At 59.4% G+C, this 56820-nt stretch carries 54 protein-coding genes and 1 pseudogene (2 of these 55 cut by a window edge); 34 read left to right on the top strand and 21 right to left on the bottom strand.

From position 1 onward, the window contains the following. The 27 genes from tssE to BLU71_RS21345 all read left to right on the top strand — a co-directional run. Positions 1-373: the 3' portion of a type VI secretion system baseplate subunit TssE gene (gene tssE, locus BLU71_RS21480; RefSeq protein ID WP_007920274.1), read on the top strand. The gene continues 35 nt to the left of window position 1, outside the view; only the last 373 of its 408 coding nucleotides appear in the window; the start codon falls outside the window, past its left edge; it ends in the stop codon at positions 371-373. Between the two features lie 11 nt (positions 374-384). After that, positions 385-909 (top strand): PAAR domain-containing protein, encoded by a 525-nt coding sequence (locus tag BLU71_RS21475; RefSeq protein ID WP_083353839.1) that lies wholly within the window; start codon positions 385-387, stop codon positions 907-909. A 12-nt stretch (positions 910-921) separates the two neighbouring features. Further along, a complete protein-coding gene (locus BLU71_RS21470; RefSeq protein WP_064365135.1) occupies positions 922-1851 on the top strand; it encodes a DUF6402 family protein in 930 nt (309 codons plus the stop codon). 52 nt (positions 1852-1903) lie between these two features. Then, positions 1904-2317: a hypothetical protein gene (locus BLU71_RS27380; protein ID WP_064365134.1), complete on the top strand. Its 414-nt coding sequence runs from the start codon at positions 1904-1906 to the stop codon at positions 2315-2317. Positions 2318-2324: 7 nt separating this feature from the next. Then, the gene (locus BLU71_RS21460; protein WP_042608089.1) at positions 2325-2747 is read left to right on the top strand and encodes a hypothetical protein; all 423 of its coding nucleotides are present in this window, start codon (positions 2325-2327) and stop codon (positions 2745-2747) included. A 69-nt stretch (positions 2748-2816) separates the two neighbouring features. Then, positions 2817-4604, top strand: coding sequence for a type VI secretion system baseplate subunit TssF (tssF, locus tag BLU71_RS21455; protein ID WP_083353838.1), 1788 nt, complete (start codon positions 2817-2819; stop codon positions 4602-4604). Then, on the top strand, positions 4568-5575 hold the full coding sequence (gene tssG / locus BLU71_RS21450; RefSeq protein WP_056790879.1) for a type VI secretion system baseplate subunit TssG: 1008 nt from the start codon (positions 4568-4570) through the stop codon (positions 5573-5575). The genes tssF and tssG overlap by 37 nt, the downstream gene beginning before the upstream one ends. 11 nt (positions 5576-5586) lie before the next feature. Next, positions 5587-8244 (top strand): type VI secretion system ATPase TssH, encoded by a 2658-nt coding sequence (gene tssH / locus BLU71_RS21445; RefSeq protein ID WP_083353837.1) that lies wholly within the window; start codon positions 5587-5589, stop codon positions 8242-8244. A gap of 10 nt (positions 8245-8254) precedes the next feature. After that, positions 8255-9775, top strand: coding sequence for a sigma-54 interaction domain-containing protein (locus BLU71_RS21440; RefSeq protein ID WP_083353836.1), 1521 nt, complete (start codon positions 8255-8257; stop codon positions 9773-9775). A gap of 294 nt (positions 9776-10069) precedes the next feature. Further along, positions 10070-10210: a hypothetical protein gene (locus tag BLU71_RS21430; RefSeq protein ID WP_003229566.1), complete on the top strand. Its 141-nt coding sequence runs from the start codon at positions 10070-10072 to the stop codon at positions 10208-10210. Between the two features lie 18 nt (positions 10211-10228). Beyond that, positions 10229-11425, top strand: coding sequence for a type VI secretion system-associated FHA domain protein TagH (gene tagH, locus BLU71_RS21425; RefSeq protein ID WP_042608095.1), 1197 nt, complete (start codon positions 10229-10231; stop codon positions 11423-11425). A 5-nt stretch (positions 11426-11430) separates the two neighbouring features. Next, positions 11431-11931 carry a type VI secretion system lipoprotein TssJ gene (gene tssJ / locus BLU71_RS21420; protein ID WP_016772509.1) on the top strand — a complete coding sequence of 167 codons (501 nt, stop codon included), beginning with the start codon at positions 11431-11433 and terminating at the stop codon, positions 11929-11931. A 2-nt stretch (positions 11932-11933) separates the two neighbouring features. Further along, positions 11934-13265 carry a type VI secretion system baseplate subunit TssK gene (tssK, locus tag BLU71_RS21415; protein ID WP_016772510.1) on the top strand — a complete coding sequence of 444 codons (1332 nt, stop codon included), beginning with the start codon at positions 11934-11936 and terminating at the stop codon, positions 13263-13265. A 5-nt stretch (positions 13266-13270) separates the two neighbouring features. Then, a complete protein-coding gene (gene icmH / locus BLU71_RS21410) occupies positions 13271-14146 on the top strand; it encodes a type IVB secretion system protein IcmH/DotU (protein WP_064365130.1) in 876 nt (291 codons plus the stop codon). A gap of 14 nt (positions 14147-14160) precedes the next feature. Beyond that, positions 14161-17700, top strand: coding sequence for a type VI secretion system membrane subunit TssM (gene tssM, locus BLU71_RS21405; protein ID WP_083353834.1), 3540 nt, complete (start codon positions 14161-14163; stop codon positions 17698-17700). After that, the gene (locus BLU71_RS21400) at positions 17700-18428 is read left to right on the top strand and encodes a PP2C family protein-serine/threonine phosphatase (RefSeq protein ID WP_042608097.1); all 729 of its coding nucleotides are present in this window, start codon (positions 17700-17702) and stop codon (positions 18426-18428) included. The genes tssM and BLU71_RS21400 overlap by 1 nt, the downstream gene beginning before the upstream one ends. Then, complete coding sequence (locus BLU71_RS21395; protein WP_064365128.1) at positions 18425-19426, top strand: serine/threonine-protein kinase; 1002 nt, start codon at positions 18425-18427, stop codon at positions 19424-19426. Before BLU71_RS21400 ends, BLU71_RS21395 begins: the two co-directional genes overlap by 4 nt. A 28-nt stretch (positions 19427-19454) precedes the next feature. Further along, the gene (locus tag BLU71_RS21390; RefSeq protein WP_083353833.1) at positions 19455-21497 is read left to right on the top strand and encodes a type VI secretion system tip protein VgrG; all 2043 of its coding nucleotides are present in this window, start codon (positions 19455-19457) and stop codon (positions 21495-21497) included. A gap of 51 nt (positions 21498-21548) precedes the next feature. Next, complete coding sequence (locus tag BLU71_RS21385) at positions 21549-24197, top strand: pesticin C-terminus-like muramidase (RefSeq protein WP_083353832.1); 2649 nt, start codon at positions 21549-21551, stop codon at positions 24195-24197. Further along, complete coding sequence (locus BLU71_RS21380) at positions 24179-24769, top strand: lysozyme inhibitor LprI family protein (protein ID WP_083353831.1); 591 nt, start codon at positions 24179-24181, stop codon at positions 24767-24769. The genes BLU71_RS21385 and BLU71_RS21380 overlap by 19 nt, the downstream gene beginning before the upstream one ends. Positions 24770-24891: 122 nt before the next feature. Next, positions 24892-26259: a lysozyme inhibitor LprI family protein gene (locus BLU71_RS21375; RefSeq protein WP_083354359.1), complete on the top strand. Its 1368-nt coding sequence runs from the start codon at positions 24892-24894 to the stop codon at positions 26257-26259. A gap of 137 nt (positions 26260-26396) precedes the next feature. Next, positions 26397-26885, top strand: a complete 489-nt coding sequence (locus tag BLU71_RS21370) for a cell division protein (protein ID WP_083353830.1) — start codon at positions 26397-26399, stop codon at positions 26883-26885. Next, positions 26878-27630 carry a hypothetical protein gene (locus BLU71_RS21365; protein ID WP_231982429.1) on the top strand — a complete coding sequence of 251 codons (753 nt, stop codon included), beginning with the start codon at positions 26878-26880 and terminating at the stop codon, positions 27628-27630. Before BLU71_RS21370 ends, BLU71_RS21365 begins: the two co-directional genes overlap by 8 nt. Positions 27631-27718: 88 nt before the next feature. Next, entirely contained in the window at positions 27719-28174 is a 456-nt protein-coding gene (locus BLU71_RS21360; protein WP_173867420.1) for a hypothetical protein, read from the top strand. Between the two features lie 4 nt (positions 28175-28178). Further along, positions 28179-29042, top strand: coding sequence for a tetratricopeptide repeat protein (locus tag BLU71_RS21355; protein ID WP_083353828.1), 864 nt, complete (start codon positions 28179-28181; stop codon positions 29040-29042). 2 nt (positions 29043-29044) lie between these two features. Next, entirely contained in the window at positions 29045-29803 is a 759-nt protein-coding gene (locus BLU71_RS21350) for a lysozyme inhibitor LprI family protein (RefSeq protein ID WP_083353827.1), read from the top strand. Positions 29804-29846: 43 nt separating this feature from the next. Further along, positions 29847-30287 (top strand): hypothetical protein, encoded by a 441-nt coding sequence (locus tag BLU71_RS21345; protein ID WP_173867364.1) that lies wholly within the window; start codon positions 29847-29849, stop codon positions 30285-30287. Between the two features lie 58 nt (positions 30288-30345). Here the strand turns inward: BLU71_RS21345 and BLU71_RS21340 are convergent, their stop codons facing one another. Beyond that, positions 30346-30708: a DUF6124 family protein gene (locus BLU71_RS21340; RefSeq protein WP_083353825.1), complete on the bottom strand. Its 363-nt coding sequence runs from the start codon at positions 30706-30708 to the stop codon at positions 30346-30348. Positions 30709-31076: 368 nt separating this feature from the next. Here BLU71_RS21340 and BLU71_RS21335 point away from each other — a divergent pair, with 368 nt between their 5' ends. Next, the gene (locus BLU71_RS21335) at positions 31077-31460 is read left to right on the top strand and encodes a helicase (protein ID WP_039757355.1); all 384 of its coding nucleotides are present in this window, start codon (positions 31077-31079) and stop codon (positions 31458-31460) included. A 259-nt stretch (positions 31461-31719) separates the two neighbouring features. Here the strand turns inward: BLU71_RS21335 and BLU71_RS21330 are convergent, their stop codons facing one another. From BLU71_RS21330 to exbB, 6 genes are all read right to left on the bottom strand, one after another. Continuing rightward, positions 31720-33120 carry an aminoacyl-tRNA deacylase and HDOD domain-containing protein gene (locus BLU71_RS21330; protein WP_042608106.1) on the bottom strand — a complete coding sequence of 467 codons (1401 nt, stop codon included), beginning with the start codon at positions 33118-33120 and terminating at the stop codon, positions 31720-31722. Between the two features lie 79 nt (positions 33121-33199). Next, positions 33200-35275, bottom strand: coding sequence for an ATP-dependent DNA helicase RecG (recG, locus tag BLU71_RS21325; RefSeq protein ID WP_041476627.1), 2076 nt, complete (start codon positions 35273-35275; stop codon positions 33200-33202). Between the two features lie 9 nt (positions 35276-35284). Further along, positions 35285-36214, bottom strand: a complete 930-nt coding sequence (locus BLU71_RS21320) for a hydrogen peroxide-inducible genes activator (RefSeq protein ID WP_024014805.1) — start codon at positions 36212-36214, stop codon at positions 35285-35287. A gap of 277 nt (positions 36215-36491) precedes the next feature. Then, positions 36492-37238 carry a TonB family protein gene (locus BLU71_RS21315; RefSeq protein WP_042608108.1) on the bottom strand — a complete coding sequence of 249 codons (747 nt, stop codon included), beginning with the start codon at positions 37236-37238 and terminating at the stop codon, positions 36492-36494. Further along, positions 37235-37663 (bottom strand): TonB system transport protein ExbD, encoded by a 429-nt coding sequence (exbD, locus tag BLU71_RS21310; protein WP_016772535.1) that lies wholly within the window; start codon positions 37661-37663, stop codon positions 37235-37237. Before exbD ends, BLU71_RS21315 begins: the two co-directional genes overlap by 4 nt. Before the next feature lie 6 nt (positions 37664-37669). Then, a complete protein-coding gene (gene exbB, locus BLU71_RS21305) occupies positions 37670-38623 on the bottom strand; it encodes a tonB-system energizer ExbB (RefSeq protein WP_024014803.1) in 954 nt (317 codons plus the stop codon). 188 nt (positions 38624-38811) lie between these two features. On the opposite strand from exbB, the gene BLU71_RS21300 reads away from it, so the two are divergent. Then, entirely contained in the window at positions 38812-39669 is an 858-nt protein-coding gene (locus BLU71_RS21300; RefSeq protein ID WP_083353824.1) for an SDR family oxidoreductase, read from the top strand. A gap of 138 nt (positions 39670-39807) precedes the next feature. Here the strand turns inward: BLU71_RS21300 and BLU71_RS21295 are convergent, their stop codons facing one another. The 6 genes from BLU71_RS21295 to BLU71_RS21270 form a co-directional block, all read right to left on the bottom strand. After that, a complete protein-coding gene (locus tag BLU71_RS21295; protein ID WP_064365116.1) occupies positions 39808-40548 on the bottom strand; it encodes a hypothetical protein in 741 nt (246 codons plus the stop codon). 66 nt (positions 40549-40614) lie between these two features. Continuing rightward, a complete protein-coding gene (locus BLU71_RS21290; RefSeq protein ID WP_064365115.1) occupies positions 40615-40995 on the bottom strand; it encodes a RidA family protein in 381 nt (126 codons plus the stop codon). Between the two features lie 24 nt (positions 40996-41019). Beyond that, complete coding sequence (gene spoT / locus BLU71_RS21285; protein WP_007920338.1) at positions 41020-43125, bottom strand: bifunctional GTP diphosphokinase/guanosine-3',5'-bis pyrophosphate 3'-pyrophosphohydrolase; 2106 nt, start codon at positions 43123-43125, stop codon at positions 41020-41022. A 57-nt stretch (positions 43126-43182) separates the two neighbouring features. Further along, complete coding sequence (gene rpoZ, locus BLU71_RS21280; RefSeq protein WP_008030604.1) at positions 43183-43446, bottom strand: DNA-directed RNA polymerase subunit omega; 264 nt, start codon at positions 43444-43446, stop codon at positions 43183-43185. Between the two features lie 168 nt (positions 43447-43614). After that, positions 43615-44235, bottom strand: coding sequence for a guanylate kinase (gmk, locus tag BLU71_RS21275; RefSeq protein WP_039757364.1), 621 nt, complete (start codon positions 44233-44235; stop codon positions 43615-43617). A gap of 12 nt (positions 44236-44247) precedes the next feature. After that, a complete protein-coding gene (locus BLU71_RS21270; RefSeq protein ID WP_016770639.1) occupies positions 44248-45111 on the bottom strand; it encodes a YicC/YloC family endoribonuclease in 864 nt (287 codons plus the stop codon). A 268-nt stretch (positions 45112-45379) separates the two neighbouring features. Here BLU71_RS21270 and rph point away from each other — a divergent pair, with 268 nt between their 5' ends. The 3 genes from rph (at position 45380) to gltS (ending at position 48075) form a co-directional block, all read left to right on the top strand. After that, the gene (gene rph, locus BLU71_RS21265; RefSeq protein ID WP_027610407.1) at positions 45380-46102 is read left to right on the top strand and encodes a ribonuclease PH; all 723 of its coding nucleotides are present in this window, start codon (positions 45380-45382) and stop codon (positions 46100-46102) included. Between the two features lie 25 nt (positions 46103-46127). Further along, entirely contained in the window at positions 46128-46496 is a 369-nt protein-coding gene (locus BLU71_RS21260; RefSeq protein ID WP_016772541.1) for a DUF4870 domain-containing protein, read from the top strand. 370 nt (positions 46497-46866) lie between these two features. Continuing rightward, positions 46867-48075 (top strand): sodium/glutamate symporter, encoded by a 1209-nt coding sequence (gltS, locus tag BLU71_RS21255; protein WP_083353823.1) that lies wholly within the window; start codon positions 46867-46869, stop codon positions 48073-48075. Positions 48076-48143: 68 nt separating this feature from the next. On the opposite strand, the gene BLU71_RS21250 is transcribed toward gltS, so the two are convergent. Further along, a complete protein-coding gene (locus tag BLU71_RS21250) occupies positions 48144-48923 on the bottom strand; it encodes an exodeoxyribonuclease III (protein WP_016772543.1) in 780 nt (259 codons plus the stop codon). Positions 48924-49005: 82 nt separating this feature from the next. On the opposite strand from BLU71_RS21250, the gene pyrE reads away from it, so the two are divergent. Continuing rightward, complete coding sequence (gene pyrE / locus BLU71_RS21245; RefSeq protein WP_042608114.1) at positions 49006-49650, top strand: orotate phosphoribosyltransferase; 645 nt, start codon at positions 49006-49008, stop codon at positions 49648-49650. A 138-nt stretch (positions 49651-49788) separates the two neighbouring features. Here pyrE and BLU71_RS21240 read toward each other — a convergent pair whose 3' ends face one another. The 6 genes and pseudogenes from BLU71_RS21240 to coaBC form a co-directional block, all read right to left on the bottom strand. Next, on the bottom strand, positions 49789-50172 hold the full coding sequence (locus BLU71_RS21240; RefSeq protein WP_065616365.1) for a hypothetical protein: 384 nt from the start codon (positions 50170-50172) through the stop codon (positions 49789-49791). Then, a complete protein-coding gene (locus BLU71_RS21235) occupies positions 50159-50731 on the bottom strand; it encodes a hypothetical protein (RefSeq protein WP_083353822.1) in 573 nt (190 codons plus the stop codon). The genes BLU71_RS21240 and BLU71_RS21235 overlap by 14 nt, the downstream gene beginning before the upstream one ends. Before the next feature lie 439 nt (positions 50732-51170). Further along, on the bottom strand, positions 51171-52076 hold the full coding sequence (gene argB, locus BLU71_RS21225; RefSeq protein WP_042608117.1) for an acetylglutamate kinase: 906 nt from the start codon (positions 52074-52076) through the stop codon (positions 51171-51173). Positions 52077-52093: 17 nt separating this feature from the next. Further along, positions 52094-53497 (bottom strand): annotated as a pseudogene (locus BLU71_RS21220) (phosphomannomutase/phosphoglucomutase); the annotation flags it as partial. Positions 53498-53799: 302 nt separating this feature from the next. Next, on the bottom strand, positions 53800-54255 hold the full coding sequence (gene dut / locus BLU71_RS21215; RefSeq protein WP_042608119.1) for a dUTP diphosphatase: 456 nt from the start codon (positions 54253-54255) through the stop codon (positions 53800-53802). 5 nt (positions 54256-54260) lie between these two features. After that, a complete protein-coding gene (gene coaBC / locus BLU71_RS21210) occupies positions 54261-55469 on the bottom strand; it encodes a bifunctional phosphopantothenoylcysteine decarboxylase/phosphopantothenate--cysteine ligase CoaBC (protein ID WP_042608120.1) in 1209 nt (402 codons plus the stop codon). Between the two features lie 133 nt (positions 55470-55602). On the opposite strand from coaBC, the gene radC reads away from it, so the two are divergent. Further along, positions 55603-56277, top strand: a complete 675-nt coding sequence (gene radC / locus BLU71_RS21205) for a RadC family protein (RefSeq protein WP_042608121.1) — start codon at positions 55603-55605, stop codon at positions 56275-56277. A gap of 148 nt (positions 56278-56425) precedes the next feature. On the opposite strand, the gene BLU71_RS21200 is transcribed toward radC, so the two are convergent. Then, on the bottom strand, positions 56426-56820 hold the final stretch of the coding sequence (locus BLU71_RS21200) for an ABC transporter substrate-binding protein (RefSeq protein ID WP_083353820.1). Its footprint extends 1192 nt past the window's final position; 395 of the gene's 1587 nt are visible here — the last part of the coding sequence; the start codon falls outside the window, past its right edge; the stop codon is at positions 56426-56428.

The following is a 56820-nucleotide window of genomic DNA, read 5'->3' as shown; positions in this document are numbered from 1 at the left end:
TGGCGACGCACAACTACGCAAGGGCAACAGCCTTGAGGCTTGTGCCATGGCGTCAGTGGCTGCCCATCTGGCCAAAATGCTCAGCACCCGGGCCGGCAGCGTGCAAACGCTCGCCGACTACGGGTTGCCCGATCTCAATGACATGCGTCTGAGCCTGCACGACTCCCTGAGTCAGGCCCGTCTGGCTATCGAAAACTTCATCGAAGCCTACGAGCCACGCCTGAGCAATGTGCGTGTCATTTCCCTGCCGCGTGACCACGATCAACTTCGCCTGGCCTTCAGTATCGAAGGCCTGCTGGAAGTCGAGGGGTTCAAGCGTCAGGTCAGTTTTTCCGCGCGCCTGGATGGCAGCGGACAAGTGAAGGTCACCTAAGGAGAACCCCGATGTCTGGCAAACCTGCAGCACGCGTATCCGACCCCACCGCTTGCCCACTTCCTGGCCACGGTACCAACCCGATCGCCGCCGGTTCCGGCGACGTGTTCTTCGACGGCCTCGCGGCCGCCCGCCAAGGCGATGCCTCGGCGTGTGGTGGTGCGCTGGTCGGCGATCTGGCGACCACGGTGTTGATCAATGGAAAACCGGCCGCCACGGTCGGCTCCGTTGGATCTCACGGGAATAAGGTTACGGCAGGTTCCGGGACGGTGATCATCGGCAATTCGCATTCGCCAGCGCCGTTTGTTCCGCCGTTGCCGGTGGAGATCAAATGGCCGTTTAACGAGCACTACGTCATCAATTGTCAGGACTCTGGGAAGCCACTGGCGGGAGTGGCATACAGCTTCAAAACAGCCTCGGGGAAAGTTATCAGTGGGGTCACAGGAGCCGACGGGAAGACGCAAAAAATCTCGTCCTCTATAGCGGAGTCCTATGAGTTGACTATTGAACAGCAATCTGAAGTCGTAATTGGATAAAAGGATTTTGTTATGGCGGATACGAAAATAGCATCAAGTCTGACGCCGGCCAGTAACCAAACTGGTAAGTCTGCAGCTGTCCGTCAATTCAAAATCACAGATATACCTGATGCGATGGATAAGATGAAATGGCCAGTTGCTGCGAAGCTTATGCGCCACTGGTTTGATGGCGCGCCATGGCCAACCGCCGATGGTGCGATGAGTAAAGAGGTCAAAGACCATATTGCTCTTGCTGACATCGCCTACGTGAATGACACTATCGTAAAAATGGACTGGTTGATGCAGTTTGAACCTGCGAAAGCTGTCATTGAAGAGCTTAAGTCTGCTTGGGATAATACTGCAGGTCGTAATAATATAAGCAAGAAGATTAAAGATAAGTATCTTGGCTCGGCGCCGGGTGTCTATCCTTTTAAGTTTGCGAGCGCCAGGAAGGTTGAAGAGTTTGGATACAGTAATAGTCGAGCAGTTAAATTTGGCCTGATAGACAAGACTGATGAGTTACGAGCTGCGCTGGCAAACTTTAATGTCCGCGTATTTCCAGAAGGAAAACTGGTGATTTCCGTAGATAGCATTCAGCTGTTTGTGGAGCGAATTGGGTTTTATGCTGAGGACGCGTATGACTTCAATGACTCACCGGATGACAATTTCAGTCAGCCATTGGGGTTCTGGAACTTTGATGGTATAGCCAACCCTGCCTATGCGGCCACCGCAAATACCGGTGCAGCGCAGATGAAGTCAGACATCGCTTCAAACCCCTATATCAGTGCGGAAGATTCTCAGGCGATGTTTAGGGAAATAGAAAGCTCGCGTTATTTCTATATTACAAATTCTCACTTTGTAAAATATCGGATGGAATTTAAAAAAGGCGGTGATTTCCAGGTTTTGTCTGATGTTCAATATCAAAACGTTCCCGTGACAGTTATTAATGTTTGGAATAAATGATGCGCATTTTTACTCGTGTACAATCCGCTGTCGAACTGGGTGTGGCGAAAAAATGACTACGCTTAAAAAGAAATGGCTAGTGCCTATCAGTTTGCTCTTGGTGTTTATTGCATTGCTCGTTTATTGCTTGAACGCAATGCTGGATTATCCTGCAAGTACAACTACAGCTAGTCCCTCGGGCCGCTACACAATTGAGAATGTACGTGTCGGCAGGATCTTCATGCTTGGTGGTATGGCGTATTTAAGAGTTATCGATTCAAAAGAGCCAGAAAAGGTATATCGAACCCCGCTGTATGATACTCAGTCATTGGATATGCGTACATTTGAAGATGATGCTGAGGTTGGAATTACTTGGATCTCCTTCGAAAAGAAAGATAAGGCTTTTGTAATTTCCATGCCGCAATGGGAAGAAAGCTGGCTGAATATTTTCATCAGTAATACACCCTACGAGATTCTGGAAAACTGATAGCAGTATGAACAGCTACGTCCGTCTCGACCTATGTTTATTAACCCACGCCCTCGGATGCGTGGCTTATGCATTTTTGAATTACGCGGTTGTGCATGCTTACAAGCTTTTTAACGGCGGATTTACCTCCCATGGCGTCGCCATCGGAATTGCGACTTACTCACTGTTTTACATTTTTCTGGGCGTCAATCTGATCGTTGCGCTGACTCCAAATCTGGTTGCCAAGCTGGTCATCCTTTTTCTGATGGTGGGCTTCATCCTGCTCTGGATGCTACCCGACAACCCGTTAAGAGCCCTGTTCTACGGCGTGGCCCAAGGTTGCGTCACGTTGCTGGCGATCCTCACCACTCAAGTCATCGAGTTGCGCTGGGCTTTGCGAAACATCACAGGTCGCATTCAGCCAAGTCGGCCTGCAGGTGCAATCCAATGACCAAGTCGGGCGTTGAACGTAATTCACAGGTCGGTAATTCCATGAGCTCCATTACCAGGCAGGTACCCCGTGTCCTTTAACCACTACTACCAAAGCGAACTCACCGCACTGCGCCAGCTCGGTCGCCGTTTCGCCGAGCGTAGTCCGGCGTTGGCGCCGTATCTGGGGCAGGCCGGGCGGGATCCGGATGTGGAGCGGTTGCTCGAAGGCTTTGCGTTTCTCACCGGGCGCCTGCGGCAGAAGCTCGATGACGAGCTGCCGGAGCTCAGCCATTCGCTGATGCAGCTGCTGTGGCCGAACTACATGCGCCCGCTGCCGGCGTTCAGCATTCTGCAGTTTGATCCGCTCAAGCGTTCCGGCCCGGCGCTGCTGGTTGAGCGCGATACGCCGATCGAGAGCAAGCCGATCGATGACGTGCGCTGCCGCTTCCGCACCTGCTACCCGACCGAAGTGCTGCCACTGGATCTGGCTGCGCTGAACTACTCGGTGAAAGGCGACGGCTCGCTGCTCAGCCTGCGTCTGGAAATGAGCGCCGACGGCCACCTTGGTGAGCTGGAGCTGAGCAAACTGCGTCTGCACTTTGCCGGCGAGCGCTACATCAGCCAGATGCTTTATCTGAGTCTGCTGCGCAACCTTGAAGGCATCGAACTGATCCCGCTCGACGGCGCCGGCAAACCGATTGATGGCGTCAGCGGCAAACCGATGGCGTTCAAGATTCCCGGTGATCGGGTCAAACCGGTGGGCTTCGCCGAGGAAGAGGCGTTGATCCCGTACCCGCTGAACACCTTCCGTGGCTATCGCTACCTGCAGGAATACTTCGCCTTCCAGGACAAGTTCCTCTTCGTCGACGTCAACGGTCTGGACATTCTCAAGGCGCTGCCGGAAGACACCCTCAAGCAGATGCGCGGCCTCGAATTGCGTTTCGACATTCGCAAGAGCGGCATCATGCGCATGCGTCCGACGCTCGATAACGTCAAGCTGTTCTGCACGCCGATCGTCAATCTGTTCGAGCACGATGCACTGCCGATCCGCCTCGACGGCAAGCAGGACGAGTACCTGCTGCTGCCGGCGGAATACGACCTGGAAAACTGCGGTGTGTTCTCGGTGGAAACCGTCACTGGCTGGAAGCCCGGCGGCCTCGGTTATCAGGAGTACGTGCCGTTCGAATCCTTCGAGCACGACCCGAGTTTCGACGTGCCCAACAGCCGTCCGCATTACAGCATTCGCCAGCGTTCGTCTTTGCTGCATGACGGCCTCGACACTTACCTGAGCTTCGGCATCCGCCACACCGAAGCCCACGAAACGCTGTCGATCGAGCTGATGTGCACCAACCAGAACCTGCCGAAAAAGCTCAAGCTCGGCGACATTTGCATGGCCAGCGAGCAGACCCCGGAATTCCTCAGTTTCCGCAACATCACCCCGGCCACGTCGAGCTTCGCGCCGCCGCTGAACCGTGACTTCCTGTGGAAGCTGATCAGCAACATGTCGCTTAACTATCTGTCGTTGGCGGACGTCAATGCGTTGAAGGTGATTCTGGAAACCTACGACCTTCCGCGCTACTACGACCAGCACGCGGAGAAGGTCAGCAAGCGCCTGCTCGGCGGCCTCAAGCACATCAAGCATCACCACGTCGACCGACTGCATCGTGGTCTGCCGGTACGCGGTTTGCGCACCGAACTGACCATCGACCCGGAAGGCTATATCGGCGAAGGCGACCTGTTCGTCTTCGCTTCGGTTCTCAACGAGTTTTTCGCGCTTTACGCCAGTCTCAATTCATTCCATGAGCTGCGGGTAAAAAGCACACAGGGAGAGGTGTACCAATGGACACCACGTATGGGCCTGCAGCCCCTGCTTTAAGCGGGCTGACCAAGGTAATACGCGAGTACTCGCTGTTTCAGGCCGTGCTGCTGGTGATCGATCGGCTGCGCGAGGCACACCCGCATCTGAGCGAAGACGATCTGTACGACCAGGTCGAGTTCCAGGCCAACCCTAGCCTGGGCTTTCCGCGCAGCGACGTCGATCGCGTCGAGTTTTTCGAAGAACACGGCAAGATGCGCGCGCGCATGCGTTTCAACCTGATCGGTCTGGTCGGCTCCGGTTCGCCGCTGCCGGCGTTCTACGGCGAACAGGCTCTGGGCGACAGCGAAGACGGCAACCCGACGCGCAATTTTCTCGACCTGTTCCACCATCGCCTGCAACGGCTGATGCTGCCGATCTGGCGCAAGTACCGTTACCGCGCGAGCTTCCAGAGCGGCGCGATCGACCCGTTCTCGGCGCAACTTTTTGCGCTGATCGGACTGGGCGGCGACGAGATCCGCAAGGCCAAGGAACTCAACTGGAAACGCTTGCTGCCGTATCTCGGCCTGCTCAGTTTGCGCGCGCACTCGGCGGCGCTGATCGAAGCCGTGCTGCGTTACTACTTCAAGCACGAAGACCTGGTCATCGAGCAGTGCATCGAGCGCCGCGTGGAAATTCTCGACGAGCAGCGCAATCGTTTGGGCCGTGCCAACAGCGTACTCGGCGAAGACCTGGTGCTGGGCGAACACGTGCGCGATCGCAGCGGCAAATTCCGCATTCACATCACCGAACTCGACTGGCAGCGATTCCATGAATTCCTGCCGATCGGTTTCGGTTACCAGCCGCTCTGCGCGCTGGTGCGGTTCACCTTGCGTGACCCGCTCGATTACGACATTCGCCTGGTCCTGCGCCAGGAAGAAATCCGCGAACTGCGCATCGGTGAGCAGAACGCCTGTCGCCTCGGTTGGACCAGTTGGCTGGGCCGCGAAAAAGCGGACGGCGTGGTGACCCTGGGCAGCAAAATTCATTAAGGACGTGAGCCATGATCAACGTAGACCTGCAACAACTCATCCAGGCGCTGGACGCCGAAACCCGTCGTGATCTGGAGCGTTCGGCCGAGCGTTGCGTCGCCCGGGGCGGCAGCAAGATCCTCGTCGAAGACTTGCTGCTGGGCTTGCTCGAGCGCCCGAACGGCTTGCTGTCGCGCGCGTTGCAAGATGCTGACGTCGACGCCGGTGAACTGACCGCTGCATTGCAATCGCGAGTCGAACACAGCGCTTCGCGCAACCCGGTGTTCGCCCCGGAGCTGGTGCAGTGGCTGCAAGACGCACTGCTGGTGGCCAATCTCGAACTGGGCCAGACCCAGGTCGAAGACGCCGCGCTGATCCTGGCGTTGCTGCGCAACCCGATGCGCTATGCCGGCAGCCGCTATCAACCGCTGCTCGCCAAACTGAACATTGATCGCCTGAAAGAATTTGCCCTGTCGCAACAGGAGCAACCGGCGGCCAATGGCAAACCGGCGGCGCAGGGCGAATCGCTGTTGCAGCGCTTCACCCACAACCTGACCCAACAGGCCCGCGACGGCAAACTCGACCCGGTGCTGTGCCGCGATGGCGCGATCCGGCAGATGGTCGACATCCTCGCCCGTCGTCGCAAGAACAACCCGATCGTCGTCGGTGAGGCCGGTGTCGGCAAGACCGCCATCGTCGAAGGCCTCGCCTCGCGCATCGCTGCCGGTGAAGTGCCGCAGGTACTCAAAGGCGTTGAATTGCTGTCGCTGGACATGGGCCTGTTGCAGGCCGGCGCCAGCGTCAAAGGTGAATTCGAGCGTCGTTTGAAAGGCGTGATTGATGAGGTCAAAGCCTCGCCAAAACCGATCATTCTGTTCATCGACGAAGCCCACACTTTGATCGGCGCGGGCGGCAATGCTGGCGGCTCAGACGCGGCCAACCTGCTGAAACCGGCGCTGGCCCGTGGCGAACTGCGCACCATCGCCGCGACCACCTGGGCCGAGTACAAGAAATACTTCGAGAAAGACCCGGCGCTGGCCCGCCGTTTCCAGCCCGTGCAATTGCACGAACCGACCGTCAGCGAAGCAGTGACCATTCTGCGTGGTCTGGCCCAGGTCTACGAGAAGAGCCACGGCATCTACCTGCGCGATGACGCGGTGGTGTCCGCCGCTGAATTGTCCGCGCGTTACCTGGCCGGTCGGCAATTGCCGGACAAGGCTGTCGACGTCCTCGACACCGCGTGCGCCCGCGTGCGCATCAGCCTCGCCGCCGCCCCGGAAAGCCTCGAGCGCCTGCGTGGCGAACTGGCTGAAGGTGGCCGTCAGCGTCAGGCCCTGCGCCGCGATGCCGAGGCAGGTCTGCTGATCGACCACGAAGCGCTGGAGGCACTGGAAGCGCGTCTGGACGAAGCCGAAGAGGAAATGGTCGCGCTGGAAACTCTCTGGACCGAACAGAAAGAACTGGCCGAGCGTCTGCTGGAACTGCGTCAGCAACTGGCCAAGGCCCGCGAAGCCGCAGCCGTCGAGCCGACCGTCAGCGTGGAAGAAGATGCCGAAGGCACGGTGATTGAAACCGTGGTCGCCGAGGTTGAAGAAGGCCAGAGCGTCGAAGCGCTGGAAGCCCAGCTGCATGAAACCCACGCCGCGTTGACTGCCGCGCAAGTCAAAGAACGTCTGGTCAGCTTCGAAGTGTGTCCGCGTCTGGTTGCCGAAGTGATCAGCGCCTGGACCGGTGTGCCACTGGCGCAATTGGCCCGCGAGCACAACGCCAAGGTCGCCAGTTTCGCCACCGATCTGCGCACCCGCATTCGCGGTCAGGAACAAGCCGTGCACGCGCTGGATCGCTCGATGCGCGCCACCGCTGCAGGTCTGAACAAACCGGATGCACCGGTCGGGGTGTTCCTGCTGGTCGGCCCGAGCGGCGTCGGCAAGACCGAAACCGCGCTAGCCCTGGCTGATCTGCTGTACGGTGGCGACCGTTTCATCACCACCATCAACATGTCCGAGTTCCAGGAGAAACACACCGTCTCGCGCCTGATCGGTGCACCGCCGGGCTACGTCGGTTACGGCGAGGGCGGCATGCTCACCGAAGCCGTGCGCCAGAAGCCGTATTCGGTGGTGTTGCTCGATGAAGTCGAGAAGGCGGATCCGGACGTGCTCAACCTGTTCTACCAGATCTTCGACAAAGGCGTGGCCAACGATGGCGAAGGTCGCGAAATCGACTTCCGCAATACGTTGATCCTGATGACCTCGAACCTGGGTAGCGACAAGATCAGCGACCTTTGCGAAAACGGCGCACGGCCGACCGCCGAAGTCCTCGAAGAAACCATTCGCCCGGTGCTCAGCAAGCACTTCAAACCGGCGCTGCTGGCGCGGATGAAAGTGGTGCCGTACTACCCGGTGGGCGGCCCGGTGCTGCGCGAGCTGATCGAGATCAAACTCGGCCGTCTCGGCGAGCGTCTGAGCCGTCGTCAGCTGGAATTCAGCTGGTGCCAGAACCTCGTCGATCACCTGTCCGAGCGCTGCACGCAAAGCGAAAGCGGCGCGCGCCTGATCGATCATCTGCTCGATCAGCACGTGCTGCCGCTGGTGGCTGATCGTCTGCTCGACGCGATGGCGACCGGCGAAAGCCTCAAGCGTGTGCATGCCACGCTCGACGGCAACTCCAGCGTGACCTGCGAGTTCGTCTGAGGTGGGCGTGATGTTCACTCAGGTGCCGCAGCCACTGGTCTACGCCGAAGCGTTGCTGGCGCAGTTCGCCAGTCTGTCGCGGGCGGCGGACAGTGCTGTGCTGCTGGGTGAATTCGTCCGTGGCCTGGCCGAGCTGAGCGGTTGCGAATTGACCCAGCTGTATCTGCTCGACGCCACCCACACCTGCCTGGGCATGAACGCCGAGTGCCTCGACGGCGCGCTGCAACCGCGTCAGGCGGCGAGCCTGCCGGCCGATTACAACGGCGAGCAACTGCTGCAGTTCGCCCTGTGTCAGAACCGCGTGGTCTGCCTCGACGACCTCGCCGGCAGCCTGCACGAAACCAGTTTTCTGCCGGCGGCAAGCACGCCGTGGCAGTCGCTGTTGTGCGTGCCGCTGGTCAATCAGCACAAGTCGGTGGAGGGCTTGCTGCTCTGCGCCAGTCGCCGTCGCACTGACTTGCAGGGTTTCGCCGATTCCCTCGGCCAGCTCGGTTCGTTCGTGCTCGGCCAACTGCATCTGCTGCAACGCCTGCGTCAGCCACCGGCCGAATCGGCCACGACCACACGCAGTGTGCCGAGCATCAGCGGCTATGGCCTGATCGGTAAAAGTGCGGCGATGCGCCAGACCTACTCGCTGATCAGCAAGGTTTTGCACAGCCCGTACACCGTGCTGTTGCGGGGCGAGACCGGCACCGGCAAGGAAGTGGTGGCGCGGGCGATTCACGATTGCGGCCCGCGTCGCTCCCAGGCGTTCATCGTGCAGAACTGCGCGGCGTTTCCGGAGAACCTGCTCGAAAGCGAGCTGTTCGGCTACCGCAAAGGCGCCTTCACCGGTGCCGATCGCGATCGCGCCGGGTTGTTCGACGCGGCCAATGGCGGCACGTTGCTGCTCGATGAAATCGGTGACATGCCGTTGTCGCTGCAAGCGAAGATTCTGCGCGTGTTGCAGGAAGGTGAAATTCGTCCGCTGGGTTCCAACGACACGCACAAGATCGACGTGCGCATCATCGCCGCGACGCACCGTGATCTGGCGGTGCTGGTCAGCGAAGGCAAGTTCCGCGAGGACTTGTACTACCGCCTCGCGCAATTCCCGATCGAGTTGCCGGCACTGCGTCAGCGCGAAGGCGACATCCTCGATCTGGCCCGGCATTTCGCCGAGAAGACCTGCACGTTTTTGCAGCGTGACCCGGTGCGCTGGTCGGACTCGGCGCTGGAGCATCTGTGCGGTTACACCTTCCCCGGCAACGTTCGCGAACTCAAGGCACTGGTCGAGCGCGCGGTGTTGCTTTGCGAGGGTGGCGAGTTGCTCGCCGAACATTTTTCCCTGCGCCTGGAACCGATGCCTGAGGACAACAGCGGCCTGAATCTGCGCGAACGCCTGGAGCAGGTCGAGCGCACGTTGCTCCTCGATTGCCTGCGCAAGAACGATGGCAACCAGACCCTTGCCGCCCGCGAACTGGGCCTGCCGCGACGCACGCTGTTGTATCGGCTGGGGCGCTTGAACATCAATCTGGGAGACTTCGATGGTTGATCTGAAGTGTCCTGAGCTGAACAACTTCCCTGTGGCGAAGGAGCTTGCTCCCGCGCGGCTGCACAGCAGTCGTAGCTCGGTAAACGCGATTGCCCTGAAGCGCCGCGATGGCTGGTTTTGGGGCCGCTTCGCAGCCCAGCGGGAGCAAGCTCCCTCGCCACAGGAGGTTGTCGCTCCTCCCTGGCATGGCTCCAGGCCCCGGTTCAGAGCCTCGCAAAACAATGAATTCGCTAATAACGGCGCCGCCCGCAAGGGCCGGCGCTTTGTGCTTTGTCTACACCTGGAGACCCTCTGATGTCTGTTCGTCACTGGCACGCTGTCCTGCTGACCCTCGTCGTTCTATGCGGCCTTGGCGGCTGTAGCGGCAATTACAAATTCAACGACAACGACTATCGCCCGTTGGGTGATCCGCAAGCGGTCAATCGCGGCAAGTGACCGCAAGGAGCATCAAACATGGAATTGGTTTTCGAAATGCTGAACACCAAGCAGTTCGTGCCCACCGAGTTGTGCCAGCGGACCTTCAAACAGGCCGGTGGCGTGATCGGGCGCGGCGAGGACTGTGACTGGATCATCCCTGACCGCAAGCGTCACCTGTCCAATCACCACGCGATTGTCAGTTACCGCGAGGGCTCGTTCTTCCTCACCGACACCAGCAGCAACGGTGTCCAGGACGGCAGCAGCGGCGCACGCCTGCACAAGGGCGAGCCGGTGCGCATCGAGCACGGCAGCACCTACATTCTCGGCGACTTCGAAATCCGTGCGCGGCTGGTCCGTGACCCGGCGACCTTCGATGGCGAAGTCGGCCGTCCGCGCGCCGCTGGCAGCATCATTCCGGACGACGCGTTCCTTGATCTCGACCCGCTCAATGCCCTCGAACAGCAAGAGCGCGTCTACTCGGAAATCGACGAGCTGCTGTCGCCCACCGCCAAGCCGGAAGATTCCCGTCAGCGTGCCGACTACGCGCGCATCGACATGGAAAGCCTGATGGTCCCGGAGCTGATTGCCGCCCCGGTCGAGCCTGAGCCGGCGCCTGCGCCGAAAGCCGTCGAGCGTCAGAGCGAAGGTTTCTGGGAGCACTTCGGCGCGGCGCTGGGCGTCGACGTCAAAGCCCTCAGTCACGACGAACGTGAAGCGCTGGCGCTGAACGCAGCGCGCCTGCTGCGCCAGAGCATCGGCGGTTTGCAGCAGAGCCTGCGTACCCGCTCGGAGCTGAAAAACGAGCTGCGTCTGGCCCAGACCACCGTGCAAGGCACCAACAAGAACCCGCTGAAATTCGCCGTCGATCCGAGCGAGGCGCTGCAGATTCTGTTGCAGCCAAGCAAGCCCGGACATCTGCCGGCCGAGCAAGCGATCTCCCGCGCATTCCGCGATTTGCAGGCGCATCAAGTGGCGCTGCTGACGGCCAGTCGAGCCGCCGTGCGTGGCACGCTGGAGCACTTCTCGCCGGAGCAACTGACCTTGCGTTTCGAGCGCGACAACAAGCCGTTGATCGCGACATCGGGCGGGCGCTGGAGAGCGTTCGGCCGCTATCACCAGGCACTGCGTCAGGACGATGACTGGAGCGAGCGTCTGCTGGCCCGCGACTTCGCTCAGGCTTACGAAGAACAGATCCGCCTGATCTCCACCCTCCACACCGACCACCAAGGATGATGCGCATGTCTCGCCGCTCGACCGCTTTTTTCAAGACGCTGACTGCGCTCACCGTGCTGGTGCTGCTCGCCGGTTGCTCGTCGCTGTCGCCGTACTCGAAAGTGACCAAGATCAACCTCAAGCTGACCGGCAGCGACCAGCTCAACCCGGACCTCAACGGTCGGCCGTCGCCGATCGTCGTGCGCCTGTTCGAACTCAAGCACCCGGTGACCTTCGAGAACGCTGATTTCTTCAGCCTCTACGAGCGCGCCAAGGAATCCCTCAACCCGGATCTGGTGGCCAGCGAAGAACTCGAACTGCGCCCGGGTGAAACCGTGGAGCTGAAACTCAGCGTGGAGGAGGGCAGCCGTTACGTGGGCATCCTCGCGGCCTATCGCGACCTACCGGATACGCAATGGCGCCACACCGTGCAGATCACTCCGCTGGAACTCACCGAGGCGGATCTGACCCTCGATCAGGCCGGTATCCGCAACACCCAACAAGTGCTCGCCAAGGCGGATGACTGATCATGAACACCCATAAAGTCATTTGGCAGGAAGGCATGCTGCTGCGCCCGCAGCACTTCCAGCACAACGATCGTTACTACGATCACCAGATGAAAACCCGCACGCAATTGCTCGGTGGCTACACCTGGGGTTTTCTCAATCTGGAAATCGACTTGCAGTTCCTCAACATGGGCAAACTGGTGATCAGTGAAGCCTCGGGGATTCTGCCGGACGGCAGCCTGTTCGAACTCGGTGGCAACACCGAGCCGCTGGCGCTGGACGTGCCGCCGAACACTGGCAACACGCCGATCTATCTGGCGCTGCCACTGGTCACCGGCAACCACATCGAGGCCCGCCGCCCGGAGCAATCCGACGTGCTCGCGCGCTACACCGCGTATGACGCCGAAGTCGCCGACTCCAACGCCGGTGACGATTCCGCCAGTCAGGTCAGCTGTGGGCGCCCGGATTTCAAACTGTTGCTCGGCGAGCAGCAGAGCGATCAGGCCTATGTGAAGCTGAAGATCTGCGACGTGCTCGACACCACGCCCGACGGCGTCATCAGCCTCGACCCGGATTTCGTCCCGACCTACATTCAGGCGCACGCCTCCAGCTACCTGCTGTCGTGCCTGAAAGAAGTCATCAGCATGCTCAGCCACCGCGGCGACACCATTGCCGAGCGGATTCGCTCCAACGGCAAGGTCGGCGGCGCTGAAGTCGGCGACTTCATGATGCTGCAACTGATCAACCGTACCGAACTGCTGCTGCGCCATTACCTCGGGCTTGAGCAGGTGCATCCGGAAGAGTTGTACCGCACGCTGCTGACTATGCTCGGCGATCTGGCGACCTTCTCCGGCGAGAGCAAACGCCCGCGTCTGGACAGCCGCTATTCCCACGCCGATCAGGGCGCAAGCTTCCGCAAACTGATGGAAGCGATCCGTCAGGTGCTGTCGATGGTGCTCGAACAGCACGCCATCGAACTGATCCTGCAGGCGCGTCAGTACGGCATCATCGTCTCGCCGTTGCACGACCACAAACTGCTCGGCTCGGCCTCTTTCGTGCTCGCAGCCAGTGCCAACTGCGACTCCGAAGAACTGCGTCAGCGTTTGCCGCAGCACCTCAAGGTCGGCCCGGTGGAGCGCATCCGCCAACTGGTCAACCTGCACTTGCCGGGGATCAAGGTCAAACCGTTGCCGGTGGCCCCGCGGCAGATCGCGTTCCACTCGAACAAAACCTATTTCATCCTCGAACTCAGTTCCGAAGACCTGGCACAACTCGAGCGCTCCGGCGGTTTCGCGTTCCACGTGTCCGGCGAATTCGCCGAGCTTGAACTGAAATTCTGGGCCATCAGGAACTGACCGACATGATCAAGGAAACGGATTACAACCAGGACGACAAAACCGTCCTGCTCGACCGTCAGGGCCACGGACCGGCATCGAGTCCGCTGACCGACTTCGCTGCGCCGCCGCGTTTCGAGCAACTGGAAGAACGCATGATCTACGCCGCGCGCCTGCGTCCGGCGGAGGCGTTCAATATCAGCCTCAACTCGCTGGTCGCGGCCTCGTCCGACCTGCTTTCGGAAGTGGTGCGCCTCAAGCACAGCGAGACCCGCGAAGATCTGTACGCGCTCAATGAGCGGCTGACCGCCGGGCTCAAGTTGTTCGAAGTACGCGCCCTGCACAACGGCGCTGAGAGCAGCCAGGTGATGGCCGCGCGTTACGTGCTCTGCACCGTGGTTGACGAAGCTGTCGTGACCACCCCGTGGGGCAACGAAAGCGAGTGGTCGCAGATGAGCCTGCTGAGCAGCTTCCACAACGAAACCTTCGGCGGCGAGAAGTTTTTCCAGCTGCTCGATCGGCTGTCGAAAAACCCGGTCAAGCACCTGCCGATGCTCGAACTGATGTACCTGTGCCTGTCCCTCGGTTTCGAGGGCAAGTACCGCGTACAGGCACGCGGCATGCTCGAACTTGAAGGCATCCGCGACGCCTTGTACCGGCAGATCCGTCAGTTGCGTGGCGACGTGCCGCGCGAGTTGTCGCCGCACTGGGAAGGCCTCAACGACCAGCGCCGCAACCTGGTGCGCATCGTGCCGGCGTGGATGGTGGTGCTGTTCACGCTGGTCTGCCTGGTGGTGATGTATTCGGGCTTCGCCTGGGTGCTGGGCGAGCAGCGCGACACTGTTCTGCATCCTTATCAGCCGCTTGATCCAGCCGCGGTGCAACCGCAGGCGCAGCCGTAAAACAGGGACGTGTGATGAAAAAGTTTTTCAAGAAAGTCGGCGCCTTCCTGCGCCAGACCTGGGTCTGGACCTTGTTGCTGGTGCTGTTCGTGGCGCTGCTGGTGTGGTTCGTCGGCCCGTTGTTGGCGGTGGATGATTACAAGTTCTGGGAAAGCGCGACCTCGCGCCTGCTGACCATCAGCGTGCTGTTCCTGATCTGGGGCCTGACCATGGTCTTCGTCAGCTGGCGCGCCGGTATCCGCAAGAAAGCCGAGGAAGAAAGCGAGGACGGCCAGGACCGTATCCGCCGCGAAGAGCTGATCGACGAAGAACAGAAAGAGTTGAAGGCGCGTTTCAAGGACGCGCTGAAAACCCTGAAGACGTCGAGCCTGTATCGCGGTCGCAGCGAGCGCTGGCGCAGTGACTTGCCGTGGTACCTGCTGATCGGCCCGCAGGCCTCGGGCAAGACCAGCCTGCTGGACTTTTCCGGTCTGGAATTCCCGATCAACAAGATCGACCGCAAGCTCACTCGCGACACCCTCGGCACCCGTCATTGCGACTGGTATTTTGCCGACCACGGTGTGCTGATCGACACCGCCGGGCGCTACACGACTCAGCCGGACGCCGAAGTCGACGGCAACGCCTGGACCACGCTGCTGGAGCTGCTGCGCAAGCGTCGTCGTGGCCGTCCGTTGAACGGCGTGCTGGTGACCATTCCGGTGGAAACCCTCACCGGTGGCAGCGAGCAGGACATCGACACGCTGGCCCGCCAGGTGCGCAGCCGTCTGCAGGATGTGCATCAGAAACTGCACGTCGACGTGCCGGTGTATCTGGTCCTGAGCAAGGCTGACAAGCTGCTCGGCTTTGACGAATTCTTCGATCAACTGACCCGCGAAGAAAGCGATCAAGTGCTCGGCACCAGTTTCCGCAAGGATCAGGTCGGCACCGACGTGGCGGTTCTGCGCAACGAGTTCGAAGAGCTGCTGCGCCGCTTGAACAGCCAAGTGATCATGCGCATGCACTCCGAGCGCGATACTCAGCGCCGTGGGCGCATCCTCGACTTCCCGCATCAGTTGGGGCAGATCGGCGAGCGCCTGTGCCTGTTCGTCGACATGGCGTTCACCGGCAACCGCTATCAGCGTGCCACGCAACTGCGCGGTTTCTACCTGACCAGCGCGCCGCACCTGACCCAGGAAATGGATTCGACCACCGCCGGCATCGGCGCCAGCCTCGGCATGAACGCCGGTGTGCTGCCGACCCTGCGCAGTGGCCGTTCGCGGTTCATCCACCACTTGCTCAGCCAGGTGATTTTCCCCGAGGCCGATCTGGCCGGTCTGGACAAGCGCGAGCGCAGCCGCATTCATTGGGGCCAGCGCGCGCTGTACGTCGGTGCACTGGCGGCACTGGCCCTGTTCGGCATGCTCTGGGCCGGTGGTTTCTCGGCCAACTACGAGCGTCTGGAAAACCTGCGCACGCTGGCACAGAACTGGACCCAGCAACGCTCGGCCGTAACGCCGCGCGATGACGCCATGGGCGTGCTGAAAGTCCTCGACACCAGCTACGCCGCGACCCAGGTGTTCCCGAGCAAGGGCGACGTGTCGTACCACGAACGTGGCGGCCTGTATCAGGGCGAAGAGATCAACCCGGTGGTGAAAACCGCCTACGAGCGTGAACTCGAAGCGCAGTTGCTGCCCCGGGTGGCGACCATGCTCGAAGGGCAGATCCGCGCCAACATGAAGGACCGCGATCGCCTGCTCAACAGCCTGCGCGCGTACCTGATGCTGAACATGAAGGATCGTCGCGACGCGGCGTGGCTCAAGGACTGGGTCGCCACTGACTGGTCGCAGCGCTACACCGGCAACACCGCTGTGCAGAACGGTCTGAATACTCACCTTGAGCGTTTGCTCAAGCAGCCGTTCATCTACCCGCTGAACGATCAGTTGGTGACGCAGGCGCGTCAGGTCCTGCGCAGCGAATCGCTGGCCAACGTGGTTTACCGCATGCTCCGCGAGCAGGCGCGCAATCTGCCGGACTACCGCTTCAGCCAGCACCTCGGCCCGCAGGGCTCGCTGTTCATCGGCACCGAATACGTGATCCCGGGTTTCTACACCCAACAGGGTTATCAGCAGTATTTCTCGGTGCAGGGCGCGGCGCTGGTCACCGATATCCTGCGTGACAACTGGGTGCTGGGCGAAGGCGCGGGCATCAGCGACATGGATTTGCGTCGCCTGATGGTCGAGCTTGAGCAGCTGTACTTCCGCGACTACGCCAACTACTGGAGCGAAGCCGTTGGCCAGGTCGCACTGCCACCAATCAGCGACGCTGGCGAAGGCGCCGAGCAACTGGCGGGCCTGACTTCGGCCAACTCGCCGGTACTCGCGCTGCTCACCGAAGTGCGTGAAAACACCCGCTTCGAAGCCGCTGCTGATCCGGTCGATGAAGCCGGCGAAGCCGCCGATGCGCTGGCCGGACAGAAAGGCAAACTGGGCAAGGTCGGCAAGCTCGCCGCGGCTGCTGCCGACAAGGCTTCGGCGCTGAACGTGGCGAAGAACCTGCCGGACACCGCGAAGAAATCCCTGCAACGCCGCTTCGAGCCGCTGCATCGTTTGCTCGACGACAACAACGGCCCGGGCGCTGACCTGACGCCAGCGTTCAGCGCGCTCAACGACCTGCAACTGCAATTGGCCGGTCTGGCCCGTTCCAGCACGCCGGAGCAAGCGGCGTTCGAGATGGCCAAGACGCGCATGAGCGGCCAGCGTGATGCGCTGACCAACCTGCGCAATGCCTCCGGTCGTCTGCCGCGTCCGCTGAGCGTGTGGTTCAACGTGCTGGCCGAAGACTCGTGGCGCCTGGTGCTCAACGATGCCTATCAATACCTGAACGGCCGTTATCAGAACGAGCTGTACAGCGTGTATGGCAAAACCATCAGCAAGCGCTATCCGTTCAGCGCCAGCAGCACCAGCGATGTGGCGATCAGCGATTTCCGCGAGTTCTTCCGCGCTCAAGGTACCGTCGACCGTTTCTTCGACAGCTACATGCGTCCGTTCGTCAGCGGCGATCCGGGCAACTACCGCATGCGCAGTGTCGACGGTCACAGCCTGCCGGTATCGAAGGTCTACCTCGATCAGATGGCGGCGGCGCAGACCATTCGCCAGAGCTTCTTCTCGATCAACCCGGCCGAGCCGACCGTGCAGTTCAAGCTCGAGCCGTACACCCTCGATCCGGCGGTAAGCCGTTCCGAATTCAAGTTCGGCGACAAGACCATGGAATACCGTCACGGCCCGATCCTGCCAATGACCTTCAAGTGGCCGACCGATGCTGAAGACGGTCGCACCAGTCTGGTCATGGACAAGATGGCCGGGCGTCCGATCGGTATCGAGAAGAACTCCGGCCCATGGTCGCTGTTCCGTCTGTTCGACCTGATGCAGACCGAGTACCTGAACGGTCGCGACGTGCTGGTGCTGAAAGCGGACGTGGGCGGCCTGCGCGCCAACTATCTGCTGACCAGCCAGCGCACGCCGAACCCGTTCGACATGGGCGTGCTGCGCACCTTCCGTATGCCGGTGCAGCTCTGATGCTGGTGGCCAGTCCCTGGCGCAGCGCGGCGCGTACCGACCCGGGCAAGGTGCGGGCGCGCAACGAAGATGCCTTCCTCGATTCCCCGCAGCATGGGCTGTGGGTGGTCGCGGACGGCATGGGCGGTCATCAGGGTGGCGACATCGCCAGCCAGTTGATCGTCGCCAGCCTGGCTGAGTTGCCGCAACACGAGGATTTCGACGAACGCCTCAAAGCCATCCGCCAGTGCCTGCACTGGCTGAACCGGCGACTGGGGCAAGAGCTGACCGTCACTGCCGGGCGTCACGACAGCATCATGGGCAGCACCGTCGTCGCGCTGCTGGTGGAAGGCAACCGCGCGGCCTGCATCTGGGCCGGTGATAGCCGTTGCTATATGTGGCGTGGACAGCGTTTGTATCAGCTGTCCAAGGACCATTCGCTGCAACAGCAGTTGATCGACGAGCAGCAAATGAGCGTCGAACAGGCGGCAGCGCACCCGGCGGCTCAGGCCTTGACCCGAGCCGTCGGTGCCGCTGAAACGCTGACCCTGGATGTGCTCGAACTCGAGGTCTATCCGGGCGATGTGTTTTTGCTCTGCAGCGATGGTTTGTATCAGGGCCTGAGCAGCGATGCCCTCGGCAACGCCCTCAGCCTCAGCGCGCCGCACGTGGCGCTGGAACGTTTGTTCGACGGCGCCCTGCGAGGCGCTGCGCGGGATAACCTGACTGCCGTGGTGATCCGCCAATGAGTGAACTCGAATCGCCCATCGATGACTTGCTGATCAGCGAAGAACAGGCCAACAACCTGACCTACTTCGCTTTCGCCAAGGGCAACAAGGCCGAACCGTTGCTGGCGCCGACCAAGGCCAGCATCGGTGCGCTGCCGGATGTACTCGCCGGTCGCTACCACCTCGAGCGTCTGCTCGGGGCCGGTGGCATGGGCGCCGTTTACCGGGCGCGGGATCTGCTGCATGAACAGTTCGGCGATCCCGACCCTTACATTGCGCTGAAAATCCTCAGCGAAGAATTTGCCGAATCGCCGGACGCCAGTGCCTTGCTCTACAGCGAGTTCGCCCTGACCCGGCGCCTGCGCCACGACAACGTCGTGCGTGCGCACACCTTTGAAGTCGACACCGACTGCCAGCGGGCCTTCATCACCATGGAATACATGCGTGGCCTGACCCTGGACAAATTGCTCTGCGAGCGGCCGATGGGCCTGCCGTGGAAGGAACTGCGCGACATCGTCCTGCCGCTGCTCGACACGTTGGCCTACGCCCACCGTCGCGGCGTGCTGCACGGTGACCTGAAACCGAGCAACGTGATGCTCAGCGAAGACGGCCTGCGCCTGTTCGACTTCGGTCTGGGACAGGCAGAGGAGGGCACCTTGCCCGGTCTGCCGCACCTGAGCCGCGAGCGTTTCAACGCCTGGACCCCAGGCTACGCCGCCCCCGAACTGCTTGAGGGCCAACCGTTGTCGGCCAGCGCGGACGTGTACGGCGTGGCCTGCGTGATCTACGAACTGGCGAGCGGCAAACACCCGTTCCGCCGCTTGCCCTCGACCCAGGCTCGCGACGAGCACCTGGAGCGCGAACTGCACGCACCGAAAAACCTAGCGAAACACGGCTGGACAGCGCTGCAGACCGCGCTGAGCTTCAACCCGGCAGAGCGCAACATCACTGCCGCACAATTGCGTGACGCCTTGGGCGCCACTTCGTCCTGGCTGCAACGTCTGCGACTTCGGGCGTAACGGATGACATTCGAACAGGGAGCACACGATGTTCAACTCAGCTAACGAAACCCACTTCAGCCTCAAGGTCGAAGACTACGTCGGCGACCTGCAAGTGCTGTCGTTCACCGGCACCGAAGGCATCAGCCAGGCGTTTCGCTTCGACCTCGAAATGGTCAGCGAAAACCCGGATCTGGATCTCGAGCAACTGCTGCACAAGCAGGCGTTTCTCGCATTCGATCCACAGGGCTCGGGGATTCACGGGCAGATCTACCGCGTCGCCCAGGGCGATGCCGGCAAGCGCCTGACCCGCTACAAAGTGTCGATCGTGCCTCAACTGCAATACCTGCATCACCGCACCAACCAGCGCATCTACCAGCAGATGTCGGCGCCGAAAATCATCGCGCTGATCCTCGAAGAGCACGGCATCAAGAGCAACGCCTACAGCTTCCAGCTCAGCCAGCCCTGCCCGGATCGCGACTACTGCGTGCAGTACGACGAAACCGACCTGCATTTCGTCCAGCGCCTGTGCGAAGAAGAAGGCATTCACTACCACTTCCAGCACAGCGAAAAAGCTCACCTGCTGGTATTCGGTGATGACCAGACCGTGTTCCAGAACCTTGGGCAACCAACCGCCTACGTGCAGGGCAGCGGCATGGTCGCCGACGAGCCGGTGATCAAAGCCTTCAAACTGCGCCTGGAAACCCGCACCACGCGCACCACGCGCCGCGACTACGATTTCGAAAAACCGCGCCTGCAAATGGAAGCGGCGTACAAACCCGATGGCGACAGCACCGAACCGGATCTCGAAGACTACGACTACCCCGGCCGCTTCATCGACCGCGCGCGTGGCAAGTTCCTCAGCCAGCGCGCCCTCGAACGCCACCGCGCCGACTACCGCCAGGCCGAAGGTCGCGGCGACCAGACCAGACTGGTCAGCGGCCACTTCATGGAAATGTCCGACCACCCGCGCAGCGAGTGGAACGACCTGTGGCTGCTCACCGAGATCTTCCACGAAGGCAAACAACCGCAAGTCCTCGAAGAAGGTGTGACCAGCGACACCACCGACGAAAAAGACGACTTCCACCAAGGCTACCGCAACCGCTTCCTTGCCACCCCGTGGGACGTGTTCTACCGCCCGGCCCTCGAACACCCGAAACCGCGCGTGCTCGGCAGCCAGACCGCCATGGTCACCGGCCCCAAAGGCGAAGAAATCCACTGCGACCAATACGGCCGCATCAAAGTCCAGTTCCACTGGGACCGCGAAGGCCTCGCCGACGACAAAACCAGTTGCTGGCTGCGCGTCTCCAGCTCCTGGGCCGGCGACCGCTACGGCGCCATCAGCATCCCGCGCATCGGCATGGAAGTCCTCGTCACCTTCCTCGAAGGCGACCCCGACCAACCGCTGGTGACCGGTTGCCTGTATCACAAGGAAAACCCGGTGCCGTATCCACTACCGGCGAACAAGACCCGCAGCGTGTTCAAAACGCTCAGCTCACCGGGTGGCGGTGGGTACAACGAACTGCGCATTGAAGACAAGAAAGGTGCGGAGCAGATCTACATCCACGCCCAGCGGGACTGGGATGAGAACGTCGAGCACGACCAGAAGATTCGGGTCGGCAATGAACGTCACGACACGGTGGTGAAGAACACCTACACCGAGCTGAAAGCCGAGGAACATCGCACCACGATTTCTGATCGCAAGATTGAAGCGAAGCTGGATGATCACCTCACGGTTGGGCAGAACCAGCATGTGAAGCTTGGGACTGCGCAACTGACCAGCGTGGGGAAAGAGATTCACCTCAAGGCTGGGGACAAGATTGTTATTGAGGCGGGGACGGAGCTGACCATTCTTGGGGGTGGGAGCTTTATCAAGCTCGATGGCGGTGGTGTGACGGTGGTTGGGCCGGTGATCAAGATCAATGCGGGGGGCTCGGCTGGGTCGGGTACTGGCATCGGGATTAAACCGCCGGTGCTGCCGGGTGCGGCGGATAAGGATAAGGCGGGGAGTTTGATGGATCAGGCGTTGGGGAATGCGTCTGAGGAAAAGATCAAACGCAAACCGAAGCGGATGCTCAATTTTTCCGGGTAAGACATCGACGGCAATCCAAGCCACCAGGGATCAGAATTCAGGTAATTGGTAATGACAGAGACAACAAAGAAAGTAGAAAAATGGTCGTATCCCTTGAAAGTAGGGGCAGCCGAAGCGAGCAATCCGCAGCAGTTCTACAAGGCTCTCGCCAAAGCGAAGGATGGTTACTATCCGCTGGGGGCCAATGGCCTTTGGCATGGCGGCGTGCATTTCGATGAAGATTCGGGTCTGGTGCAGGACTCGACAGAAGTCCGATGCATAGCGGACGGTGAAGTGGTTGCCTATCGAATCGATAGCATCTATCCCAAGTCGAATTTCGGTACAACCCAGTCCGACTTTTCCACTGGCTTTGTATTGGTCAAACACCGATTGGAAGTGCCGATGCCGCCAGCGTCGCCGGTACCAGCGGGATCTCCTCCTGCAGCACCCGTTCCCGGCCCGAGTCTTACCTTTTTCAGTCTGTATATGCATTTGTTGCAATGGAAAAGCTATGAAGAAACCCCGGCACTGCCGCGGCCGGCCTTTTGGAGCGGCGGTACGTTGCAGGTCAAGGCAACTGCCAACGATGAACTTCTGGGCTTGCGTGTCCGCCAGGAACCACGAGGAAAGCCCGGGTATGCAACGGTCTTGACAGTTTTGAATCGCGGCACGGTTGTCGAGACAGGCGAAGAGCACAATGGTTGGCTCAAGGTTGTCAGCGTCACGCCAGCCAGTAGCGACCTGCCGCCAGGTACAGGCTGGGTGTTCAAAAGAGAGATGACCGCAGGTCCAACGCCCAATACTTACGTCATTGGTGCCGCTGCCAAAGACCCAATGACTCCGCCTCAGAAAGGTCTTGTTGTACGCGCCTCTGCCAGCCCGTCAGGCGCTGTGAAAGCAATTTTGCCGCACGGTACGCAAGTTAAAATCGGAACCGACGGGACGCGTGGCAAGTACCAGAAACTGCTGGAGATCGTCAGTGGAAATGCTGTTCCGCCGCTGGCAGCGGGAGAGGCGCTTGGATATGTCTGGGAGGGGCTACTTGAGGCCAAGAGTGAGCCAGCCGAAAAGGACGCCGTGCATGTCTTGGCGACTCCATTCCCGATTACCGCGGGCAGTCTGATTGGACATGTAGGGAAGTATCAGAATCACTCCGATTCGGCCCCGAAAAATCTACTGCACGTTGAGATGTTCAGCTGTGAAGACGTGAAAGCCTTTACCGCGCTGAGCAAAGAGAAGGCTGCGGGACTGCCAGCAGCTGAAAAAACGCTAGTGAAAATTCCGAAAGGCAGCGTGGTGGTTACTCACGTTGAGGGAATGGGGCCTGCCAATCCACCTAAAGTGACTGATCCGCAAAAAACAGTTGGCTATGATTTTCTGGTTCCTGTCGGAGTGCTGGAAGCTTTACCCGCGGAAAGAAAAATAAAGGTTCCTGTTGTCATGGGAGGAAGCACTACCTATACGTTGTGGTGGCGCTTGGACGGGTTATTGGGTGATGCCGACGGGAATGAACTCAATGGATGGTTTGCCGAGCCGGATACCAAGTTATCGCGGCATTCACCCTTTGAGTGGGAAGGTTTCAGTTTCATCGAAGAAACTGTCAGTAATGCGGACCACCTCGCTGCATCCCTGCATGCTCAGGAAAATTTGACTGAGGAAGAGCGAGCGACATATTTACCCAATGTTGGAAACGCCAATGATGGTCCCGCTAAGCAGCATCTGTACAAAATGCTCGATAAAAACAGCGACAACAAACTTACACCTGCGGAAATCAAGGAAGCGTTAAGCAAGCCTTGGTTTTCTCAGCCGATATCCCAAATGGTTACGCGTTACGAAAGCGAGTGGCAGTTCAAAAAAGAAAAGTGGGATTCGCTGGACGAACTGATGGGGCATAGTGTCTCGGATCCTCATCAGCAGTGGCTGGAAGAAAAGCTTCGAATTGAACGCCTCAGTTGGTGGGATAAGTTGGTCGGGAAGCATGGCATAACCAGTGATAATAACGTTCAGCATATCCATTTGCTTGGTTTGTTGGGCGGTTTCTTGTCCGGCTGCCCTGAGAAGTGTAAGGCCGAAGTGTATACCCTCGACACAACAGTTGGGCCATATGTAGTATCGAAAAAACTTTTTGAATTTCTGTTGGCAATCGAAGCTTATCGGGAACACCCATATGCATTGTCCGATGCCAACAGTGGAATAACGATAGGTTATGGTTACGATCTGGGGCAGCAAACAGCCGCGAGAGTGGATGCAGAGCTGAAGGACCTGTACACCCCTGAAGAGATAGGAAGATTGAAAGGAGCTCTTGGCAAGAAAGGTCAAGATGCGCGCGATTATGTGCACAACGTCAGCTCGATATCCATCAGTAAGGACAACGCTTTAAAGTTGGCTGTCATCATGAAAAAACGGTATGCCCAACAAGTTGTTGACGTATACCCTAAAGCTATAAATTTGCATCCGGATTGTCAGGGCGTATTACTTTCCCTCGTAGTCAATCGCGGCAATTCCTTATCAGGAAGCACGCCGGCGAAGGCTTTGAAGCGGCTAGAGATGAAACAGATAAAAGAAGATTTCGATAACGATAAACCCGAACTGATTCCTTCCCGGTTACGTAGCATGAAGCGGCTTTGGGAGAATGACCCTAGTACTGCCGGTGTAGCCACGAGACGTGAAAAAGAAGCGGTATTTTTTGAGGAGGCGTTGAAATGCAATTGCTGGAAGTGACGAAGAAAATATTTGCTGTTTTATCGGTCGTATTTCTTTCTACCGGCGTTGCGTCGGCCGAGGTTGATTGTAGCGCCGTCAGTTCAACAAATCCTGACATTATCAGTTGCTCCCAGAAATCGTTTGAAAAAATTGATAAGGTCCTGAATGAGCAATACAAGGCGTTGTCTGCTGAACTCGATTCAACAACTAGGGCGGCGCTTCTTTCTACGCAAAAAAAATGGATAACCCTTAGGGATGAATATTGCAAAAACGACGATGAAGAGGGCGGAGAGTCTCCGATTGAGCAATTGTCGTGTAAGAAACAGTTGACGAGTTTTCGTGTTGCTGAACTTGTTTATCTTCGCACCGGGGTCATAGGAGATGGTTTTTACAAAGCCGTATCGCTGGTTAATGAAAAAGCCACAGCTATGAACTATCCGGAGGCTTTGAAGTTTGTCGGTGGTAACGAGGATTTCGGACCGGCTTGGAAAGGATATGCAGAAGAAAACTGCGCGATAACATCCAGGTTGTTCGGCGAGGCTAAAGATCGGTGCATGGGAAGAATGCGTTTTCAGATTCCGATTTTTTGATTGCTGGTCTCGGTGGTAGTAGTGAAATAGGGCCAGACCACCTTTTAGTAGTATCCGAAAGAGGTGGTCTGCCCCCATGTTCCCACCAAACGCAAAGCCTGAATGACTCAAGGATGAACACAGTGAACCGTTTTGTTTTAACCCTTCTGGCCGTGCTGCTACTGCCAGATTCAGCGGCCTATGCACAGGACGATTGCAGCCATGTCACCTCAAGTCTGGAAATGGTGCCCTGCTCGGAGGCGGCGAAGAAGGCCGCCGATGCGCAGTTGAATGTCAGCTACAAGCAGTTGATGTCGCGGCTTGAGTCTGACTATCGAGCAGATCCGGCATTGGGCGCGGAGTACGCCGCGAAGGTCAAAGAGTCACAACGTGCGTGGTTGAAGTTGCGCGATGCGAACTGCCCTTTGGAGGCATTCGAAATCGAGACGGGGATGCCGGCGCATGTGTTTGCGGTTAACTCGTGTATCGCCAGAATGAGTCGTGAGCGTTCGGAGTATCTGGACAAAATCGTCCCTGTACTTTCATCCGACAAGAACGCTTCGACGGCTCCCACCAGCGACGCTTGCCCCTCGGAGGAGTTCGCGCCTTTCCTGGCAGCGTTTTCCGCCAACAGCGAATCACAACGCCGTCTCACTGCGATGACGGTCAAGTCGCTGGTGTTGAAACCGGTGGCGGGAAAGGAACGTAGTACCTTTGAGCCTTCGACCTCGGGTGTCAGTGGAACAACGTTCACCTATCCGCTGATGGCCGCCATCACACCCGGCAAGACACCTGGAGTCGAGATCGAAGAGGTCGATGACAGTCACGTCAACGTTGTGGATAAACGGGCGGGTAACAGCAATATCAAGATCTTCAACTTCTCTCGTCAGGCATGTTGGGTGCTTGAGGGGGTTGAGGATTGGTCGGTCAGCGAGAAGGATCTTGTCGCAACGGATAACCCGGGAATGAGCCGCGCCGAAAACTTTTGTTATCAGCGTGCAGAAGCGTTGGGTGGGCTGGGGTCTCTTGAGCAATACCGGCTGACTGCGGAGCTGATTGAAGCGTCGCTGGAAAATTTTGTGTGTGCTGCAGAGTCGGGTGATGCACAGGCGAGCCTGTCGGCGGCAAGCCTGAGTCTTTCGCAAATGGCATCTCAGCTGGAAACCCCTAAGGTTGAGGCTTTGTTCAAAGCGGCTTCGAAAATACCAAAGGGTGCGATGGGCTATGCGACGTTTCTTTGTTCGGGAAACTCCACCGACTATAACGGCCCTTGCCTTCATCCCAAGCAGGCAGAGGAGCAGGTTATTCGAGCGATTACCATGGGCTCCACAGACGCGATGAATTATCTGGCTTCTACCTTTGAAGCAGGCGAGTGGGGAACGAAGGATATGTCTCGTGCGTTAGCCTGTTATCAAATGGCGGCTGACAAAGGTGATCAGCTGGGCCTCTTCAACGTGGGGCGGTTGGGATCGTCAGCCACGGCGCCGGTCAAAGCCAGCCACTGCATTTGAATGTCGAGGGCCTGTTTGAGGCGGTTTTGCACAAGTTCTTTCTGAATTCCTCACGCTAAAACGTTTAATGCTTGAGCATCTGACGACCCCGATTTTCCTTTAAACTCCCCACCCCCAAGGAACGCTCAGGACACGGAATGCCAGCCCCTTCTTCCTCGCTTCGCCCTGCGTTGGTGCTTTGGCTATATGCCGCTGCGATCACGCACATCCTCGCCGGTCTTACCCTGACCTGGGCGGGTGACTCCGGCTTGCTCGATGGCTATCTGCAAGTCCTCGAACTGTCGTTCTGGGGTGCTAACGCGGTGCCTGTTGCCGGCCACGAGCAACAAGTCTGGTGGCTCGCGCTGTTTGGCGCGACGTTGCAAAGTTATTCGCTGTACATGTTCGCGCTGGTGCACTTGGGCAATCGCTTGAAAGCTCCGGCCATCTGGGGCTGGTTGATCGCCGGCATCCTGTTATGGGCGCCGCAGGACATGTGGCTCTCGGCGCAACAGCAGGTCTGGTCGCACGTGTGGCTCGATGGTTTTGCTCTGTTGGTGTTGTTGCCGCCGCTGTTTTGGCTCTATCGACATGACTGTCGGAAAGGCAATTGCGCGACCGAATCGAGCGACCAGAGCCGTGGCTGATGTATCACCGTTGAGTTTCATACAGCCTCGGTATCTACGCGGACTGCTCTTTGGTTTTGCCCTCACGCAGGTTAGTCATGCCATTGCCGACAAGACCGTGTTGATCGGTGATGCTCTCGGTCAATCGCAGGCCGCTCAAGGGCCAGTTACCGCTTTGGTGGTTATGACACCCTGCCGGTTTTCGATGACGCTTACGCAAGATCAATGGCTGCAGTTCAATTCGCCTGATCTGGTATTCGTTGCGACAAAACAACTTCCCAACACATTGAACGCGCCGCACTTGTGGCAGGCGCCAAGCTCAAACAGCGCTGAGTGGAATTTCGAAAAGTCAGCGGGTCTGAGCGAGCCATGGTTTGGTGTTATGTGTGAAAGTGCGGGAAGTTTTTCCGCTCTCACTAGTCAGCAGTTGCCGGCCGATGGCGCGATGGAGTTGCAGCTGTTGCGTGAAGCCAACGACCGCAAGTGTCCGGCGACTCTGACAGATCACGGCTGGGGGCCAACGTTGTTGGCGGGGGATCCGCAAACCTACACGTTTGAGTCGCTGAAGGGGGCAAAGTCGTCAGGATTCATCATCGGTTATCACGATGAGAGTCGGCGTCTGTTCAGTCGCATCACCTTCTGCCTTATGCATAACGAACAGGTACTGATTGGGTCCGCGGAGTCGGGCTCATCCGCCCCGTTGGCGATAAGCGTTGAAGGATTTGAAGAAATCAAAACAGCAGTGCGGAGCATCGCCTTCGAGTGAGGATGTTGACGATGCATTGCATAGATGGAGCTACAGCGTGAAAGGATTTTCGGTTCTTCTCGGCAGCTTGATATTGGCTGCCGCGTCCATGGCATTCGCTGCCGATCCAGCGTTCAAGGATTACACCGTCACGCCAGTTTTCACCGGCCCCAACCATAAACTGGTGCCGCAAGAAAACAGCAGCCCAATGATGGATCAGGCACGGGTGCAAGCCCTGAAAGGCAAGGTCAACTTCGCCGGCCATTACATCCTGCACAGGCTTGGCTGTGGCGGCAGCGCCATTTGCGGCGAAGTGCTGAACGGTCAGACCGGTGAAGTGGTTGGCGGTCTGCCGAATGCTTACGACGGCAGCACCTTCGGCATGGTCTACCAGCCCGATAGTCGCATGGTCATCGTCTCCGGCATCACGCTCGACGGCGAAGAAGATGCGCAGGGGAATGCTTTGGAAAGTGGTAACCGGGACCGTTTCTACGAGTTTGTGAACAATGAATTTCGACTGCTGAGCATGATCGATGTGGAATCGTCGCCGATGGATGAGGAGTGAGTGGATGAACCGTCTTCTCGCGGGCAGCCTTAAGCGGATGATGATTGTCATGAGCCTGTCAGCTTCAGCCAATGCCTTGTCTGAAAATATTCAGATCGTGGGGGTTGGCGGGCACTTAGTGACGCTGAAGGACAAGACATGGGGCAGGCCTGCTGCGGAGTCGGCGGTTGCCTCGTTTACCGCCAATGGAAAAACGTTTCCCCTCTATGTACCCGCGGTGGGTACTGAAACGCATGAGGCTTGGTTAAGTCCCGACAAGAAAACATTACTCCTCCTTCAGACTCTGTATGGCGTTGTCATTGGCCAGGAGGGTGAAGAAATCCCGACAGAGGAAACTGGTTGCGGGGTCATTTCGATGGAGACCGGTTGCGTGCTCAGTCAGCCGGCAGCCAGGTTTTGCTACGGCAAGTGGAAGGGCAATCGGTGGACTTCCGGGGAAGAGGATGCGCCTGACCTCGTCATGCAGACGCCGTCGCCAAAGGACTTATTGAAGCAGGTCTCAAATATTGAGATGCCGCAATCTCGCGTGGAAGAACTCGCATTCAATCTTCGCGCTATAAGTCCAGAGTCCTATATGGCTTGTCACCCACCGGCGCGCAATGTTCAAGCTTTCAACGACCTGGCTTTCAACTTGGCCGAGGGCGGTAGAGATGAGCTGGCGCTGAAGTTTTATCGCGGCGTTGAGGCCGTTGGTAAACGCACGGTGCTGATGTTGAACATCGCCGATTCACTCTGGCGCCTCGATCGTAAAGACGAAGCGCAACGCTATTACAGCCAGTACCGCGACGCGATGACCGCCGACGGTAAAGCGCAGAAAATACCTCAACGCGTAGTTGAGCGATCTGCCATTCAGGGAATAAAAAATTGAACATGTTTGCGCGTTTTATCGCGTTGTCCTTTGGGTGTCTGTTTGTCTCCTTCGCGATGGCCGAGGACGACTGCAAAGAAATCACCGTGAGCGCCCAGGTCGATCGGTGTGTGGAGGTGGCCCGCAAGGAAGCCGACACGCTACTCAATGCCAGCTACAAGAAACTGTTGGGACGGTTTGAGGCTCAACAGCGGCGCGACCCTGAGCAGGGTAAGGCGCTGGTCGCCATGGCCAGAGAATCCCAGCGCGCCTGGATCAAGCTACGCGACACCACGTGCCCGCTTGAAGCCACGGAAATCGAGCCAGGAGTGGCAGCGCATGTCACGACGATCAACAACTGCATGGCCAGAATGAGTCTGGAGCGTGCGGCTTATCTGGACACGATCGTCGCTGATGAGCCGGGTAATGTGGTTGATCTCAACAAGGTGTACCTGTCCGGCTCCCAGCGCTTCGGCGATGTCGTGGCACGTTATGTCAGCACCTTTGGCAGCCCATGTCTGACGGTCCAAATACTGGCGCCCAACGGCGGTTGGAGGGTGCTGTCCTCCAAGCGGTTCTGCCGCTTCGAGGGCAAGGCATTTTGGACGGATTATGCCGATGCCGGGTTTGAGGATCATTTGTTTGCCGAGGATGGGTTGCACGTGACGCTCAGTTTGACGGAGCTTCGTGGGCTCGGAGAGAAGCGCCTTGCATGTGTGGTTCCGATTCAGAGTGAGCAAATCAAAGAGCTGAAGTGCGGCGCGCTTGAGCCTGGGGCATAACAGGCCAGAGTAATTTGCTGATACCCCTGAAACCGCTAAAGGAATGTTCGGTTTGAAATTTTCGTCTGCATTGTTTTCCGCGTTGCTCGTTTTCGTTCCTCTGGCGGCTCATAGCGAGGTCACGACCAAGGTTTTTTGCTTCCGCTCCTACGAAGGCAAACCCATAAATTTTGAATTCCGAACCTATTACGACTCTGTCGCCAAGTGGAGCGGTGCTGGCGTCAAATACAGCAAGTCAAAAAAGGCTATTGGGCTGGTTCATCGCAGTACTGAACAAGAAGAACTCGTGTATGGCCGGCCCTACCAGTACACGACAACTTGGGTTGAAGTAGTTAATGGCGCACTGACAGGTGAGTATCAGATGGTCACTCAGGGTGGCCGGGTTGATGCGATGTCGTATACGAATTACAAATCCGCAAAGAAGTATTCGTTTGAAAACGATTACAACGTGGATTCGAAACCTGAAACAGGCTGCCAGTGGTGAAGCAGGGAAAATTCAAAAAGGGGACTTAACGTCCCCTTTTTTTCATTCACCAATCTCGCTACGGCTTGGCCGCCACGCTTCGCACTTCAATCTGGTCGAGCGTCCCTTCCACCATCAATCTCACCCCGTCCGCCATTCTGCTCAATGCCAGTGCAACCGAGCGGCGGGAGCCATCTATGTCGTCCGCAAGATCTGCAGCGATGATGCTGATGGACAGCAGGTCTTCCGAGGCGTTGGCTAGAAGAGCTTCGGCGTCGATGTCCGGGTTCAGGCTGAACAGGCCTTCACGGCGTGGGGCCTGAGGGAGGTCGGATTTGCCGAAGTGGTGATCGAGGGCGCGTTCGGCGGCTTCATGTAGTTTTCTTGAATCGAAGGATTCGTAGGGGGAGGTGTCCTCAGTGTTGGCAGTTGAATTGGTCATCGGTGTAAATCCCTTGGAGTAAGAAGTAATTGCTCCCGAATTCGGACTTGCACATCCGGTCACCGAATACCCGATGACGCAGGAAGCCTATCGGTGATCTTCAAGCTCGACTAGTTCATGGACCGCCCCGCACTTCGCAGGAAATTTCCCATAGATTCGCGGGGCGGAAGATCAAAAGATCGCAGGCTTCGCCGGCTCCTACAGGGATGTGTTTCAACAGGTGTAGGACGTTGCTTGCGGAATCGTGACTTGGCGGTCATCGTGCAGGAAATGGTCCGCATCCTCTTCCAATAGAGTCAGATACTGGCGTTATCGTCCGAATCCCTTAAACTGCCCCGGCCGTTCATTTTCCTTTTGAGGCTGTGCGCATGAAATTTCGTTTTCTTCTGTGGATGATGGGTTTGTTGATGGGTAAGGCCAGCCGGACAAATCCTGCGTTCCAGCAGCAGTTGGGTGACAAGGATCTGGTGTTTCAGTTGCAGACGCTGGATGGGAAAGTGGCGCGGCATTTCGTGGTCAAGGATCAGCGCATCACCAGCAAGTCTGGCGTGGTGGCGGAGCCGGCGTTTGCGATTGCGTTTAAAGATGCGGGTTATGGCTTTGCCACGATGCAGGCGAAGAACAAGCAGTTGGCGTTTATGCAGGGGATTCAGGACAAGTCGATTCAGCTGAAGGGGAATCCGGCGCTGGTGATGTGGTTTCAAGGGTTGATGAAGTATTTGAAACCAAGAAAGGCTAAGCCTAAGGCTTGAGCCGAGTCTTGATGAGAAGAGCTTTTGTGGCGAGGGAGCTTGCTCCCGCTGGGCTGCGGAGCGGCCCCAAATCCTGAAAGCCGAGTTTTGTCTGACACACCCTGCCGGCTGGTTTTGCGACTGCTGCGCAGTCGAGCGGGAGCAAGCTCCCTCGCCACAGGGGTTTCGCTGAGTTCGTTGGATTGGGGTGGATTCTTCGCGAGCAGGCTCGCTCCCACAGGGATTTTGGTGATCCTTGGGGGAGCGGGCCTGTTTCGTTTTAGGCCTGGCTGAACTGCGAGGCCAGTTCGCGCAGCAGGACTTCGGCTTCGAGGACTTTGCTGACGACGTCATTGGCCTTGTCGCGAGTCAAACCCACACGCTCAAGCAACGCATCCGGAATATCTTCATCCGGGCCAGAGCCAATTCCGCGACTGCGCAGCAGGCGCACGGCCAGGCAGACGAGGTTCGGGTATTCGGCGTAGGCGCCGTCGTAGCTTGGGTCGTGCTGGAAGCGCAGGGCGGTGGCCAGTTCGTCCGGCATGTCCCAGTAGCGCATCAGCCACGAGCCGATCTGTTCGCGGCTGATACCGAGCAGATGTTGCTCGATGTAGCTGTGGCACAGGTGCGGGTTGACCTCCAGGTGGCGGCAGATCAGCGAGAAGTGCGGTGGGAACACGTGGGCCAGCAGCAGGTAACCGAAGTTGTGCAGCAGGCCGGCAAGATAAGTCAGGCCGGCTTCCGGGCGCTGGGCGCGCGGCATGGCGCGGGTCAGGCCTTCGATGACGGCGGCGGTGTAGATCGACTGCTGCCAGTACGGTGTGGTGTGTTGCGGGTGGTCTTTCGGCAGGCTCAGGGTCTTGCCGAGGGCCAGGCCCAGCGCCAGGTTGATCACCAGATCGAAGCCCAGCACGCGGACGATCGCGTCTTCCACCGAACGAATCTTGCCCGGCGAGGCGTAGTACGGCGATGCCGCCCAGCTCACCACTTGCGCGGCCAGCGCCGGATCGGTTTCAACGACGCCGGTGATGTCGTCGATGGTGGCATTGGGGTCGACGCGCAGCTTGATGATTTTTTGCGCCGTTTCGGCCAGCGGTGGAATCTCGATGGTCGCTTCCAGACGCTGCTGGATACGCCGCGCAGTGAACGCCTGCACGGCCTGGGTGATCTCCTCGCGGTCATCGTCCGGGCGGTCGAGGTTGGGGCGGATGCTGCTCAGGGCTTCGCCGAAGTTGGCGGCGCTGGCTTTGGTCAGCATGCTCTTGAAGGCTTCGCTGGTGATCTCCAGCAGCAGTCCCGGCTCGCCGGAGTTGATCAGCAGCTTCGGCTCGCGCAGCAGGCTTTCCTCGTAGAGGCACGGCGAACTGGTCAGCGCCGGCAGGCCCGGCAGCAGACTCAGGTTGTGTTTGCCGAGCATCTTTTCCAGACGCTCGGTGGACACGGCGGTGAGGCGGCGACCGGTGAGTTCGGCGAGGCGATTGAGGTCGAGCAACTGGCTCTGTGGAAACAGCACCATCAGCGCGCCCACGGCGTCATCCAGCAACACGGCCTGGACCTTGCGTGAAGCATTGAGGCCGTGGTGATCGAGCACTTCTTCGTAGGCGATACCCAGCTTGCCAAGCAGCAGCCGAATTACAGACGGCGCGTGCGGGAGTTCGGGGGCGAGAGCTGCGTCAGTCATGGTCTGTATCCGTTTTTGAAACAATGGCAGGAGTATAACCAGCTCTGTAGGAACGATCCTTCACAAACTGCGACGGTGCTCACACTTGGCCGTATTGCTGCCCATGCCGCAGCCAGCGGTCGAGCAACGGGCTGACGTGGGTCGGCCAGCGCTCCAGCAAGGCCTGGGCGGCATCGCGCACGGCGGGCAGTAAATCGGCGTCGCGCATCAGGTCGGCGACCTTGAATTGCAGCAGGCCGGTCTGGCGGGTGCCGAGCATTTCGCCGGGGCCGCGCAGTTCGAGGTCCTTTTCGGCGATGACGAAACCGTCGTTGGTCTCGCGCATGATGCCCAGGCGCTGGCGGCCGATCTGCGACAGCGGCGGATGGTAGAGCAGCACGCAATGGCTGGCGGCACTGCCCCGGCCGACGCGACCACGCAACTGGTGCAGCTGCGCGAGGCCGAGGCGCTCGGGGTTTTCGATGATCATCAGGCTGGCGTTGGGCACGTCGACGCCGACTTCGATCACCGTGGTCGCGACCAGCAGTTGCAGGTTGCCGGCCTTGAACTCAGCCATCACCGCAGCCTTTTCGACCGGCTTCATGCGGCCGTGAATCAGCCCGACTTTCAATTCGCCAAGGGCAGCGGTGAGGTCTTCGAAGGTGGTTTCGGCGGCCTGGCAGGTCAGCTCTTCGGACTCTTCGATCAGCGTGCATACCCAATAGGCCTGACGCCCCTCGGCGCAGGCGCTGCGCACTCGTTCGATGACTTCGACGCGGCGGGTGTCAGTGACCAGCACGGTGTTGACCGGGGTTCGGCCGGGCGGCAATTCGTCGAGGATCGAGGTGTCGAGGTCGGCGTAGGCGCTCATCGCCAGCGTCCGTGGAATCGGCGTGGCGGTCATGATCAGTTGGTGCGGGCACATGCGCCCGCCGACGCCTTTCTGCCGCAATGCCAGACGCTGTTGCACGCCGAAGCGGTGCTGTTCGTCGATGATCACCAGCGCGAGGTTCTTGAACTGTACTTCGTCCTGAAACAGCGCGTGGGTGCCGACCACCATTGGCGTGCCGCTGGCGATCTGTTCCAGCGCGGCGACGCGGTTCTTGCCTTTGAGCTTGCCGGCCAGCCACGCGACTTCAATGCCCAGCGGTTCGAGCCAGCGCTTGAAGGTGATGAAGTGCTGTTCGGCGAGAATCTCGGTCGGCGCCATCAGCGCGACCTGATAACCGGCCTCCAACGCCTGCAGCGCAGCGAGGGCGGCGACCACGGTTTTACCCGCGCCCACGTCACCCTGAATCAGGCGCAGCATCGGTTCGTGCTGGCTGAGGTCGTAGGCGATTTCGTTGCCGACTCGCTGTTGCGCACCGGTCGGGTTGAAGCCGAGGTTTTTCAGGTATTTCGGTGGCAGTTTCGTGGCTTTCGGCATTGCCGGCGCGCGCAGTGAACGCATGCTTTCGCGCAGACGCTGCTGCGACAGTTGATGCGTCAGTAATTCTTCAAAGGCCAGGCGATGCTGGGCCCAGTGATGACCGAGGGCGAGTTCATCGACGTCGGCATCGGCGGGCGGGTTGTGCAGGTAGCGGATCGCATCGGCCAGTGGCGCCAGTTGATAGTCGCGGGCGAGCTCGGTCGGCAGCCAGTCGGGCAGGGTGCTTGGCTTGAGCAGCGTCAGGGTCTGCATGCACAACTGGCGCAGGCGCTGCTGGGTCAGGCCTTCGGTGAGCGGGTAGACCGGGGTCAGGGTTTCATCCACTGGCGGCGGTTCGTCGCCGGTGATCGCGCGGTATTCCGGGTGATAGATTTCCAGGCCCGAGGCGCCGGGCCGGGCTTCGCCGTAGCAGCGAACCCGCGTGCCACGCTTGAGGCCTTCTTTCTGCGCGTTGCTGAAATGGTAGAAGCGCAGACTCAGGCCGCCGGTGCCGTCCTGCAAGCGCACGACCAGACTGCGGCGGCGGCCCATGACCACATCGGCGCCGCTGACGGTGCCTTCAACCACAGCGTCCTGACCCGGCCGCAAAGCGCCGATCGGCACCACGCGGGTGCGATCCTGATAGCGCAGCGGCAGGTGGAACAGCACGTCCTGCAGATTCTCGAGGCCGACCTTGGCCAGTTTCTCGGCCATGGCCTCGCCGACACCCTTGAGTGCCGTCACCGACACTTGCGACAGCTCCGTCATGACGCTCGCTTAACCGGCCGTAACCGGCGCGGCAGGCTTGGCCACCGAGCACAGGCGAATGGAGTCGGCGAGGATCTCGATGGCTTTCGGCCGTGGGAAGCTCGCGCGCCAGGCAATCGCCACGGTGCGAAACGGCACCGGCGCGGTCAGCGGACGCACTTCGATCACGCCGGGGGCGTAGTGATGGCTGTCCACTGCCGACAGCGGCAGGATCGAGATGCCCAGGCCGGATGCGACCATATGGCGAATGGTTTCCAGGGAGCTTGATTCGACCGTGGTGTGCTTGGCGCCGTCATTGCCCTTGGTCAGGGTCGGGCAGGCTTCGAGCACCTGATCACGGAAGCAGTGACCCTCGCCGAGCAGCAGCAGGCTCTTGTCGTTGAGCAGGCCGGCGTCGATGGATTCTTTCTTGGTCCACGGGTGCTGGGCCGGCATGAGCACATAGAACGGCTCGTCGTACAGCGGCAGGGTCAGCACATCGGCTTCGTTGAACGGCAGGGCGATGATGATCGCGTCGAGTTCGCCGTTGCGCAGTTTGTCGCGCAGCACGTGGGTGAAGTTTTCTTCGATGTACAACGGCATCTGCGGGGCGACCCGGTGCAGTTGTGGAATCAGATGCGGGAACAGGTACGGGCCGACAGTGTAGATCGCGCCGACTTTCAGCGGTGCGGTCAGCTGATTCTTGCCGGCCTGGGCCAGTTCGCGGATGCCCTGGGCCTGCTCCAGCACTTTCTGCGCCTGGGCGACGATGCCTTCGCCGACCGGGGTCAGGCGCACGGCGCTTTTGCTGCGCTCGAAAATCAGCACACCGAGTTCGTCTTCAAGTTTTTTCACGCCCACCGACAGCGTCGGCTGACTGACGTGGCAACGCTCGGCGGCATGGCCGAAGTGCTGCTCTTGGGCGAGGGTAACGATGTAGCGTAATTCTGTGAGGGTCATAGCAAGCGTCCATGAAGATGCGCGCCAAGCATACCGGCTGCAATCGATAGACGCACGTTATCAGACTGCGGGCTGAGTGCGACACCGGTCGAGGTCGGTTTGCCGCTGGCAGATATGCAAAAGGCACCTTTCGGTGCCTTTTTGGCTGGATCATCCGGCTAGCAGAGAACCCTTGTAGGAGTGAGCCTGCTCGCGATAGCGGTGTGTCAGTCAGAAAATCATCGTCTGACACTACGCTATCGCGAGCAGGCTCACTCCTACAGGGTTTTGCGTTGCCTTAGCGGCGGCGTTCGAGCGAATAAACAAACGGCGCAACGATTTCGATCGAGCCATTGTTGAGCATGTCGGCTGGCGGCTTGGGCAGCGGTTGAGCGCGGCGGATCATGTCCAGGGTGGCCCGGTCCAGATCAGCGTTGCCGGAGCGGCCCACCAGTTCGAACGACAGCACATTACCTTCGCCATCGACCACGAAGCGCAGACGATTCAAACCTTCCTTGCCACGCGACTGTGCACTTTGCGGGTACTTCTTGTACTTCTGCAAATGCGCGAGCAGGGTGCCTTGCCAACTGGCCTTGGCTGCCAATTGAGCAGGCGATGGGCCGGGTGCGGGCTGGGCTGATTTCTCCGTTGGTGCCTGGGTCGGTTGAGTGTCGGCCGGCTTCTCCTCGGAAGGTTTCTCCTTCGGCGGCTCGGGCAGCTTCTTCTCGACCGGCTTCGGCGGTTTTGGCTTGGGCTTCGGCTTGGGTTTGGGTACCGCGATTTCCGCTTTCGGTGCTTCAGCCAGTTTCGGAATCGGTAACTCTTCAACCGGAGCCGGTGGCTGCGGCGGTGTGACGACTTTCGGCGGAGCCGGCGGTGGCGGGGCGGGCAACGGAGCCAGCTCGACCATCATTGCCTGCGGCGGCAATTCGATGGGCGGGCGGGCGGTCCAGTTCAGCGCCAGCGCGATGGCCAGCGCGTGCACGCCCAGCACCACGGCCAGGCTACCGCTGTAACGCGTCAGCTTATGGCGCGTCGTGATCATTTCTTGGCTGCCGTCTCAAGACCGACCAGACCGACCTTCAGGTAACCGGCGGCGCGCAGGCTGTCCATCACGCTCATCAGGTCACCGTAATCCACGCCTTTATCGGCCTGGAAAAAGATGGTGGTGTCTTTCTTGCCCTGGGTCTTGGCGTCGAGGGTGGCACCGAGGGTTTCGGCCTTCACTTCGTCGTCGCCGAGGAACAGGCGCTGGTCCGCTTTCACACTGAGAAACACCGGTTTTTCTGGCCGCGGCGCCGGTTTGGCGGTCGAGGCGGGCAGATCGACTTTGATGTCCACAGTGGCCAATGGAGCGGCCACCATGAAGATGATCAACAGCACCAGCATCACGTCGATGAACGGCGTGACGTTGATTTCGTGGTTCTCGGCCAGATCGTCGTCTGCGCCTTCTTTCAAATGCAGGCCCATGGCCGATTACCCCACTTTAACCATGTGCGGCTGCGAGCTGCGCTCAGGCTGGTGGTCGAGATCGCGGCTGACCAGCAGCAGGACTTCTGCCGAGGCATCGGAGACCTGCGCCTTGTAACCGGCGATGGAACGGGCGAAGACGTTGTAGATCACCACGGCCGGGATCGCGGCAACCAGACCCAATGCAGTGGCCAGCAGCGCTTCAGCAATGCCGGGCGCGACGACAGCAAGGTTGGTGGTCTGGGTTTTGGCGATGCCGATGAACGAGTTCATGATGCCCCACACGGTACCGAACAGGCCGACGAACGGCGCGGTGGAACCGATAGTGGCGAGAACGCCGGTGCCGCTGCTCATGTTGCGGCCACAGGCAGCGACGAGGCGCTCGAGGCGGAAGCTGACGCGTTCCTTGATGCCTTCCTTCTCGCGGCTGTTGACCGACAGGCGCATCTCTTCGAGAGCGTCGTGGACCAGCAGGTTGGCGAGGGTGCCTTCCTTGCCGGCCGTGGCGCTGGCTTCTTTGAGGGTGGTGGCTTTTTTCAGTGCGGCGATTTCGCCTCGCAGACGACGCTTCGCGCCCATCAGCTCGAAGCCTTTGGCGATCCAGATGGTCCAGGTGATGATCGATGCGATAGCCAGACCGATCATCACGATTTTCACGATGATGTCGGCGTTCTGGTACATGCCCCACGGCGACAGGTCGTGGGCCATGCCCAAGGTGTTGTCGGCTTCGAGGACTTCAGGTGCGTCGGCCGCATCGACAGCCTGCACCGGATCGGTGGCGGCGGGTGCAGCTGGAGCGGCAGCGGGCGCGCTCTGTTCGGTGGCGGCTGGGGTGGCTGGCGCTTGAGCGTCGGCGAAGGCCGCGGTCGGTGCCAGCATCAGGCTGAGCAACAGAGCCGCGACAGCGCTCCAGGCGCGAGGTCGAGTGGTTGGCGAAGCGGGAGTTTGATTACGTGTCATGCTGGCCGGACCTGAGGTAGAAAAACGTTATTGCTCTTCCAGGCCTCGTGAGGCCGAGAACAAAAGTGGCGTGCATTATTGCAAGTAATTCTTGTTAACAAAAGTAATAGAGTAACTTTTTTTCCACCATTGCTAGCCGTTCGTCCTGTGCCAGAGCTAGTCTGTGCCTTTCCGATGGGAGTTTTCTGATGTCCGCGCCTTCTGTTTTGATTGCCGGTTGTGGTGATGTCGGCAGTCGTCTCGCCACGCAATTGCTGGCGGCTGGCTGGCAGGTTCATGGCTTGCGCCGGGACGTTTCCAGGCTGCCGGAGGGCGTCATCGGCGTCGCCGGCGATCTGTTCAACGAAGAATGCCCGGCGACCTGGCCGGTGGGCGCTGTGGATTATCTGGTGTATTGCGCTGCGGCCACCGACCACGATGAAGAGGGTTATCGCAAGGCCTATGTGCAGGGTTTGCAGAACGTGTTGAGCTGGCTGGGCGACTACGGGCAAGTGCCTGAGCGACTGATCTTCGTGTCCAGCAGCAGCGTGTACGGCCAGCAGGACGGAGCCTGGGTGGATGAGACGTCCGAGACTGTCGCTGCCGGTTACTCAGGGCGCTTGATGCTTGAAGCCGAGCAGGTTGCGCTCAATAGCGGGATCCCGGCGAGCGTGCTGCGCCTGACCGGCATTTACGGCCCGGGTCGCGAGTGGCTGCTGACTCAGGTGCGTCGCGGTTATCGCGTGGCGGTCGAGCCGCCGCTGTATGGCAATCGGATTCATGCCGATGATGCGGCCGGGTTGCTGGCGTTTCTGCTGGAAAAAGACCGCGAGGGCGTCAAGCTGGAGCAGCTCTACATTGGAGTAGACGATGCGCCGGCGCCATTGGCCGAGGTGGTGGGCTGGTTGCGCGAATATCTGGGTGTAACTGAATGGGCGGAAGACGCCAGCGTGCGCCGCACCGGCAGCAAGCGTTGCAGCAATGCGCGGGCGAAAGCGTTGGGTTGGGTGCCGAAGTACCCAAGCTACCGCGAAGGCTACGCAGCGATCCTGGAAGGTAAGTGCTGACTTTCTAACAACACAAAACAACTGTAGGAGTGAGCCTGCTCGCGATAGCGTTGTGTCAGTCGACATCAATGTGTCTGACATACCGCTATCGCGAGCAGGCTCACTCCTACATGGGTTCTATGTGAATTCAGAAGCGGGTTACTGCTTTTCCAGCAACCACTTGCGCTCGCCCGCGGCAAACTGCGGTTGCTCATCCGCCAGCGCAGCGTTCACTGCCTGCAGAATCTCCAGTTCCTTGCCCTTGCGCACAAAGATCCAGTTGTTGCCCTGGCCATTGAGTTGCAGCCACATGCTGTCGTTGCCATTGCTCATCGACGCGCAATCGCCGGCCAGGCACAAGGCGTAACGATCAACGCCCGGAAGGCCGCTCACCTGGCCATCGGCCTGGAACTGGACGGTGCCGCCCTCACCCTGACCGCTGGTGATGGTCCAGTTGCCGCCCAGGTACGCCGAGTACAGCGCGCGTTCGAAGCTCGCACCGATTGGGGCGCCTTCGGGCACCGGGATCTGTGCGCGATCGAAGAGTTGTTCGGGTTCGTTGTCGCTGGCGGCTTGCTGCAGGCGTCCGCCGTCGCGTTTCAGTTCGCTGGCGGAGCTGCCATAGAAGTCGACTTTCCAGGCGCCGGACTCTTGGCCCAGCAACCGTCCTTCGACATTCTCAAAACCGTTGGTGTAGCGAGCCTGACCGGCCTTGGTGTTGACGTCCCATTCCAGATTCGGGCCGTAGGCCTGCAGCGCTTCGCGCAGAGGGCCGCCCTTGGCGGCGGCATCGATCGCCACCTGGTTGATCCAGGTGCCGCTGATGTCGCGGTCGGCAGGGTCGCTGGCGCAGCCGCCGAGGAACAGGGCGAGCAGCGAGAGAGCTAGCGCTTTGCGCATGGTGGAATCCTTTCAAAGCCTTTTCTTGCGGCAGTCGGCGCGGCGTTGAAGGCCGCGCCGTGCGCATCACTCGATGACCAGAATGGCATCCATTTCAACCTGCGCACCCTTCGGCAGGGCGGCCACGCCGATGGCGGCGCGGGCAGGGTAGGGCTGGTCGAAGTACTTGCCCATGATCTCGTTGACCTTGGCGAAGTGGCTCAGGTCGGTGAGGAAAATGTTCAGTTTGACGATGTCCTTGAACGAACCGCCGGCGGCTTCGGCTACGGCCTTGAGGTTCTCGAAGACCTGGACGGTCTGGGCTTCGAAGCCTTCGACCAGTTCCATGGTTTTCGGGTCCAGGGGGATCTGGCCCGACATGTAAACGGTATTGCCTGCCTTGATCGCCTGGGAGTAAGTGCCGATGGCGGCCGGGGCCTTGTCGCTGGTGATGACGGTTCTGGTCATGTAGGACTCCTTGTAATAGGCAGGTTATGCGCGCATGCGGGTGATGCGGATCACCCCGGTCAAGGCGCGCAGTTTCTTGATCACGCGGGCCAGGTGCACGCGGTCGTGAACGCTGACCACCAACTGCACGACGCTGATGCGACCATCGCGTTCGTCCATGCTGATTTTCTCGATATTGCCGTCGGCCGCGTTGACGCTGCTGGCCAGCAGGGCGATCAGGCCGCGCTGGTGTTCCAGTTCGACGCGCAGCTCGACGTTGAATTCGCCGGTGACATCCTTGGCCCACGAGAGCTGGATGCATTTTTCCGGGTTGTGGCGTATTTCGCTGATGTTGCGGCAGTTGTCCAGGTGCACGACCATGCCTTTGCCCGCCGACAGGTGGCCGACGATCGGGTCGCCCGGGATCGGCGTGCAGCACTTGGCGTAGCTGAGCACGAGACCTTCGGTACCGCGAATCGCCAGCGGACCTTCCGGACTTGGCAACTGTTCGCCTTCGCCCAACAGGCGGCGGGCGACCACGTAGGCCATGCGGTTGCCCAGGCCAATGTCTTCGAGCAGGTCTTCGATCAGCTCGAGGCGGTACTCGGTAAGCATCGCCTTCACGCGCTCGGCCGGAATTTTTTCCAGGGAGCTGTCGAAACCGTTGAGCACCTTGTTCAGCAAGCGCTCGCCGAGGCTTATGGACTCGGAGCGGCGTTGCAGTTTAAGCGCATGGCGAATGTGCGTTCGCGCCTTGCCGGTGACCACGAAATTGAGCCACGCCGGGTTCGGCCGTGCGCCGGGAGCGCTGACGATCTCGACCGTGGAGCCGCTCTGCAGCGGTTCGGACAGCGGCGCGAGGCGACGGTTGATCCGGCAGGCGATGCAGCTGTTGCCGACGTCGGTGTGCACCGCGTAGGCGAAGTCGACCGCTGTCGAGCCTTTCGGCAGCTCCATGATCCGGCCTTTGGGCGTGAACACGTAGACCTCGTCCGGGAACAGGTCGATCTTCACGCTTTCGATGAATTCCAGAGAATTGCCAGCGCGTTGCTGCATTTCCAGCACGCCTTTGACCCACTGGCGGGCGCGGGCGTGGGTGCCTTTGGGCTGTTCGTCACCGCTGGACTTGTACAGCCAATGGGCGGCGATGCCGTTGTTGGCCATCTCTTCCATTTCGCGGGTACGGATCTGGATCTCGATCGGTACGCCGTGCATGCCGAACAGCGTGGTGTGCAGCGACTGATAGCCGTTGGCCTTGGGGATCGCGATGTAATCCTTGAAGCGCCCCGGCAGCGGCTTGTACAAATTATGCACAGCACCTAGTACGCGGTAGCAGGTATCGACCTTGTCGACGATGATCCGGAACGCGTAGACGTCCATGATCTCGTTGAAGGCTCGACGCTTGCCGCGCATTTTCTTGTAGATGCCGTAGAGGTGTTTCTGACGACCGCTGACTTCGCCCTGGATGCCGTCGATGGCGAGGCAGTGGCCAAGGGATTCTTCGATCTTGTTGACGATTTCCTTGCGGTTGCCCCGGGCGCGTTTGACCGCCTGGTAGATCCGCGCGGAACGCATCGGGTGCATCGCCTTGAAGCCGAGGTCTTCGAACTCGATGCGGATCGCGTGCATGCCCAGCCGGTTGGCGATGGGTGCATAGATCTCGAGGGTTTCCTTGGCGATGCGCCGACGTTTTTCGCCGGACAGCACTTCCAGCGTGCGCATGTTGTGCAGGCGGTCGGCGAGCTTGACCAGGATCACCCGGATGTCGCGCGCCATGGCCATGGCCATCTTCTGGAAGTTTTCCGCCTGAGCTTCGGCTTTGGTCTCGAAGTTCATCTGGGTCAGTTTGCTGACCCCGTCGACCAGTTCCGCCACGGTTTCACCGAACTGCGCCTGCAGCGCTTCCTTGGCGATCCCGGTGTCTTCGATCACGTCATGCAGCATGGCGGCCATCAGGCTCTGATGGTCCATGTGCATGTCGGCAAGAATATTCGCCACGGCAAGAGGATGCGTGACGTACGCCTCGCCGCTGCGACGGCGTTGACCGTCATGGGCTTGTTCGGCGTAGAAATACGCTCGGCGAACCAGGTTGACCTGGTCGTTGCCGAGGTAGGTCGATAAGCGATCGGCGAGGGCGTCTATGCTCGGCATGATGATTCCTGCCGAAGGCTGTGACCCCGCGCCGTGCTACGTCGACCAGGCATAGGCTTAGACGGCCTCGTTCGACTCGTCCTCGAACGCTGCGAACAGCGGTTCATCCTGGACGATTTCCTGCTCGGCGATGAACTCGTAGCTCATCAGGCCTTCAGCAATTTCACGCAGCGCGACAACGGTCGGCTTGTCGTTTTCCCACTGCACCAATGGCTCTTTGCCGCCGGTGGCCAGTTGACGGGCACGCTTGGTAGAGAGCATGACCAGCTCAAAGCGGTTTTCCACGTGTTCTAGGCAGTCTTCAACGGTTACGCGGGCCATGGTATTCCTCGGAGCGAATGCAATATGCGCGCTGCCCGGTTGGGCGAGCGGACTGAGCAGTTTAAAAAATCACCAGCGATTAGGGAAGCGCTGATTTTTTGACCAGACCCTTCAACGCGCTGCAAGCACCAATGTAAAGCGCTTGCAGGCATTTTGGGAAGTGCTGTTTTAACCGAGCAGTTCGGCCAGCAATTTGCCGAAACGCACTTGCTGGCGTTTCTGTTGCAGCTGATTGGCGCGGAAAATCGCCTTCAGATCGTCCAGCGCGTGGGCGAAATCGTCGTTGATGATCAGGTAATCGTAATCGACGTAATGGCTCATCTCGCTGACCGCTTCGCGCATGCGGCCGTCGATGATCTCGTCGCTGTCCTGGCCGCGGTTGGTCAGGCGCTGGTGCAGGGCTTGCAGCGATGGCGGCAGGATGAAGATCGAACGCGCTTGCGGCATCAGCTTGCGCACTTGCTCGGCGCCTTGCCAGTCGATTTCCAGAATCAGGTCGTGACCTTCGTCCAGGGTCTGCTGCAGGCGGCTTTGCGAGGTGCCGTAGAAGTTGCCGAAGACCTCGGCGCGTTCAAGGAAGTCGCCGTGCTCGCCCATCTTCACGAACTCTTCGCGGGTCACGAAGTGGTAGTTCACGCCATCCACTTCACCCGGACGCATGGCGCGGGTGGTGTGCGAGACCGAAACGCGGATCTCCGGATCGGCGTCGGTCAACGCCTTGACCAGACTGCTCTTGCCCGCGCCCGATGGCGCGGAAATGATGTACAGGGTGCCGGTGTGTTGGGTCATGTCGGGGTAGCCTTACTCAATGTTCTGCACTTGTTCGCGCATCTGCTCGATCAACACCTTGAGGTTGACGGCGGCCTGGGTGCTGCGCGGGTCGAAGGCTTTGGAGCCCAGTGTGTTGGCCTCGCGGTTGAGCTCCTGCATCAGGAAGTCCAGACGCCGCCCGGCGGCACCACCGGATTTGAGCACCCGGCGAACTTCGATGATGTGTGTGCTCAGGCGATCCAGTTCTTCGGCCACGTCGCTTTTTTGCGCGAGGATGACCATTTCCTGTTCCAGACGTTGCGGGTCGAGCTCAGCCTTCATGTCGGCAAAGCGGTCGAGGACTTTCTGGCGCTGGGTGGCGAGCATCTGCGGCACCAGTTCACGCAGGGTCACGACGTCTTCTTCAATGGAAGTCAGGCGATCATTGATCAAACGCGCCAGCTCCGCGCCTTCGCGCTCGCGGCCAGCCTTCAAGTCCTTCAAGCCCTGATTGAACAGCGCCAGCGCTTCGGCGTTCAGCGCTTGCGGGTCGGTCGCATCGGCCACCAGCACGCCGGGCCAGGCCAGCACTTCCAGCGGATTCAGCGCAGCGGGATTCTTGATCAGCCCGGCCACGGTTTCCGCAGCGGCAACCAGTTGCGCGGCGCGCTCGCGGTCGACTTGCAGCGGCTTGCCGGTGCTTTCTTCGGTGAAGCGCAGCGTGCACTCCAGTTTGCCTCGCGACAGGCCCTGACGCAGCGCTTCACGCACGGCGCCTTCGAGGTCGCGAAATGATTCGGGCAAACGCAGGTGCGGTTCCAGATAGCGGCTGTTGACCGAGCGCAGTTCCCAGCTCAGGGTGCCCTGAACGCCGGCTTTCTCGACGCGGGCGAAGGCGGTCATGCTGTGCACCATGGCGGTGACCTCGCAATGCAGATCGGCGCGAAACGCTGTTTCGCAGGCGCGATTTCAATGAATTTAAGCCGACTGGCAGCAAAGGCGCAGGATTGTAGCGCAGTGCGGCGAATGCGCCCAAACACACGGTGTGACAAAGCGCTGCAGCCCGTCGGTTATGCGCGCTTGAGGCGCTTCGGTCGTCGGCCGGCGGTTTTAACCAGTGCCCACTCGCGGTGCAGCGCTCTATAATGCTCGGCAGTTTTCCGTCCTCAGTACAGGTATCCCTATGAAACGTCCAAGTGGTCGCGCTGCCGATCAGCTCCGCTCGATCCGCATCACCCGCAACTACACCAAACACGCCGAGGGATCCGTACTGGTCGAATTCGGTGATACCAAAGTCATCTGCACCGTCAGCGTCGAAAACGGCGTGCCACGCTTCCTCAAAGGCCAGGGCCAGGGCTGGCTGACTGCCGAGTACGGCATGCTGCCGCGCGCCACCGGCGAGCGTAACCAGCGTGAAGCCAGCCGTGGCAAGCAGGGCGGTCGTACTCTGGAAATCCAGCGTCTGATCGGCCGCTCCCTGCGCGCGGCGCTGGATATGTCCAAGCTCGGCGATGTGACCCTGTACGTCGATTGCGACGTGATCCAGGCCGATGGCGGTACTCGTACCGCGTCCATCACCGGCGCCATGGTTGCGCTGGTCGATGCCCTGAAAGTGATCAAGAAGCGCGGCGGCCTGAAAGGCGGCGATCCGCTCAAGCAAATGATCGGCGCGGTCTCGGTGGGCATGTACCAGGGCGAGCCGGTGCTGGATCTGGACTATCTTGAAGATTCCGCAGCCGAAACCGACCTGAACGTGGTGATGACCAGCACCGGTGGTTTCATCGAAGTGCAGGGCACCGCCGAAGGCGCGCCGTTCCAGCCTGAAGACTTGAACGCCATGCTGGAACTGGCGAAGAAAGGCATGAACGAGATCTTCGAATTGCAGAAGGCTGCACTGGCCGACTGAAGTTCTTGACCACAAGGAGGATGTGATGAGTGATGAGCAAGAGTTGCTGCCCAAACCGAGCCAGGAGGTTCGCCAGTGGGCGATGTTCTGTCACTTGTCCGCCTTGCTGGGGATCTGGATTCCGTTCGGCAATCTGATCGGGCCACTGATCCTTTGGCAGATGAAGCGCGAGAAGGACCCCTTCATCGACGCGCAGGGCAAAGAGGCGCTGAATTTTCAGATTACGGTGGCGATTGCCTCAATGATCTGCTTCCTGCTCATGCTGCTGATCATCGGTTTCTTCCTGTTTGGTTTGCTGGCGATTGCGGCGCTGGTCCTGACGATCATTGCAGGTGTCAAAGCCAACGAAGGTTTCCCCTACAGATATCCGTTCACCTGGCGATTGATCAAGTGAAAGTCTGTTGTATCGCAATATGAAAATGCCCCGACTTATCGGGGCATTTTTATTTGTGCAACTAAATGATTGGGTTTTGTTGTAGGACTAGTCTGTTAACGATGTGCGGCTTGGCATTTATTTACTGATATTTCTCTATTACATCTTTGGTCACAACTGATCGGGCAAGTGTATATTCCGGTCCTTGTTATTCGCGCAAGCTGGTTGTTAAAGTTGCCCGGTGTAATGTTTCGATTGAAACATTTCGATATGTTCAAGCCAACGATGGCACTTGAACTCCCCAGTAATCAGTGTTGAGAAAATCAGCCGGTTCACCCGTCGGGCCCAGGTAAATGCTCGCCTCGTGAATACTTAGCCAAGAATAATCCACATGATTGAGCTCGATTTCTACGGCACGCTCGTGGCCGCTTCATTAGTGCTGCTTCTCGGGCGCGGACTTGTAACGCGTGTCGGCTTTCTACGAAGTTACAATATTCCTGAACCGGTAGCGGGTGGCCTGGTGGTTGCCGTGCTCCTGTTGATATTGCGCACTTTCGATATAGAAGTCCGCTTCGATACTTCATTGCAAACACCGTTGATGTTGGCGTTCTTTGCCACGATTGGCTTGAGTGCCGACCTTGCCAGTCTGAAAAAAGGCGGGCGCATTGTCGGCATCTTCCTGCTGGCAGTCATTGGCTTGCTGGTGGTGCAAAACGCCATGGGAATAGGGTTGGCAACTTTGCTCGGGCTTGATCCCTTGATGGGCTTGCTGACGGGCTCGATCACCCTTGCCGGTGGTCACGGCACGGGCGCCGCGTGGGGCGCGGTGTTCAGCGAGAAATACGGCCTGGCCTCGGCTTCGGAACTGGCGCTGGCCTCGGCGACGTTCGGTCTTGTTCTGGGGGGGCTGATCGGTGGTCCCGTTGCGCGGTTGCTGATCAAGCGTGTGCAGGTGCCGGGCTGCAGTCCCCAGCAAGCACCGCGACTGCCAAGAGGTTTTGAACAGCCGAACAAAGAACGTTCTATCACGCCCTTTTCTTTCGTCGAGACACTGGCGCTGATTGCCGTCAGCCTGCTCGCTGGCAACTTGTTGAATGATTTGCTCCACGGCACTGCGTTCGAGTTGCCGACATTTGTCTGTGTGCTGTTCGTGGGTGTGGTGTTGCGTAACGGATTATCAGCGCTTGGCTTGTATCAGGTATTCGAGCGTGAAGTTTCTGTGCTCGGCAATGTCAGCCTATCCCTGTTTCTGGCGATCGCGCTGATGTCGCTGAAGCTTTGGGATCTGGCAGCGCTGGCATTGCCGATCTTCATCATTCTGGCCGTGCAGGCGCTGGTCATGGCGCTGTTCGCGATTTTCGTAACGTTCCGGGTAATGGGCAGCAACTATGATGCTGCCGTGCTTGCTGCGGGGCATTGCGGCTTTGGGCTGGGTGCTACGCCGACGGCCATTGCCAACATGCAAGCAGTGACGCAACGGTATGGGCCTTCGCAGATCGCGTTTCTGGTGGTGCCGATGGTAGGAGCGTTCTTCATCGATATCGTTAACGTCATCGTGATCAAGCTGTACCTGACCTTGCCTTTCTTCGCTGCGGTTTAGGAGGCACGGCGTATAAAAAATGCCCGCATCTCACGATGCGGGCATTTTCTTTGGCTGCGATAAAACGCTTAGATGGTCAGCGTCCAGTCGTAGTCGACGATCAATGGCGCGTGCTGCGAGAACCGTGGCTGACGCGGCAGGCGTGCGCTGCGCACCGAGCGACGCAGGCCCGGGGTCAGGATCTGGTAATCGAAACGCCAGCCCAGATTGAGCATCTCGGCCTGTTCGTTATCCGGCCACCAGCTGTACTGGTCGCCTTCGCGGCTGACTTCACGCAGCGCATCGACATAGCCCATGTTGCCGACAATCTCGTCCATCCAGGCGCGTTCCGGCGCCAGGAAGCCTGGAGACTGCTGGCTGTCGCGCCAGTTCTTGATGTCGAGTTTCTGCTGCGCAACGTACAGCGAGCCACAGTAAATGTACTCGCGACGTTTGCGTCGCTGTTTGTCCAGGTACTTGCCGAAATCGTCCATGAGCTTGAACTTCTGGTTCAAGTCCTCATCGCCGTTCATCCCCGAGGGAAACAGCAAGGTGGCAATACTGACTTTGTCGAAATCTGCTTGCAGGTAGCGCCCGTAGCGGTCGGCCGTCTCGAAACCGAGACCGCTGATGACAGCCTTCGGTTGCAACCGCGAATACAAAGCCACGCCGCCTTGGGCAGGGACTTCGGCATCGCAGGCATAAAGGAAGTAGCCATCCAGTTGGAAGGCTGGGTCATCCAGTTCAAAGGCGGAGGCACGGGTGTCCTGCAGGCAGATGACGTCGGCATTCTGGGCTTGCAGCCAACTGAGCAAACCGCGCTCGACTGCCGCCTGAATACCATTGACGTTCACACTGATGATCCGCATAAATGGCCCCAAAAATCGCGTGCGTGTATGATACACGGCGTCAAGCTAATTAGCTAAATCCGTGGTATTTGGGGTTTTTTTCATGCAAGCGTATCAGCGCGATTTCATTCGTTTTGCCATCGATCGCGGCGTTTTGCGCTTCGGTGAGTTCACCCTGAAGTCCGGACGCACCAGTCCCTACTTCTTCAACGCCGGCCTGTTCAACTCGGGTTCGGCCCTGGCGCAACTGGGGCGTTTCTACGCTGCGGCCATCGCCGAAAGCGGCATCCCCTTCGACGTTCTGTTTGGCCCGGCCTACAAAGGCATTCCACTGGCGGCGACTACCGCCGTTGCGCTGGCCGAACATCACGACCGTGATCTGCCATGGTGCTTCAACCGCAAGGAAGCCAAGGCCCACGGCGAAGGCGGCAGCCTGGTCGGCGCACCGCTGACTGGCGAAGTCTTGATCATCGACGACGTGATCACCGCCGGCACCGCCATTCGCGAAGTGATGCAGATCATCGCTTCCCAGGACGGCGCCAAGGCCGCCGGCGTGCTGATCGCGCTGAACCGTCAGGAGCGTGGCAACGGCGAGTTGTCGGCCATCCAGGAAGTCGAGCGCGACTTCGGCATTCCGGTGATCAGCATCGTGTCGCTGAATCAAGTGTTGGAGTTCCTCGCCGACGATCCACAGCTCAAGCAGCACCTGCCAGCCGTGGAAGCCTATCGCGCCCAATTTGGCGTGTGACCAATGTGGGAGCGAGCCTGCTCGCGAATGGCCGTCACACCGAGCGATGTGAGGCGAATACCGCTTTCGCGAGCAGGCTCGCTCCCACAATAAAAAAGACCCAGTTCAGTCAGTTGAATTGGGTCTTTTTGTTGATGATTAACGCAGATTTTGCCATTTGATCAGCAGTCTCAGCGCCAGTCCGACATTGACCAGCGCAAACACCAACAGCGCGACAACCACCATCACGTACAGCGTGCGATCCACATCGAAATCCCACAGATCCAGCGTACTGCTGCGCACGATTCCGACTGCCGCCGGCAAGTTAACGTAAAACAGCGCCACAAAAGCACAGGTCAATGGTAATGCGCGCCAGTAGACAGTGGCCAGAATCTTGTCTCGACTGCGTTTTCGAGCCTGCGAACCCTTTTGATATTCATCCTGCGCCAGCGCTTCATTGAGCGCCGGCCACGCCAGGTTGAACATGAACGTGGTCAGGGTCAGCAGCAAGCCACTGACCGCAACAATGTCACTGAACGGCATTCAGACCCAGCGTGGCGCAGAGCAATGCGTGGGAATCTTCGCTGATCTCGAACTGCCCGGCGCTGCCCTTGCGTTTGGTGATGGGTTTGAAGGTCGGCTCGTTTTGCGTGATGAGCATATTCAACTCATCACGAATCACGTCCGAGCTGATTACCACCAGAAACACGTTTTGCGCATGTTCGGCGGACTCGATCACCGCGCGCATGCTCTGCTGCAGGATGTCGTCGAGCTGGTTGCGAAAGCGCGAAACGGTGTTCTTCAACAGGGTTTTGCTCTGGCTCTGGGTCAGTTGAAAGATCGTCGAAATCTGCGATTCGGTTGGCAGGGTTTGCCCGAAGTAACTCTGGATCAGATACAGCAGGCGATCCTGTTTGGCTTCGTCAGCCCGGCTGGGCATGCCGCCTTCGACCAGCATTTTCAGGTATTCGGTCAGGCTGGCCTTGGCGATGCGCTCCAGCGCATGGGCGATTTCGGCGTCGCCGATGCGCAAGGTCTTTTTCACCGGTTCCTTCTGTTCCTGCTCGAAAGCGTCGGCGTCGATCTTGAACGAGATCTGCATGGATCAGGCGCTCCGGTTTATTTGTCGCTGGCGGCTGGATAGGGATCCTGAGGCGCATCTCCCTGGCCACGCAGCACTTTCCAGCCTTTGAGAGGATGGGAGGCTTCGGTGAAATCAGGGCAGGGTGGCATCGATGTTCGTGACGGGGCTGAATACTCTCGGCCGCAGTCCACGCAGGCATAAGTACCTGCTGAAATGTCACTGCCGTAAGGAACGCTGTCTTTTTGCATGGGAAGATCTCCGCTGGATGAGGGGAAGATCCTAGGGGGATTTGTTCTGAGGGGATGTCGGACATTTCGCCGTGTGGAGTAAGGCGTTTCCTGCGCGCATAAAAAAGATCGCAGCCTTCGTCAGTTCCTGCAAAAGCGGATTCTCGCATGTGCGAAATCCCTGTAGGAGCTGCCGAAGGCTGCGATCTTTTGCTTTCAGCGATCTGCCATCAAGGACGCTTGCGATTGCTGATCAGCGTACCCACGCCGGTGTCAGTGAAGATTTCCAGCAGGATCGCGTTCGGCACACGACCGTCGATGATCAACGAACTGCCAACCCCCCCCTGAACCGCTTCCAGTGCACAACGGATCTTCGGCAGCATGCCGCCGTAAATCGTGCCGTCAGCGATCAAGTCATCGACCTGCTGCGTGCTCAGGCCGGTCAACACGGTGCCTGACTTGTCCATCAGGCCGGCGATGTTGGTCAGCAGCATCAGCTTTTCAGCTTTCAGCGCTTCGGCAACCTTGCCCGCCACCAGGTCGGCATTGATGTTGTACGACTCGCCGTTTTCACCCACGCCGATCGGCGCAATCACCGGGATGAAGTTGCCCTTGACCAGCAGGTTCAGCAGTTCGGTGTTGATGCCGACGACTTCGCCGACGTGGCCGATGTCGATGATTTCCGGCTGGGTCATTTCCGGCGTCTGGCGAGAGACGGTGAGCTTCTTCGCGCGAATCAGCCCGGCATCTTTACCGGTCAGGCCGATGGCGCTGCCGCCATGGCGGTTGATCAGGTTGACGATGCTCTTGTTGACCTGACCGCCAAGGACCATTTCCACCACGTCCATGGTCGCCGCGTCGGTGACGCGCATGCCGTCGACGAAGTGGCTTTCGATCGACAGGCGTTCGAGCAAACTACCGATCTGCGGGCCGCCGCCGTGCACGACCACCGGGTTGATGCCCACGGCTTTCATCAGCACGATGTCGCGGGCGAAGCCGGTTTTCAGCTCCTCGCTTTCCATCGCGTTGCCGCCGTATTTGATCACCAGGGTCTTGCCGACGTAGCGTCGGATGTAAGGCAGCGCTTCGGACAGGACCTTGGCAGTGTTGGCGGCGGCTTCGCGTTCGAGGGTCATTCAGGGCTCCGGATGGATCAGAACGGTAGTTGGAGATCAGGTGCAACGCGTTTCAGTTGGGCGTGGAACACATCCTTGATGCGCTGCAATTCAGCCTCGTCATCGGCCTCGAAGCGCAGCACCAGCACCGGTGTGGTGTTGGACGCGCGCACCAGGCCCCAGCCTTTGGCGTAATCGACCCGCACGCCGTCGATGGTGGTCAGGTCGGCGCCTTCGCCCCACTGAGCATCGTGCAGTGCATCAATGATGCTGAATTTGCTCTCTTCGGTCACATGGATATTGATTTCCGGCGTAGAAATATCGTTCGGGAAGGTCGCGAACAGCTCTTCCGCGGTAGATTTTTCCTTGCTGAGGATCTCCAGCAGACGCGCGGCGCTGTAGATGCCGTCGTCGAAACCGAACCAGCGTTCCTTGAAGAAGATATGCCCGCTCATTTCGCCGGCCAACAGCGCGCCGGATTGTTTCATTTTCTTTTTGATCAACGAGTGACCAGTCTTCCACATTAGCGGCCGACCGCCGTATTCCTTGATCAGCGGCACCAGGCGACGGGTGCATTTGACGTCGAAGATGATCTCCGCGTCCGGGTTGCGTGCCACCACATCGCGGGCGAACAGCATCAGCAGACGATCCGGGTAAACGATGCTGCCGGTGTTGGTCACCACGCCCACGCGGTCGCCGTCGCCGTCGAAGGCCAGGCCGATATCAGCGTTGGTCTCTTTGACCTTGGCGATCAGGTCGACGAGGTTTTCCGGTTTGCCCGGATCCGGGTGATGGTTCGGGAAGTTGCCGTCGACTTCGCAGAACAGCGGAATGACTTCGCAGTTCAGCGCTTCGATCAGCTGCGGAGCGATGACGCCGGCCGCACCGTTGCCGCAGTCGACCACGACTTTCAGGCGCCGGGCCAGTTTGATGTCCTGGACGATTTCGGTGTTGTAGCGGTCGAGGATTTCGACTTGGGTGACGCTGCCCTGGCCAGTGCTCAGATCGTTGTTCTTGATGCGTTCATGCAGCACTTGAATCTGTTCGTTGGCGAGGGTGTCGCCGGCGATCACGATCTTGAAGCCGTTGTAGTTGGACGGGTTATGGCTGCCGGTGAGCATCACCCCGGACTTGCCGGCCAGCACGTTGGCGGCGTAGTACAGCGCCGGCGTCGGTACCAGACCGACATCGCTGACGTGGCAACCGCTCTCGGCGATACCGCGAATGAGTTCCGCAACCAGTTCCGGGCCGGACAGGCGGCCGTCGCGGCCGACCGACACGTTCGGTTCGCCCTGGGCCAGGCTTTGCGAGCCGATGGCGCGACCGATCCAGTAAGCGGTTTCACCGTTGAGGTATTCCGGCACGGTGCCACGAATGTCGTAAGCGCGGAAAATGCTGTCAGGCAGCTTCGGGGCGATCTTGGCGGGGGTGCTCATCTGTGGACATGCTCCATCTCGAAAAGGGCGGGACAGACCGACGAAATGTTCGACGGCAGGCTCAAACTGAAGGGTATGACGGCGTTTTCCACAGAGAGTTCGTGCTATGAAAGGGCCATGACGCCCCGGCTGACCGGGCTTGCGACCGGCAATACCTTGATTTTGTGCGCTTAACCGTGCGCCACCCATTGCACAAATTTTGTGGCGAGGGAGCTTGCTCCCGCTTGGGTGCGCAGCGCCCACAAGATTTTGGGTCTGCTGCGCAGCCCAGCGGGAGCAAGCTCCCTCGCCACAATAGTGTCTTTGCGCTATTTGGTGCCGGTATGCCCGAAGCCGCCGGTGCCGCGTTCGGTTTCGACGAATTCCTCGACCATTTCGAAATGCGCCTGTACCACCGGTACCAGCACCAGTTGCGCCAGACGTTCGCCGACGGGCATGGTGAAGTCGCTCTGGCCGCGGTTCCAGCAGGAGACCATCAGCGGACCCTGATAATCGGAGTCGATCAGGCCGACCAGGTTGCCGAGAACGATGCCGTGTTTGTGGCCCATGCCCGAGCGCGGCAGGATCAGTGCCGCGAGATTCGGGTCGCCGATGTACACCGACAGGCCGGTGGGGATCAGCACGGTTTCACCCGGTTTGATCACGATGTTCTGTTCCAGCATGGCGCGCAGGTCGAGGCCGGCGGAGCCTGGAGTGGCGTATTGCGGCAGCGGGAACTCGGTACCGATGCGTGGATCGAGGATCTTGGCTTGCAAAGCGTGCATGTAAATTAAACCTGGTTCAGACGTTCGGCGATAAAAGTGACCAGTTGGCGAGCGATCTTGCTCTTGCTGGTCTGGGCGAAAACCGTGGCGTGCAGCTCACGGTCGATGACGCTGCAGGCGTTTTCTTCGCTGTTGAAACCGATGCTCGGGTTGGCGACGTCGTTGGCGACGATCAGATCGAGATTCTTGTCCTTCAGCTTGCGTGCAGCGTAGTCGAGCAGGTGTTCGGTTTCGGCGGCGAAGCCGACACTGAACGGGCGGTCGGTGCGGGTCGCGATGGTGGCAAGGATGTCCGGGTTGCGCACCATTTGCAGGACGAAGCCGTCACCGCTCGCAGGATCTTTCTTGAGTTTATGCGGCGCGACGACTTCAGGGCGGTAGTCCGCCACCGCTGCCGACGAGATGAACACGTCGCAAGGCATGGCCGATTCGCAGGCGGTGAGCATGTCGCGGGCGCTGACCACATCGATACGGGTGACGCGATCCGGCGTCGGCAGGTGTACCGGGCCGCTGATCAAGGTGACGCGGGCGCCGGCTTCCACGGCCGCTTCGGCGAGGGCAAAACCCATTTTGCCGGAGCTGTGATTGGTGATGTAGCGCACCGGGTCGATGTTTTCCTGGGTCGGGCCGGCGGTGATCACCACATGCTTGCCGGTCAGCGCCAGGCGCTGGAAGCAGTCGGCGGCGAGCAGCGCCAGATCGGTGGCCTCCATCATGCGGCCCATGCCGACGTCGCCGCAGGCCTGACTGCCCGAGGCCGGGCCGAAAGTCTTCAGCCCACGGCTTTCCAGCAGTTGCAGGTTGGCCTGGGTCGCCGGGTCGCGCCACATCGCCTGATTCATTGCAGGCGCGACGGCCACTACGGCGTCGGTGGCCAGCACCAGTGTGGTCAGCAGATCGTTGGCAATGCCTTGGGCCAGACGGGCGATCAGGTCGGCGGTGGCCGGCGCGATGAGTACCAGATCGGCCCATTTCGCCAGCTCGATATGGCCCATGGCGGCTTCGGCAGCGGGGTCGAGCAAGTCGAGGTGAACCGGGTGGCCGGACAGGGCCTGCATGGTCAGCGGGGTAATGAATTCGGCGCCGCCGTGGGTCATGACCACGCGCACTTCGGCACCCTGGTCGATCAGGCGGCGAACCAGATCGGCGCTCTTGTAGGCCGCAATGCCGCCGCCGACGCCCAGAACGATGCGTTTCCGATACAGCCGCTGCATAGGTCTGCCTTTCATTTCGTTGATGACTGCGGCGCGATGCCCCTCCCCAGGGTTGAATCGACCGCCAAAAAGATGGGCTACGATATCACAGCGACCGCTACGGAACAGCGGCGCCCACAGACAAGGAGGTGCTATGAGTATTCGCGATTGGCCGGCGGCGGAACGCCCGCGGGAAAGGTTGTTGGAGCATGGAGCGGGGAGTCTGTCGGACGCTGAGTTACTGGCGATTTTTCTGCGCACCGGACTGCCTGGGAAAAGCGCTGTGGACCTCGCCAGACATCTGCTGACGCAATTCGGCGGCCTGCGTTTGCTGCTCGAGGCCGATCAGGACGCATTCAGCAAACAAATGGGCCTCGGCCCGGCCAAGTTCGCCCAGTTGCAAGCTGCGCAAGAAATGAGCAAGCGCCATCTGGCCGAGCGTTCACGGCAGAAACCGGCGCTGGAAAACCCTCAGGTCGTCCGCGACTACCTCAAGGCCATGCTGCGCCATGAACCGCACGAGGTGTTCGGCTGCCTGTTTCTTGATTCAAAACATCAGGTGCTGAATTTCGAGGCGCTGTTTCGCGGCTCGATCGACAACACCAGTGTGCATCCCCGGGAGGTGGTGAAACGCGCGCTGGCCAACAACGCGGCGGCGGTGATCCTGTGTCACAACCATCCGTCCGGCAACACCGACCCGAGCCAGGCGGATCGGCTGCTGACCAAGCGCTTGCAGAAGACCCTGGAGTTGATTGACGTGCGGGTGCTCGATCACTTCATCGTCGGTGACGGCGAGCCGTTGTCGATGGCGGAGTGTGGCTGGATGTAGTTCTCGGCGCCAATTCTGGACCTTGTGGGAGCGAGCCTGCTCGCGAAGGCGTTGTATCAGTCGGCATCATTGTTTGCTGACAGACCGCTTTCGCGAGCAGGCTCGCTCCCACAGATTGTTTCCATCCACAGGTTTTGTATCAGGCAGGTTATTTGAGGTTGACCTTGGAATAATCCTGCCGGCCGAACGGGCTGACGGAATAACCCTGAACGTCCTTGCGGGTCAGCGCGTAGGCGGTCGGGTGCGCCAGTGGCAGCCACAACGCCTGCTGCTGGATCTGCGCCTGTGCCTGTTCATACAGCTTGGTGCGTACGCCTTGTTCGCTGGTGGTCTTGCCGGCGCTGATCAGCTTGTCCAGATCGGCGTTGCAGTACCGCGCAAAGTTGGTGCCGGACTTCACTGCTGCGCAGGAAAACTGCGGGGTGAGGAAGTTGTCCGGGTCGCCGTTATCGCCGGCCCAGCCCATGAACAACAGGTCATGTTCGCCGGCCTTGGCGCGGCGAATCAGTTCGCCCCATTCGATCACCCGGATCTCCGCCGGAA

Origin of the sequence: Pseudomonas moraviensis, assembly GCF_900105805.1 — a bacterium.
GTDB classification, from domain to species: domain Bacteria; phylum Pseudomonadota; class Gammaproteobacteria; order Pseudomonadales; family Pseudomonadaceae; genus Aquipseudomonas; species Aquipseudomonas moraviensis_A.
Note: the sequence above shows the minus strand (reverse complement) of the source record. Positions and strands in the feature narration are given on the sequence as shown.

Coding starts and splice junctions, on each gene's coding strand:
- tagH (WP_042608095.1), top strand. CDS start 10,229: ATGGAATTGGTTTTCGAAATGCTGAACACCAAGCAGTTCGTGCCCACC.
- BLU71_RS21400 (WP_042608097.1), top strand. CDS start 17,700: ATGCTGGTGGCCAGTCCCTGGCGCAGCGCGGCGCGTACCGACCCGGGC.
- BLU71_RS21350 (WP_083353827.1), top strand. CDS start 29,045: ATGTTTGCGCGTTTTATCGCGTTGTCCTTTGGGTGTCTGTTTGTCTCC.
- tssH (WP_083353837.1), top strand. CDS start 5,587: ATGATCAACGTAGACCTGCAACAACTCATCCAGGCGCTGGACGCCGAA.
- BLU71_RS21355 (WP_083353828.1), top strand. CDS start 28,179: ATGAACCGTCTTCTCGCGGGCAGCCTTAAGCGGATGATGATTGTCATG.
- icmH (WP_064365130.1), top strand. CDS start 13,271: ATGATCAAGGAAACGGATTACAACCAGGACGACAAAACCGTCCTGCTC.
- BLU71_RS21235 (WP_083353822.1), bottom strand. CDS start 50,731: ATGCAGATCTCGTTCAAGATCGACGCCGACGCTTTCGAGCAGGAACAG.
- BLU71_RS21260 (WP_016772541.1), top strand. CDS start 46,128: ATGAGTGATGAGCAAGAGTTGCTGCCCAAACCGAGCCAGGAGGTTCGC.
- dut (WP_042608119.1), bottom strand. CDS start 54,255: ATGCACGCTTTGCAAGCCAAGATCCTCGATCCACGCATCGGTACCGAG.
- BLU71_RS21470 (WP_064365135.1), top strand. CDS start 922: ATGGCGGATACGAAAATAGCATCAAGTCTGACGCCGGCCAGTAACCAA.
- exbD (WP_016772535.1), bottom strand. CDS start 37,663: ATGGGCCTGCATTTGAAAGAAGGCGCAGACGACGATCTGGCCGAGAAC.
- BLU71_RS21385 (WP_083353832.1), top strand. CDS start 21,549: ATGACAGAGACAACAAAGAAAGTAGAAAAATGGTCGTATCCCTTGAAA.
- tssM (WP_083353834.1), top strand. CDS start 14,161: ATGAAAAAGTTTTTCAAGAAAGTCGGCGCCTTCCTGCGCCAGACCTGG.
- BLU71_RS21315 (WP_042608108.1), bottom strand. CDS start 37,238: ATGATCACGACGCGCCATAAGCTGACGCGTTACAGCGGTAGCCTGGCC.
- BLU71_RS21395 (WP_064365128.1), top strand. CDS start 18,425: ATGAGTGAACTCGAATCGCCCATCGATGACTTGCTGATCAGCGAAGAA.
- rpoZ (WP_008030604.1), bottom strand. CDS start 43,446: ATGGCCCGCGTAACCGTTGAAGACTGCCTAGAACACGTGGAAAACCGC.
- BLU71_RS21430 (WP_003229566.1), top strand. CDS start 10,070: ATGTCTGTTCGTCACTGGCACGCTGTCCTGCTGACCCTCGTCGTTCTA.
- BLU71_RS21475 (WP_083353839.1), top strand. CDS start 385: ATGTCTGGCAAACCTGCAGCACGCGTATCCGACCCCACCGCTTGCCCA.
- BLU71_RS27380 (WP_064365134.1), top strand. CDS start 1,904: ATGACTACGCTTAAAAAGAAATGGCTAGTGCCTATCAGTTTGCTCTTG.
- pyrE (WP_042608114.1), top strand. CDS start 49,006: ATGCAAGCGTATCAGCGCGATTTCATTCGTTTTGCCATCGATCGCGGC.
- BLU71_RS21390 (WP_083353833.1), top strand. CDS start 19,455: ATGTTCAACTCAGCTAACGAAACCCACTTCAGCCTCAAGGTCGAAGAC.
- rph (WP_027610407.1), top strand. CDS start 45,380: ATGAAACGTCCAAGTGGTCGCGCTGCCGATCAGCTCCGCTCGATCCGC.
- BLU71_RS21290 (WP_064365115.1), bottom strand. CDS start 40,995: ATGACCAGAACCGTCATCACCAGCGACAAGGCCCCGGCCGCCATCGGC.
- BLU71_RS21250 (WP_016772543.1), bottom strand. CDS start 48,923: ATGCGGATCATCAGTGTGAACGTCAATGGTATTCAGGCGGCAGTCGAG.
- BLU71_RS21460 (WP_042608089.1), top strand. CDS start 2,325: ATGAACAGCTACGTCCGTCTCGACCTATGTTTATTAACCCACGCCCTC.
- spoT (WP_007920338.1), bottom strand. CDS start 43,125: ATGCCGAGCATAGACGCCCTCGCCGATCGCTTATCGACCTACCTCGGC.
- coaBC (WP_042608120.1), bottom strand. CDS start 55,469: ATGCAGCGGCTGTATCGGAAACGCATCGTTCTGGGCGTCGGCGGCGGC.
- BLU71_RS21360 (WP_173867420.1), top strand. CDS start 27,719: ATGGCATTCGCTGCCGATCCAGCGTTCAAGGATTACACCGTCACGCCA.
- tssG (WP_056790879.1), top strand. CDS start 4,568: ATGGACACCACGTATGGGCCTGCAGCCCCTGCTTTAAGCGGGCTGACC.
- BLU71_RS21320 (WP_024014805.1), bottom strand. CDS start 36,214: ATGACCCTCACAGAATTACGCTACATCGTTACCCTCGCCCAAGAGCAG.
- BLU71_RS21345 (WP_173867364.1), top strand. CDS start 29,847: ATGTTCGGTTTGAAATTTTCGTCTGCATTGTTTTCCGCGTTGCTCGTT.
- BLU71_RS21340 (WP_083353825.1), bottom strand. CDS start 30,708: ATGACCAATTCAACTGCCAACACTGAGGACACCTCCCCCTACGAATCC.
- BLU71_RS21330 (WP_042608106.1), bottom strand. CDS start 33,120: ATGACTGACGCAGCTCTCGCCCCCGAACTCCCGCACGCGCCGTCTGTA.
- BLU71_RS21380 (WP_083353831.1), top strand. CDS start 24,179: ATGCAATTGCTGGAAGTGACGAAGAAAATATTTGCTGTTTTATCGGTC.
- recG (WP_041476627.1), bottom strand. CDS start 35,275: ATGACGGAGCTGTCGCAAGTGTCGGTGACGGCACTCAAGGGTGTCGGC.
- BLU71_RS21295 (WP_064365116.1), bottom strand. CDS start 40,548: ATGCGCAAAGCGCTAGCTCTCTCGCTGCTCGCCCTGTTCCTCGGCGGC.
- argB (WP_042608117.1), bottom strand. CDS start 52,076: ATGACCCTCGAACGCGAAGCCGCCGCCAACACTGCCAAGGTCCTGTCC.
- gltS (WP_083353823.1), top strand. CDS start 46,867: ATGATTGAGCTCGATTTCTACGGCACGCTCGTGGCCGCTTCATTAGTG.
- radC (WP_042608121.1), top strand. CDS start 55,603: ATGAGTATTCGCGATTGGCCGGCGGCGGAACGCCCGCGGGAAAGGTTG.
- tssJ (WP_016772509.1), top strand. CDS start 11,431: ATGTCTCGCCGCTCGACCGCTTTTTTCAAGACGCTGACTGCGCTCACC.
- BLU71_RS21240 (WP_065616365.1), bottom strand. CDS start 50,172: ATGCCGTTCAGTGACATTGTTGCGGTCAGTGGCTTGCTGCTGACCCTG.
- BLU71_RS21370 (WP_083353830.1), top strand. CDS start 26,397: ATGCCAGCCCCTTCTTCCTCGCTTCGCCCTGCGTTGGTGCTTTGGCTA.
- BLU71_RS21335 (WP_039757355.1), top strand. CDS start 31,077: ATGAAATTTCGTTTTCTTCTGTGGATGATGGGTTTGTTGATGGGTAAG.
- BLU71_RS21440 (WP_083353836.1), top strand. CDS start 8,255: ATGTTCACTCAGGTGCCGCAGCCACTGGTCTACGCCGAAGCGTTGCTG.
- tssK (WP_016772510.1), top strand. CDS start 11,934: ATGAACACCCATAAAGTCATTTGGCAGGAAGGCATGCTGCTGCGCCCG.
- gmk (WP_039757364.1), bottom strand. CDS start 44,235: ATGACCCAACACACCGGCACCCTGTACATCATTTCCGCGCCATCGGGC.
- BLU71_RS21270 (WP_016770639.1), bottom strand. CDS start 45,111: ATGGTGCACAGCATGACCGCCTTCGCCCGCGTCGAGAAAGCCGGCGTT.
- exbB (WP_024014803.1), bottom strand. CDS start 38,623: ATGACACGTAATCAAACTCCCGCTTCGCCAACCACTCGACCTCGCGCC.
- BLU71_RS21300 (WP_083353824.1), top strand. CDS start 38,812: ATGTCCGCGCCTTCTGTTTTGATTGCCGGTTGTGGTGATGTCGGCAGT.